Here is a 54,624-nt window from a genome sequence, read left to right on the forward strand (position 1 = left end):
TAAAAACAAATGTTAGAAATAAATATCAGCTAATCGATAACATCGAGCTTGCTGAATCGAACTGAGTCAGTGCAGATTTGCTGCGTGTTCTCAATCGATGGAGCCAGTTTACTCTCATCGATAAAAGTAACAATGCGGTGTTTTTGAAAATGATTATTACCATATGGTAATAATATTCGAGTTAATTTGTGATGCTGTTCTCGTTAAAATGATTGGCTTAACCGTGATAGGAGTGTTAGGTGATGCAAAATGTTGATTAATATATTCATATTTTCTAAAGCATGAGCTGCTTAACAAAATTAGCTATTTAAACCAAAATCATCAGCATAAGTTTTAGCGGCTTCACATTTTGTTCATCTAATAACAGGTAATCTTTAGCGCTTCATGCTAGGTGTAACTACATCAAGCGTTTCTACTTGTTGGATTGGAATTTAATCGTATATGACCTCTTTTAGCTCGACCCTTTTCCGCGATGAAAATCAGCCTTATCAGGCCAATATTACCGTGCCCAATTGGATGCTTGGTTCTATGGAACGGGTGATGCAACATTATGTGGACAAGAATTTACGGTTAGACACACAGTCGGCTGAAATTATGCCGCCACCAGTAGAAGGTAAGAAGTATATGCTGTATGCGCATATTCCTTTTTGCCATACGCTCTGTTCATACTGTACTTTCCATCGCTTCTTATTTAATGAAGACAAAGCACGTAGCTACTTTGGTTCATTACGTAAAGAGATGAACATGGTGAAAGCGCTAGGCTATGATTTTGAGTCAATGTACATTGGTGGTGGTACCACGACTGTGATTGAGTCGGAACTGGCTCGCACCATTGAACATGCGCGTAAGTTATTTCCAAGTATTAAAGAAGTATCGTGCGAATCTGATCCTCGTCATTTAGACACACCAGAATTCCAGCAGTTAAAAGGCTTGGTTGATCGTATGTCGATTGGCGTACAAAGCTTTGATGACGGCATTTTGAAGATGACTGAACGTTTAGATAAGTTTGGTTCTGGTCAACAGACTTTTGATAAAATTATGGCAGCAAAAGAGCTGTTTCCTATTATCAACGTTGATCTTATCTTCGGCTTCCGAGGTCAAACTGAAGAGATTATTCGTCATGATTTAGAGATGGCTTCTAAGCTCGATCCTCGTCAAATTACCACTTATCCTTTGATGATTACTCACCAAACACGTAAGAGTGTAAAAGGTAAATTGCTGCGCCTCAGGGTGAGATGGCAAACCAATATCGTCAAATCTTAAATGCGTTAAATGGTCAATATAATCAGCTGTCTGCATGGGCATTTGGTAAAACTAACGACGAAGGATTTGATGAGTATGTTATTGATTATGACGAATACTTAGGTGTTGGCTCAGGCTCTTTTAGTTTCTTAAATGACACTTTGCATGTGAACACATTCTCACTGCGTAAATATCAAGAGCGCATCGCAGCGGGTAAAATGAGTGTTGAACAGCAGAAGTTATATAGCAAGAAAGATGTGATGCAATATCGTTTCTTATTGGGCATGTTCTCTGGTCGTTTATCGCGTAAGTATTTCCGTGATACTTTTGGTGTAAACCTTGATACTGCACTATTTAAAGAGATGACTTCAATGAAAGCCATTGGTGCAATTAAGAATAATCCGCTTAATCCTGATGATCTGATTGTGACTGATAACGGTAAGATGATGGGATTATTGATGATGAAAGAATTTTATTCAGGCATGGACAACGTCCGTGCTCAATTACGCAAGCCGCTGAAGCCGTGCGATATGTAAAGTAATCAAGTCATCAAAAATACCAGCCATTGTGCTGGTATTTTTTTGTCTAAATTTTCATTAACAAAAAGTAATTTTAGGCAATAGCCAGTAAAACTATGCAATTAGGTGACATAGTTTATGCATGGTCGTTGTTAACATAACTGTAAACTCTAGTCTGTTGATGCTCTCTATCAATCATCAGTTAACAATGCAATCCATTAAAAAAACAGGATTTTTTAGACATAGATCACATTAACCTTTTTGTTACAAGTTGTGTGGTTTATAGTAGTTTTTGAGTTATATTTATTTAAGTAAGCTAAATAAATAAGCAGTGGTTAGATTGTAAGTTGTTGAATTAAAATATATTAGTAATGTATGCTTTACTTGCGATAACTTGAATTATTTAAAAAATGAACATAACATGCACTTAACAAAGGTATCTTAAGGAGCTTGTATGAACGAACCCATTAAGTTTTCACGATTTTGTCAGATTTATTATTTAGATGAAGTCGAGCAGGAGAGTGTGAGGTTGTATCAGATTTATCGTAAACATGCTGGTGTGTTTAATCAGGCGATGAGTGTGCTGATTGCAGATCGCGCTATTGCAAAAGCAAGAGCAGCATGTCACTAGGGACATACTGCCATGGATAGAGGGTTAGTGTACTACTGGGGCACTACCACTGCGCGCGGAGCTCGCGCTCTTAATTAGCATATAAATACAGGTCGTAATTAAGCACACACCAAGGTAAATTGGTAAACCATTAGCTTGCTTAAATTTGTCAGCGAATAATGGTCCGCATACTGAACCTAAGCTGTAACTCAATAACATCACTTCTGCAATTGATACTATTTTTGTACTACTCATGCCATCACATGCTAATGTAATTGCGATTGGGTAAAGTGCAAAAGAACAAGCACCTAACATCAAAAATGACAGAATAATTAAGATATTACTCTGACTATTAATTACACCAAATACCGCAGCCGTACCAAATAAACAAAATAGTGCCATTAATAAACTTTTGCTTACTCGAGTTGATAAATAGCTGACTAAAGGCTGAATTAACATTGCACCTAAAATAATTGAAGCCATCAAAATACCAGTTTGGCTAGCATTATTAGTCAATTGCTGTAGATAAACTGGCATTAATCCATAGATAGGACCAATTAATAAGCCTGAAACAAAGCAGCCCATCATGGCTGGGCGACTTACATATCTTAAATCACGGAATTTGATCTTTTCATTATGTTGAATGGTTGGTTGACCACTTTTGATTAATAGTGGTGGCAACATCGCCAATACAAGTAAGGCAATAATAAAAATATATGGCATAAAACCGTCAGTACCGACAGGTCCTACTGCTAATTGACCTAAGGTAATACCACCATAAAGTGATGCCATATATAGACCAAGTCGCTTGGCACGTTGTTTGGCTGTATCAGCCATTAATAGCCAAGACTCAACAACAACGAATACGCCTGCAACGGCTATACCTGCAAAAAATCGGGCAATAAGCCAACTATAGGCATTCGGCATTGCGATCATAACGACAATCGTTAATAACAATGCCATTAAAAAAATAATAAAAGAGATACGATGACCAATTTTAGCCACTACAGGTTCGATACAAGTGGCACCGATAAGTAAGCCTAAATAAAATAAACTGGCAATTGCAGGTGCAAGCTCCATCGATAGTCCAAATGATGGCAACGACAAAGGAATCAAGCTCATAAGGTAACCTGATGCAAGTGCAAATATTGATAAGCCAGCAACAGGCACTAAAGGGCTGTTGTTTTTAGGGCTAGAGGCGGTCATTTCCACCGAGTCTCTCCAAGTGATAATAAGTATAAATAAAGGAAGTTTTCAGTGTTTAGATATGAATATTTAGCACTGCTTTTTTGCGGACTTTAAGGATAAAAATGCATCGGGTAAAGCGAGTTCGTTTGACTGTCACGGTAAATAAAATTGACCAAGCAGTGTTTAAGCATTTCTGTTATTTAATTAAATGGTAATTAAATACTAAATCTTTATATTTCAATATTTTAGGTTGTTTATGCTGAATATCGATTTGTAAATATTTGCTGTATTATTACTCGGGTTATTAATCAAAAATCGAAACAAAATATTTTTTATAAAAAATATCGTACTATGTTTTAGTTCAAGATTAATTGGTGGGTTGCTATGGCAAATATTATGTTGGTTGCAAATTTAAACTGTGACCGTATTTTACAGCTAGATAAAATTCTAACCGTGGGTGGTCGTTTTCATTATCAAGATGGCGGACATCGACTTGGTGGTGGTGGTGCCAATACCGGTATTGGATTAGTTTGGGCTGGTCACCATGTCAGTTTAGTGACCGAAGTTGGTCAAGATCAAATAGGTGACTGGTTAGTTGCTGAAGCTGGCCAACAAGGATTAGATTGCCGCCGCGTCTGCCGCCGTCAAGGGGCAACTTGTGAGATGTTATTGGTGATGACGCCTGATGGTGAGCGGACCATTATTAGGCCGCCTCGACCTAAATTTGAATTACCAGCACCACCAGATTGGCATAAATGGCAGGCGTTATATATTAATTCATCCGCTGAGGGGGCCGTAAGCTGGGCAAATTGCGCGTTAGAGCAGACCTTGGTATTGGCACAATTAGCTAAAGATGAGCGTCCTAGACCTTGTCATGTCTTAATTGCATCAGCCAGTGATATGCACGGCCGAAGTCAATTAAGTCATTGGGATTATGGTGTCAGTATCGCAGGAGAGCAGCTGCGCTATTTTATTGTCACTGACGGTGAGCATGGCGCAGATGTTTATGATGGCCAACAATGCCAACATGTTGATGCCATTTGCGCCAATTTAATCGATGCAACGGGTGCGGGTGATGCTTATGCTGCTGGCGTGATTAATGGTTTAGTTGCTGGTGATGACATTATGGCTGCGATGCAGCAAGGTGCTCAGTGGGCCGCTTTCGCCGTAGCGAGTGCGAGTTCTATTCCAAGCGAGCAACTTGCTGATTATTTGGAAAGTCGTTAACAACCTGAGGTCTGTGCAATAATCTCGGGCTGGGTTAACCCAAATGGATTAACGTGGATGTTTGGGTTATCAGGAGTGGGTTGAACTTGATGATGATCTGGAATTGGAGTTGGAGCCTGACACATCGGAATATAGGGCGTTAGACCAATAGCACCAATAACATCACAAAATAGATGAATAGCTTGTTTTTTTAACCAATCGGGTAACCATGGTTCGTCTGTTGTGGTTGCTAATATTTGCGGTTGTTGGTTATCACCAATCCAGTTATACATAACAAAACATTGTGTTTTTAAGGCTTGTTCAACATATTTATCTGACTTACCGTTATTTACACCATCAATCTCTTTATAGGTGAATACTGAAATGTGGCCAAGTAGATAGCTGCCAGTATAACTGTGCCAAGAGTTGGGTTGTTGCAGCGCTTGCACAATGCCAGTCGTGCCAGCAATGGGGTAGCCATAGGCCAATTGAATATTGTGCGTATTGCTATAAGCTTGATTGGCGGTATTTTCAATGACGGCTTGATCGTAAATTGTTTGTGTTACTTGTTTTATGCTGCCTGCCAGTGCGTTGATATCAGCAGAAATAGCATTATCAGGTAAATCAATAAAATGGGCAGCTGCGGTAACGGCTAAAATACCTAAAATGGCAATGACTGCCACTAATTCAATTAAGGTGAATCCATGCTGTTTATGTTTGGGGTCATCATCACTACTATTGGTTTTCATGGGTTTTATGCCTAAGACTTTTTATCATCGTTATGCATTAGATGTGAGAATACCAATAGAATTACGGACTATGAATCGCTTTTAATTCAAACAGCATTAATTGTTCATTAACAGCCGCTATTGTCGAAAGTGATCATTTTGGTCAGTGTCGGAATGGTTGGATCATCATCTGGGTTGCCACCAGAGCCAGCATCTGGGGTTGGCGGAGGTGTAGGCGTTTGGCAAAAACCGATATATTGATCGATACCCATATAAGATAACGCTTTGCATGCAAGCCTTTTGGCACCATTCCAAAAGCCATCGAGTTGTTGTGGTTGCCAGTAAGCTGGCTGCTGTTGATTTAACGTTTGTTGTTGGCTAATTTGTGGTGGGTTATAGACAACAAAACATTTTGTTTTTAATGCGGCCTTAAAGTCGTCCCATGATTCACTGGTACTGTGTTGACCCTCTTTAGTTTGGGTAAATACGGCTGCAGATGAACCTAAGATGGTATAAGCATAAAAATTCCAATCACTAGGGTCTGCTAATGATTGATAGATACCGGCTTTATCGGCTGTTGGGTAGCCATGATTGAGCTTTACTCCATCAATGATGGCAGCAATGTCGCTTGTTTGATTTTCTATTTCCGCTTTATTGTGCAACATACTAATACTGGATCGTAAGCTACCCGCTAAAGCATGTATATCTGCAGATTTGGCTTCAGAGCCTAAATTAATAAAGCGTGGTAATGCGATTATCGCAAGGATCCCTAAAATAATAATCACAGTCACTAACTCAACTAAGGTAAAACCACTTAATCGGTTGGTATAGGTCTGATTATTCATTTGCGATCCTAAATCTGAAAAGAGTATAGAGATTATATTAGCATCAGTTTATGGTGTAAGGCCTGATTGTTGCGAATAGGAGGAAATTGTCATGCTACCTAAAGAGGTTAAATTAATCGGTTTATATCGTGGTGATGCTTATCAGCCCTTAGCAAATAGCAATATTGTGTCTGGGATTGCTGGTAAATTACAGCAACAAAATTTGCAGGTGAATCATGATAGCGTGGTTGCTGATTGGCAAGTTGATCGTAAGCATCATGGTGGTGTTGACCGGGTATTACACCATTTTCCTGTTGAACATTATGCTTACTATCAGCAGCGTTTTAATCTCAATCATCTGAACGCGCCCATGATGGGCGAGAATATCAGCTCCACAGGTCTATTAGAGCAAGATATTAACATTGGCGATATCATTGCGCTCGGCTCGACATTACTGCAAGTGACTCAGCCTCGTTCGCCCTGTTTCAAGCTAAATTTACAGTTTAATCAAATAGAATTCGCGCGCACGATGCAAGATAGTCGACGTTGTGGTTGGTTTTATCGAGTACTAACGTCTGGAGAGATTAAAGCAACTGACCAATTTAAGTTGATTGAACGAGTGAGTGATATCAGCGTAGCAGAGGCGATGGCACTCTACTTTAGAGAGTCATTTGATTTAAATGCTTATCAACGTTTATTAGGCTGTGAAACCCTCGCGCAAAGCTGGCAACGTAGTATTCAAAGTCGAATTAATCAACAGAGGATTGAAGCGTGGGATATGCGTCTGTATGGGCCCGCAACACAATAAAAATGGCACCTAATGTGCCATTTAAAATTAAGTTTATTACATATTAGAGTAATTGGGGCCACTGCCACCTTCAGGTGTCACCCAAGTGATATTTTGACTTGGATCTTTAATATCGCAGGTTTTGCAATGGATGCAGTTTTGCGCATTAATGACGAGTTGCGCTTGGCCTTTATCATTACGGGTAATCTCATAAACACCAGCCGGACAATAACGCTGTGCAGGTTCTGCGAACTGGATTAAATTGACACTAATTGGTATCTCAATGTCTTTGAGTTGTAAGTGGCACGGTTGGTCTTCTTCATGGTAAAGATTAGCTAAATAAACTGAAGAGAGACGGTCAAACGTCAATTTACCATCTGGTTTAGGGTAATCAATTTCGGCATAGCTTTTAGCTTGGCCAAGCAGACTGTAATCATGATGGTTATCACGTAGTGTTAATGGTATTTTGCCATTAAACCAATTTTGATCGATATAGTTGAAGGTGCCGCCAAGCAAACTTCCGTATTTATGGATAGCAGGCCCAAAATTACGAGATGATTGCAACTCTTCAAATAACCAGCTTTGCTCAAACTCTGTTTGATAACAGCTGAGATCTTTACCGCTTTCAACCCCTGCCATTAATGCTTTAGCGACTACTTCAGCTGCAATCATACCTGACTTCATCGCCGTGTGGGAGCCTTTGATTTTTGCAAAATTTAAAGTGCCAGCGTCGCAACCAATTAATAACCCACCAGGGAAACTCATTTTAGGTAAAGAGTTAAGTCCGCCCTTGCTGATTGAACGAGCGCCATAACTAATACGTTCGCCATTTTGTAGATATTGCTTAATTAATGGATGAGTTTTATAGCGTTGAAATTCTTCAAATGGACTTAAATAGGGATTTTTATAGTTAAGATCGACAATTAATCCCACGGCTACTTGGTTATCTGCAATATGGTATAAAAAGCCACCGCCTGTGGTATCCGAGGTGAGCGGCCAGCCTGCAGTATGAACTACTTTACCTAAATGATGCTGCTCGGCTGGAATCGACCAAATTTCTTTAAAGCCAATGGCATAGTGCTGCGGAGAGGTGCCATTGTCGAGTTGATATTTTTCAATTAACAGTTTACCTAAATGACCGCGACTGCCTTCAGCAAACAAGGTGTATTTTGCCAATAGGTCCATACCTGGCATAAAACTGTCTTTAGCTTCACCTTGCGCATTCAAGCCCATATCACCAATAGCGATACCTTTAACGGAATTATCATCGTTATAAAGAATACTGCTGGCAGCAAACCCCGGAAATATCTCAACACCTAACTGTTCTGCTTGCTGGCCTAACCAACGGCATAGGTGGCCTAAGCTAATAATGTAGTTACCCTCATTATGCATCGGTTTTGGAATGAGATTATGTGGTAATGGTCGGCCATTTTCAGCTGAGCTGAGCCATAGTACATCATCATGATCGACAGCGGTTTCGATGGGGGCATTTAATTCGCGCCATTGAGGAAATAACTCATCAAGCGCCTTGGTTTCAAAAACCGCCCCGGACACTATATGGGCTCCGACTTCAGCGCCTTTTTCAACCACACAAACATTAATTTCTTGTTCTGTCGCTTGTGCAATTTGTTTGAGTTTACAGGCACTGGCTAAGCCAGCAGGGCCGGCGCCAACGATAATGACATCAAATTCCATTGATTCCCGTTCCATTTATTATTTCCTTGTTCACTCTTTATATCGGCGTAATATAGCAAAAAATGTATTAGTGTTGCGGCCTTAACCGTTGTGAATGCAACGTTTTTTAGGTGGATGTTTTGTTGATGTTAATACCTTACCTTAAAATGATTAATAACCCTACAGCTAGTTTGTTTGTTGAACAGCATCCCTGTGCCAATGTGGATGACTTATCAGTGATCTAGATCACAAAATACTGGTGTTTATGAGGTTTTTGTTCAAATTATGAATCTCTAAGGTAGGGGGATAGTTGTTTTTATGACTATAATTAGATCTCGACGGTTCTCCGAGCTTTTTGTCCTACGTTACAAAATATGGATGTTAAGCCGTGGCAATAGTGCCACCGGGGTGAGAAAAGAAATGCTCTCACCTCCCTTTACTTGGAAAGGTGATCATGTCTCAACTGCAAGATAATTTCGGTCGACGATTTCACTATTTACGTATGTCTGTGACAGACGTATGTAACTTTAAATGTAGCTACTGCCTGCCCGATGGTTATCGGCCTGATGGTAAGCCAAGCTTTTTAACTTTGTCAGAAATTGCCAATTTAGCGGCAGCTTTTGCTAAGGTTGGCACTCAAAAAATCCGTATTACAGGCGGTGAGCCTAGTCTGCGCAAAGACTTTACCGATATTATTCGGGTGGTCGCAGATATGCCTAATATCAATACAGTTGCAACCACGACTAACGGTTATCGTTTAGCGCAAAATGCCCAAGAATGGTATGACGCTGGCTTGCGACGTATTAATGTGTCTGTTGATAGCTTAGATCCACGTATGTTTTATCAAATCACTGGTGAGAACAAGTTTGACCAAGTGATGCGTGGGATTGATGCAGCATTAGATGCAGGTTTTGAACGAGTTAAAGTGAATGCGGTATTACTCAAGCACTTGAATGATAAAGACCTACCTCGCTTTTTACACTGGATCAAACAATACCCAATTGATTTGCGTTTTATTGAGCTAATGGAAACGGGCTTAGGCCATGACTATTTCAATAAACACCACTTAGCTGGTGCAACGATTAAAGCGCATTTGCTAGAGAATGGCTGGGGATTAGATCAAGCCGCCATTGATGATGGCCCTGCACAAAACTTTAGTCATGATGATTATCAAGGCCGTATTGGCTTAATTATGCCGTATGAAAAGAACTTCTGTGCCAGCTGTAATCGCTTACGGGTTTCTGCTAAAGGTAAATTACACTTATGTTTATTTACTGAGCATGGTGTTGATTTACGTGATTTATTACAATCAGAAAGCCAGCAAGCTGAGTTAGTGTCTCGTTTACATCAGCAATTAGAGCAAAAGAAAGCAACCCACTTTTTACATGATGGCGTGACTGGTGTGACCCAACATTTAGCGTCAATTGGTGGTTAGTTGATGGGGGCTGTCGCCGAGGTTATGGTGACAGCTTGAAGTTGTTCTTTTTGATTAAGATTAGTGCCACAATGAGCCATTGCACTTCGTTAGTATTTCTATCATTGAATGTTGAACATCGCCGTGCTTTTCTAAGTCACGGCTTTAATGCTTACTGGCAAATTATAGATAAAAAATATAACTAACCCGATTTCATGCGACTCATCTCTTTAAAGCAATTTCGCGGTTAATGAATAATGTTGAATATTGAAAGGTAAACCAAATGACAAATGCTTTTACCCATATTAATGCCGATGGCAATGCACATATGGTTGATGTGACTGAGAAACAAGTGACTGAGCGTGAAGCGCGTGCAGAAGCTTATATTGAGATGTCGAGCGAAACATTGGCAATGATCATGAGCGGTAGCCACCATAAAGGTGATGTGTTTGCTACGGCTCGTATTGCAGGCATTCAAGCCGCTAAAAAGACATCAGATCTTATTCCATTATGTCATCCATTAATGCTGACTAAGGTTGAAGTAAACCTAGAAGCACAACCTGATCATAATCGTGTGCATATCACCAGTTTATGTAAGCTTGCTGGTAAAACAGGCGTGGAGATGGAGGCATTGACTGCTGCATCTGTGGCGGCATTAACCATTTATGATATGTGTAAAGCCGTACAAAAAGATATGGTAATAAGCACGGTTCGTTTATTAGAAAAGCGTGGCGGTAAGTCAGGTCATTTTAAGGTTTAAGCTCATGATTAATGTTTTATTTTTTGCTCAAGTAAGAGAGTTATTAGGTACTGCATCTGCGCAAGTTGAAGCAACAGACAATATGACGGCTGAACAAGTACGTGAGCAGTTGGCTGCGACCAATGACAAGTGGGCACAAGTGCTTGCATCAGATAAATTATTAGTGGCGGTTAATCAAACTATTAGTCATTGGCAAGCGCCAGTTGCCGATGGTGATGAAGTGGCTTTCTTCCCGCCTGTCACTGGGGGTTAAAATGATCCGCGTACAAACTCAAGATTTTGATGTACCTACTGAATATGCGGCAATTGCTGCTGACAACAGTGATGGTGCGGTAGTGACTTTTGTGGGTAAAGTTCGTGACTTTAATGATGGTCGTGATGTGACTGATTTAACGCTGGAACATTACCCAGGCATGACTGAATCTGTTTTAGAGCAGATTGAAGCGCAAGCACGTGAACGCTGGCCATTAACTCATGTCACGATTATTCACCGTGTTGGCACGATGGGCTTAGGCGAACAAATTGTGTTTATTGGTGTGAGTAGTGCGCATCGTAAAGCGGCATTTGCTGCTTGTGAGTTTCTTATCGACTTCTTAAAAACTAAAGCGCCATTTTGGAAGTTAGAAGCCGGTCAACAAGGTCAAGCTTGGGTTGAAGCCAAAGACTCAGATGATCAAGCTGCGGCAATGTGGCAACAGAAATAGAGTAAATCGATATGAACATGAGTCAATTATTAAAGCGTGGACTCGTCGCTGTTGTGTTATTTGCAACCGTGATTAGCGCCAGTTTGGTTCCCGCAAGAGCCGACGATATTCCTGTTGTGGCAGCAGCTTCAAATATTAAATTTGCGATTGAAGATATTGCTAAAGCGTTTACGGCTGAAACGGGAAAACAGATCCGCTTTTCTTTTGGCTCATCTGGAAATTTTGTAGCTCAAATTAAAAATGGTGCACCATTTCAGTTATTTTTGTCTGCTGATGAGCATTATGTTGATGCATTAGTTAAATCCGGTATGACGCCTAATGCAGGTGTTGATTATGCCGTAGGTAAGCTAGCATTAGTGGCTAATAATGGTTCACCCCTTAGCCTTGATCCTGAATTAAAAGGGCTAAAAGCCTTAATGGCGCAGGGCAAGTTATCCCGTTTTGCGATAGCTAATCCAGCCCATGCACCTTATGGCGAACGAGCGATACAGGTACTAAAAAAATTCGATTTATATCAGCAAATTGAGCCTAATTTAATTTATGGCGAAAATGTGTCGCAAGCGGGACAGTTTGCTATTAGCGGTTCGACGCAAGGCGGTATTGTGGCGCTTTCTCTCGCGGTCGTACCGCAGTTTAAGGCACGCGCACGCTATATTGAATTACCGACAGATTTATATGCGCCTATCGTGCAAAAGATGGTGTTAACTAATAAAGCGGGTGAAACAGCCAAGGCGTTTTATCAGTTTATATTGTCACCACAAGCACGCACAATTTTTAAACATTACGGTTTTGGTTTACCTGAGAAAAAATAGATGGATTGGCAATCTCTGTGGCTTTCAATCAAATTAAGTGCCATTACTGTGGTGGTGTTATTACCCTTTGCAATTATTGCGAGTCGGTTTTTAGCCTATCGTCAGTTTAAAGGTAAGTCAGCAGTTGAAGCATTGATTATGGTGCCGTTGGTGCTACCACCAACCGTGATTGGCTATTATTTGCTGGTGGGTCTTGGCAGTGAAAGTTGGCTAGGGCAATGGATTGAGCAAGTGTTTGGTCAACAATTGGTATTCCATTTTTCTGGATTAGTTGTTGCCTCCGTGATTGTCAATATCCCGTTTGCGGTGCAACCCATTCAACGGGCTTTTGAAGCTGTCCCCGTCGATATTCGCGATGCTGCTGCTTGTTGCGGAATGAGCCGTTTAAAAATCTTATTTAAAATTGAATTACCTATGGTGTGGCCGGGCATCTTAACCGCATTGGTATTATGTTTTTCCCATGTTTTAGGTGAGTTTGGTGTGGTGTTAATGATGGGCGGCAATATTGCTGGCGAAACGAAAACCTTATCTATCTCTATTTATGACAGTGTACAAGCGTTTGATTTTGCAAGTGCAGGACAAATGTCATTGGTTTTATTACTGTTTGCGATTACGACTTTGGCGTTAACTACCAGTTTATCGCGTCGTATTGGAGATCGTCATGGCCACTAATTCGATTGCCGATCTACATTGCCAAGTATCACAACAACATCCGATAAAGTTAGAAGCCGATTTTATCTGCGCTGCAGGCGAGGTATTAGCGGTTGTAGGGCCGTCTGGTGGCGGTAAATCAACGCTACTGAGAATGATCGCTGGCTTAAGCCATTCTCAGCAAGGCAAAATCTATTATGGTGATAACGCTTGGTTTGATGCTGAGGCCAAAATTAACTTAACGCCACAACAGCGGCACTTAGGTTATGTGCCGCAGCATTTTGGTTTATTCCCGCATTTAACTGCACTTGAAAATGTAATTTCAGCGTTAGATCATCTGCCTAAAGCAGAACGCAAGAATAAGGCGCTTGATTGGCTTAATCGAGTTAACTTACATGGGTTTCCGGATCGTTTACCGTCGCAATTATCTGGTGGTCAACGACAACGGGTTGCATTAGCGCGAGCATTGGCTCGGGAGCCTAAAGTGCTATTGCTTGATGAACCTTTTTCTGCGGTGGACCGAGAAACTCGTGAACGTCTTTATTTAGAGTTAGCCAAGCTTAAATCACAGCTGTCTATTCCGGTGGTGATGGTGACCCATGACCTTAATGAAGCGCTATTATTGGCTGACAAAATGATTTTAATCAGCCAAGGTCAGATATTACAGCAAGGTAAACCGTTAGAAGTGCAGGCAAAACCTGCCAATGAAGCGGTTGCTCGGCAGATGGGATTACGTAATATCTTTAGTGCGACAGTGGCTAAGCAAGATAGTGATAAACAGATTACTTGGCTGGCATTAGGTGAGCTTTCTATTGCTTGTCAGTATCAAGCTGATTTAGCGGTGGGTAGTCAAGTTCAGTGGGTGATCGCCAATCAAGGTATTCGCTTTAACTCCATTTCTCGCGGTCGTTTATGCCGCAGCTTTAATATTGTGCCTGTGACCATTGATGCCATGTTAGTGATGGGTGAATCGGTGCGTATTAGTGCCACTATTGCTGGCGTTGATAAACAGTTAAATGCAGAGGTTTCTTTGCATCTGGCTAATAAACTTCATTTAGCCGTTGGCGCGAGTACCGAAGTTGCGCTTAAATCTGACTATATCCATATTTGGGCTAATAATTAGCGATTGGTGTTAATTGATCCAATATTGTTTGGAATGATGATCAAAAGTTAATCCAAATTACACCAAACGTTCAGGTTAACTTAGGTAGACTATTAGACTAACTATCTTTGGAGAACTGTCATATGGCTCGCTATGTTCCTTACCTACTTATGCTATCTAGCTTAATGGCTGTCTCTGCTGAAGCGGCATATGAAGGTCCAGAGCAATCCAGTAAAGCGACAACTGCTGCGGCAGCTTTACACTCCAAAGATGATACAATGGTTGAACTTACTGGCAATATTGTCAAAAGTTTAGGTGATGAAAAGTACCTATTTCGTGACAAAACCGGTGAGATTGAAGTTGAAATTGAAAACTCACTATGGCGTCATATCATTGTAACAGAAGCGACAGTGGTGAAATTACGTGGTGAGTTAGATGATAAATGGCAAGGTAAAGAGGTTGAGATAGATAGCATTTCAATTATTACAGCCAATCAAAATGCAATAGTATCAAATCAAGAATGATAGTTTACGGAGTGATGATGAGGGGTTGGTTAGTCAGTTTAATGTTCGTTTCCGGATTAGCTTATGCCTCTCCGACTATGTATACCTTTTTGTCTAAGGGCCAAAATTATTCACCTTTAGATGTCATGCAGGTACTTGAAAAAGATTATCCGAAAATGATCATTACTGAATTTGAACTTGATGTAAAAAACAGCCAAGTTCGGTATGAGTTCGATATGATTGATCTTGATGACAATACCACCACAGAATTTTATATGTCTGCTGAAACTGGACGTATTTTAGAGCAAAAAGTAGAGAAACTCGAAGCGGATGACTATGAAGAAGTTACCGCTGCAAAAATTCTGCGCAAGAAGCAGATGAAGTTCTCAGAACTTGTTACACTAGCGCTAAAAGATGGCACTAGTTTTGCCTATCTTACTGATGCACAACTGGATCATGATCTTGGTATTAGTTACCTTGAGTTAGAAGTGGTTAATGAGCAACACCGGACTAAGCTGGCGTTTGACATTCAAAACTTACGCCTCTACCAATGCTAAAGTGGAATTAATATGAAAATATTGCTAGTGGAAGATGATGCAACAACGGTTGAGTATATTGTTAAAGGCTTTTTAGAGCAGGGCCACAATATTGAAACTGCCAATGATGGTCACCAAGGATTATTACTAGCAACGTCCTCTCATTATGATTTAATCCTGCTTGATCGAATGCTGCCACAATTAGATGGCTTAAAATTACTTGCGGCACTGCGTGCAACTGGCAATCAAACACCTGTGTTAATTTTATCTGCATTAAGCCATGTTGATGAGCGCGTAAAAGGCTTAAAAGCAGGTGGCGATGATTATATGACTAAGCCATTTGCTTTCTCCGAATTATTGGTTCGTGCAGAAAAGTTAATGCAACGTGGCATGTCACAAACCGCGCCAACTGTATTGCAAGTGGGCCCATTGCAAATCGAATTATTGACCCGTCGAGTGTCACTTAATGAGCATGATATTGCATTGCAACCCAAAGAGTTCCAGTTACTTAAGTATCTGATGGAACATCCAAATCAGGTCATTAGTCGCACGTTATTATTTGAAGCAGTATGGGATTATCACTTTGATCCACGCACCAATGTTATTGATGTACATATTGCTAAATTACGACGCAAATTTGAAGAGATAGGATACGGTGAGCTTATTGAAACCGTCAGAGGCGCAGGTTATAGGTTACGTCAAAACCATTAAACCCTTTAATAGTAGTGCATGGCGAATTACGGTTATTTTCTCAACGTTAGTAACCTTAATTATTGGTGCCTTGTTGTTCAATATGTATCAGCAAGTAGTGACCGAGCAGCGTAACCAGATCCAACAGCATTTACACACTGAAAAACTACGTTATCAACAACTTGCCTTATCTGTCGATCGGGTAGGTTTTGCTGCACAAGTGCATGCAGCCGATCCTAAGTCTGCTTTTATTGTATGGCGTAATGGTAATAAGGTTGAAGGTGCATTATCTTTTATGCCTGAAGATATGCCGATGCTGCCCAAAACCCAAGAGTTCCCTATTTTAGCGGGGGGCCCTGAGAAAATTCATCTATTGACGGGCGGCATTGCGATTACCCGTTATGGGCCAGTCTTAATTGCAACTCGTAGTGATCATTTATCAACCTTGTTTGACCATTTCACTAGTGCTGCCGCTGCTGCGGTGATGTTTACGCTGGTGATGACTCTCATACTCGGCTATCTCTTTTCAAAGGCTATTTTACGTCGTTTAGTGCATTACAATCGGTTAAGTGAACAGATTGAACATGGCCGCTATGATGTACGTTTTCCTATCGATCGACGTGAAGATGAGTTCGATATGCTGGCGCATCAATTTAACCATGTGCTGGATACCTTAGAGAAAAACCTTACTGCTGTTCGTGGCGTGACAGACAATATTGCCCATGATCTACGTACTCCACTATCACATATCCGCATGGGGTTAGAAACCTTACCGGCTAAGCCTGCTGCAGAAGTGCCTGAAGCTTGTGCTATTTTAATGGAAGAGCTAGATCATTGTTTAGCAACATTTGATGCTATGTTGTCGCTAACGCGTATTGAAGAAGGCCAACAAAAGCTAGATCTTAAGCATTTTAGTTTACAAGAAATATGTACTGATTTGCTGGAGATGGCTGAAGTGTTAGCTGAAATGAATGAGCAAACATTAACGCTAGAAATGGGCGAAGACTACCAACTTACTGGTGATAAGTATTTATTATTCCAAGCGATATTTAATCTGGTTGATAATGCGATTAAATATTCAGGCAAACAGGCGCATATTGAGATTGTGCAATCAGGTGGCATGATCCAAATTAAAGATAATGGTCCGGGGATCCCTAAAGATTGTTATGACAAAGTGTTTGAGCGATTAGTGAGATTAGATCCTAGTCGACATCATCAAGGCACAGGTTTGGCTTATCTATGGTGAAAGCCATTTTATCACGGCATAATGCCCACATTCATATGTCGGATAACCGTCCAGGCTTAGTCGTTACCATTACCTTTTAAGAGTTGTTCATGTATAACATTGTGGCTGATACAGCCGATTTTATCGTTATCAGCAAAGATGCTGGCGTGCATTTTCATAGTCAAGATGGCAGTGCCGGTGTGGCAGCGCAATTAGGCGCAGATACGGGCTATCAGCTTTATCCTGTGCATCGATTAGATACCATGACCTCTGGTTTGTTACTGTTTGCTAAAACATTAACTGCTGCACAAACATTTACGCAAATGTTTAGTGATCATCAAGTTCAAAAATATTATCTCGCCATTGCTCACGGCAAGCCTAAAAAGAAACAGGGTTGGATTGTGGGTGATATGGCGAAATCACGCCGTAGTATGTATAAACTATTGCGTACCACCGAAAATCCAGCGATGACACAGTTTTTTAGTCATGCTTTAGGTGAAGGCAATCGAGTCTATTTATTAAAACCGTTAACAGGTAAAACCCATCAGCTACGGGTGGCGTTAGCAGCATTGGTGTGCCTATTTTTGGGGATCCTCTTTATAATGTAACGAAAGTAGCGGATCGTGGTTATTTGCATGCATTTGCATTGCAATTTGACTATTGTGGTCAGAGTTATCATTATTGTGATCAGCCTCACATGGGACAACAGTGGCATAATCCATTGTTACAGCAGCAATTAGCCCAGTGGCAAAACCCAGAACAGCTAGACTGGCCAACAAAAAAATAAAATTAAGGAACCTTTATGGACACAAATAAATTATTGCTGATTTTAATCGCAATTTTTCTGCCACCAGTTGCCGTGTTTTTGAAGAAAGGCGTGGGTCAAGATTTACTGATTAATATCGTACTGACTATTTTCTTCTTTATACCGGGTATTTTACATGCGGTATGGGTATTGACCCGAGATTAGGTATAATAGTCACCAGTAACAGAAAAGGTCTCAGAATGAGGCCTTTTTTAATGGGATGTTGAATATCATGAATCGTAAAAAGAAAATTAATCAGACGCTAAAAAATAAAGCCAAAAAAGCGAATGCAAAATTGCATGGCAGTAATAAACCTAAATATATCTCCAAGGCTGAGCGTGAACAATTAGCTCAAGCCGAGGAGCAAGTCACTGAGGTTAGTGTGCTTGATGATCACGCCTAAATAGCTGCCATTGTTCAACCTGCTGGCCGTTTGGCAGATTACACATGGTCATGGTGCCTTGGTCATTTGTGATCTCTTCTAGAGTGCCTTTGACGGCGATACAGTATTTAGCCGCCGGATTGGCCATATCTAGCTTGGGTGGTGGGGTTTGACTGCATGCTGAAAGTAGTGAAATGGCTGTGGCACTAGTGATTAGTGTTATAACTCTCTTGCTCATATCTGACACTCCTTGATCTTCTGAAAGCAAAATGTTGATCTTATAAAAAGCAAAATGCCTAAGTAAACTCAGGCATTTGATATTAGTATGTCACTCGCTTAATGGCAAACGGGACACTGTGATGGCGAGCTAGTTTCATCTCTCTAAACTCCATCGTCATCGCATCAACCATTAATAAGCGACCATAAAGTGGCTTACCCATTTGCGAAATCACTTTAATTGCTTCAGTTGCTTGCAGGCAGCCAATTAACCCGACGACGGGGGCAAGAATGCCCGATTCGACACAAGTTAGCTGTTGTTCGCCAAATAGCTGACTAAAACATTGATAACAAGCACTATTATCTTGGTAATCGAATACTGAGATAACGCCTTCCATACGGATTGCTGCTGCAGAGACCAATGGGATTTTATGGTTAAAGCAACTGCGGTTAAGCTGATGTCGAATCGCTACATTATCAGTACAGTCCAACACTAGCTGATGTTGAGCAACTAAATCATCAATTTCATGATCGTCTAATACGGCATTAATGGTATCAATCTGCACATGCGGATTAAGCTGGGTTAGACTCTCTTTGGCAGAATCTACTTTAGCTTGGCCGATATTATGATCTTGATGCAGTACTTGTCTTTGTAAATTCGATAATTCAACCGTATCAAAGTCAACTAGCGTGATATGGCCAACGCCTGCAACGGTTAAATATTGGCTAGCAGTACAACCTAAACCACCGGCACCAAGAATCAACACCTTAGCTTGCTTGAGTCGTTCTTGCCCTTCAAAATCCATTGCTTTAATGGATATTTGGCGGCTGTAACGCATCATTTCTGCGTCAGAAAGAATATCGGCAGAATCATTGGCTGTTTTGCTCATCTTGTCTTCCATTAGCACAGTACTGAGTTGAAAGGCTCAACAGTAACCATGGTGCCTGCATCAGTATTACCTTGCATCTGTTCTAAAATAATAAAACAGTTAGCAACACTCATTGAGGTCAACATGCCTGAGCCTTGGCTGCCAGTTGTGGCGACATGCAATTGGCCTTGTTGATCGCGGCTTAATACACCCCGTTGATATTCAACACGGCCCGGATGTTTGCGAATACTGTCAGTTAACGTTGCTGTGACTAATAGCGGTTGGGTTACTGGTAATCCTTGCATTTTTTGGATCAGCGGTAGCACTAATTTGTAGAAGGTCACCATTGATGACACTGGGTTACCGGGTAGACCACAAAAAACGGCTTTACCAATATGGCCCATTGCAAATGGCTTACCTGGTTTTATCGCCAATTTCCAGAAGTTGATTTGACCCTCTTCTTCTAGAATTTGTTTAGTATAATCAGCATCTCCAACGGATACGCCACCTGAAGTAATTACCATATCAGCTTTAGCTGCAGCATTTCTAAAGGCTTGACGAATAGCTTCTGGATCGTCAGCAATCACGCCCATATCAATCCATTCAACGTTTGCTTTACTGACTAAGCCCTGAATGCTGTAGCGATTAGAGTCATAAATTTGCCCTTGGGCAAGCTCGCTGCCGACGGGACGCAATTCATCACCTGTTGAGAAAAATGCAACTTTCAATTGGCGATAGACTAAGAATTGACTCGCACCAATCGTTGCTAGCACGCCCATTTCGGCCGCGCCAATTTGCGTTCCTTTACTGAGCACTTTTGCGCCAGAAGTTAGCTCTTCGCCGCGTTTACGCACATTTTCACCAACTTGCTGTGGTGCTTCAATATAGATATCGTCGCCATCAACACGCACTTTTTCTTGCATTTGCACTGTGTCATAACCTTGCGGTAATGGTGCGCCAGTCATAATACGGATGCAAGTATTTGCAGAACACTCACCATGATAAGGATGACCCGCAAAGCTCTGACCAATAAGGCGTAATGGTTTATCTTCGGCTAAGTCTGCAAGGTTAAATGCGTAACCATCCATTGCAGAGTTATTGAAAGGAGGTAGATCAATACATGAAGCAAGATCTTCTGCTAAGACTCGATTTAATGCATGTGATAACTGTACAACTTCAGTACCCTCAATCACATTAACTTGTGCAAGTAAGGTTGGAATAGCTTGATCTGGGTGCATTAATTGAGGCTGAGCGCATGGATCGGCTGCTGAATGCATGGTAATTCCTTAGCAGAAAACAAAATATTGCGCCTATTATGCCACGGCTTTTTTTGATGGCTATGATCAGAGACTAAGTTTCAAACTATATTTATTAGTCGCTTACAGCTATTGTTGATGTTTTAAATGTAGGTGATTGTTTTTAAATGGAAAAGTTAATGATAATTATTTCATTAAAAAAGCACCCACAAGGGGAATTTTTGGTTGCTTTTATGCATTAGCTTCATAACAATAAAGCGAGTTTTTTTGATAAGGAAAGTAATATGTTAGCGCAAGCGATGATAGATAATTTAAACGATCAAATTAATATGGAATTTTTCTCTTCAAACCTATATTTGCAAATGAGTGCATGGTGTGAAGATAAGGGCTTTGAGGGCGCTGCAAAATTTATGCGTGCCCATGCTGATGAAGAGATGGAGCATATGCGCCGTTTATTCACTTATGTTAGCGAAACTGGTGGTATGCCAATTCTTGGTACTATTGCAGCACCGCAGACTGAATTCACTTCTTTACTTGCGTTATTTGAATACACCTATGAGCATGAACAGTTAATTACCAGCAAAATTAATGCATTAGCTCATACTGCATTCACGACTCAGGATTACTCAACCTTTAACTTTTTACAATGGTATGTTGCCGAGCAGCATGAAGAAGAGAAGTTATTCAAATCAATCGTTGATAAAATCCGCTTAGTGGGTGAAGACGGTAAGGCACTGTTCTTTATTGATAAAGACCTTGATCTATTGGCAACTCATGGTGCAGAAAGCGTCATGCAAAGCCAAGTGGGTGCATAACCTTAGTGCTCTATGAAAAAAAGCAGCTGTTTAGCTGCTTTTTAGTCATCTAAGCCATAGCAACGTCAGTATGTAGCAACAATGATTGTTGTTGGGTTTGGTTAAGCAAATCAACCAATGTGTCGAAGGGCAGTGGTTTGGATAGCAAGTAACCTTGGGCAAAATTACAACCTAACTGCTGTAGATATTGCCATTGTTCAATGGTTTCAATACCCTCCGCAACGAGTTTCATTTCAAGGCTTTTACCCATACTGACAATGGCTGCAATTAAATTCTTATCTGCATGGCTATTGGTGGAATTCTCAATAAAGCTGCGATCAATTTTAATCACGTTAATCGGGAAGCGCTTGAGGTAACTCAAGGATGAATAACCCGTGCCAAAGTCATCCATATAGATTTGGCACCCCAGTGATCTGATAGCGGTAAGGGTTCTCATATTAATATCATCGTCCGTCATCAACATGCTTTCAGTTATTTCAATATGAATATCTGTTGCAGCAACTTGGTACTTTTTGATGGTGGCTGCTAACAGCTGCTCAAATCGATAGGTTTGATTATTGATGCATTGACGGGTTGAAACGTTGATGGCAACGCTCAGTTTGAAACCTAGTTGATTAAGTTTTGCTAAATCAGCAACCGCTTGGTTGAGTACCATGCGCCAATTGTTTCAATCATGCCAGTCTCTTCGGCAATGGTGATAAATGTATCGGGTGGAATGATACCGACAACTGGATCTATCCAGCGGATCAGAGCTTCTAGGCCAATAATATGGCCATTACTCATATCGACAATGGGTTGATAGTGTAAACAGAACTCAGATTGCATAACCGCTTTACGTAGCTTTTGTTCAATGGTCATTCGCTCTAATAAATTACTGTTCATGCCTGCAGTAAAGTATTTGTAGCTATTTCGGCCCATTTCTTTGGCTTGATACATGGCGGTTTCAGCGTTACTGGTAATTGATTTATGATCAAGACCATCTTGAGGATAAAGCGCGACCCCCATACTCGCTGAGATAATAATGTCTTCATTATCTAGTTTGAATGATAACGCAAAACTGTCCATTAGCTGTTTGATATTATGGTCAATTTCTATGTCATGATCATAATCAGTGATTAAAATAGCAAATTCATCACCACTAAAGCGTGCTACAAATGGCCGTTTTTCAAGGGCATTATTAAGTCTTAACGCCACCTGTTTTAGTAACTCATCACCAAAGTGATGGCCTAGGGTATCATTGATATTTTTAAAACGATCCAGGTCAATGAGAATAATGGCGAGTTTACGTTGATGCTTTTTAGCCAATGTCAGCTCGCTGTTAAGGCGATCATTAAACAATTTACGATTAGGCAGTTCAGTTAAAGTGTCAAAATGGGCCTGAAACCAAATATTTTGTTCATATTGTTTACGATTAGAAATATCGAGGAACATGCCTAAGTGTTGAATCACTTCGCCTTGGTCATTTCGTACCAATGTAATCGCTAAATATTCAGGGTAAACCTGACCATTTTTGCGAGTATTCCAGATTTCTCCTTCCCATTTCCCCGTACTGTTTAATGAGCGCCAAAAATCTTCGTAGAATGCTTGGCTGTGCCGTTTAGATTGCAATATCGATGGGTTTTTGCCGCGGATCTCTTCAATGCTATAACCAGTGATGTCGGTAAAAGCTGGATTAATCAGTTCAATATTATTGTTGGCATCAGTGACAATAATGCCTTCTGATGCATATTTGAAAACAGCAGCGGCTTGGCGTAAATAGTGGCTGGCCTTTTGGCGTTCAATGACCATATGGTTAAATGACTCAACCATTTGATTGAGCTCATCTTTACCGTCAATATTGAGTATTAAATCCAATTTAGGATCTTGAGCCATACGGCTCATTTCATCAACTATCAGATTGATTTTATTCATTAAATTTTTAATGATTGTGCGCAAAATCAGTAATGAAACAATTAAAATTGAACTGCCAATAATGAGATAGCTCAATAGTGAAAACAAGACATAGCTCTGCTGTTTATTGGCTAATCGGTACATATAATCACTGATACTGGCAGTGATTTGTTGTATATGATTCAGTCTTGCTGATGTCACTTGTTGCCATTGTAATGGCTCAATTAATAATGGTGGGTTTTGTAAATAATGCAGTGCTTTAGTTAAGGCCTGCTCATCAATCTTTGTTCGCTGATTAATTTCATGGATCGGTAGGTTTTCTTCTTTTAACTTTTTTAAGGCCAACATTTGTTGCTGATATTCAGCAATCTTTTGCTCAATCTCAGAGGTTGCTTGTTGTTGTTTAGGGCTTAGTTTTTGGTTTTGTAGTTGGGCTAATTGCACATTTACTTTTGAAGGGTGACGCGCAAAGTCTTCGGCATAACTAGGTAAACCTGTTAATAAGAAATTTTTATAGTCATGCATTAAGCCGCCATACCCCAGACTGTTACCAATGCGCTGTGCTTGTTCAACAATATCGGCTTGGCGTTGCATTAACTGTCTAAATTCGATTAGTTTTTTTTGTTCTTTACTATTATATAACTGTTGAATTAACTCTTTACGTTTAGGATTCGCTACAATATAGGCATAATATAGGGTTTGTTGTTGTTCAAAGATTAGATTTTCAATATTTAAATAATCACGGTAAATGAAATTCTTTTCACCTAATAAATGGGAAACTAAATACCTTTCTTTTACCGCTAGGTGTTGCATATTTATTAAATTTAATAAGTCATTATATGCCTAGCTTGGCGTATATATCTTAATTGGGTTTTTAATTGATTGAGTAAGATAAATAGCTCTTCATACAATGATTGGTATATCGTATGTATCGCATCATGATTGTTAGCTGAAACTTTAATATGGATAAGTTTATCGTTTAACACTTTAATTTGCGCTAATCGATTTTCAATGTCTATCTTTTGCGAGTGGGTGATCGTACCCGATGCTAGTAACTGCTGCACAAACTGACTATTAATCAGTGTTGATGTCGCTTTATAAGTTCGGTTTTGTTGTATCGATAGGCTTGCAAAGCTTGGTACAGCAGCAATTTTTCGTGGTTGTTCTATGTTCTGCTCATTCGCGGAAGCGTCAATCGCTGCAGTGACTTGCTTGACGATATTGATGGTAATTTTTTCATGTTCAATCGCTTGGTAATCATTGATTAATTCATGTACTCGACATGACGCAAGTATGATCAGACTGGTTAAAGGAATAATAGCAAAAAGCAGTAATTTATCTCTTAAGGTAAGTTGATTAAATACCTTGGTCATGATTGCAGTGGTTCCTATAAATTACTGTTAATGAGCGATACTTATGATATTAAGTCGATACAGGTATTACAGTTTAACTTTTAACAAGTATCATATTTAAAATGAACAGAGAAATTTAGTTTATGTTTTTCTAATCTATATCACGAAATAGCGTAAATGTGATTGAATGTATATTAATGAATTATTTTTAAGACGGTATTGATTCGTTAATTAAGTTAATTAGAAGGCGTTAATGTGCTATAAATTCACGTTAATATAGATTGGATGTTGCTGCTGGAGAATAATTGAGAATGGCCACCACTTGTATACCGCCTGTAGCGGAAAAAAAACCAATGATGCTTGAGCATCATGGCGTGCAACGCTGCGATAATTACTATTGGTTGCGAGATGATAAACGTGCGGATGCTAAGGTGCTTGCATACCTTAATCAAGAGAATGATTATTGCCAACAACAACTCATGCCGTACCAATCGTTCCAAACGGATCTGTTTAATGAGTTAATCGCACGGTTAGAACAAACTCCAGCGTCAGTCCCTTATTATTGGCAACAGCATTGGTATCAACGAGTGTATGAGGCTGGTCAAGAGTATCCATTATTTACCCGATTTAGCGCAGTAGGTGCTGAAAAACAGCTGCTACTTGATGTCCCTGCTCGGGCTGAAGCACATGAGTTTTATTCATTGGGTGGGATCAGTGTTAGTCCTGATGAACAATATCTCGCTTTTGCTGAAGATACTTTAAGTCGCCGAATCTATACGGTCTATTTTAAAAATCTAGTCACGGATGAATTGCTTGATTATAGCCTTAGCGGACTTGATGGCGGCGTGGTGTGGGCTAACGATAACCAACATCTGTTCTATATTGCTAAAGATCCACAGACGTTACTTGGCTATCAGGTATTTCGGCATAAATTGGGCACATCTCAAGTCGATGATGTGCTGGTTTATGAAGAGCAAGATGATAGCTATTATTTGAGCCTATCGAAGAGCTTAGACCGTTCAACCATTAGTTTATATTTGCAAAGTACTACAACGACAGAAGTGTTATTGCTTGATGCAGATAAACCGCTATCAAAATTTTGTTGTTTCTACCCAAGGGAAGAGGGACATGAATACAGCATAGCCAAGCTAGATGACAGTTATTTGGTGTTAACCAATTGGCAAGCGACTAACTTTAGATTAATGAAAGTGGATGCAGCAAACACCACCAATAAACAAGCTTGGCAGGCGGTATTACCTTATCAAGATGAGATCAGAATTGAAGATTTTATCTGGTTACGCGATTACTTGGTGATACAAAGCCGTGAACAAGGCCAAACTCAGATTGATGTTTATAATCAAGATTTATCAACGCATTATCGACTCCTCTTTGATGATGCATTGTTTGTCGCTGGCTTTGATGTCAATGTCGATCAGAATAGCCATAAATTACGGGTTTATTATTCGAGCTTAACTACGCCTGAATCTATTTATGAATATGACTTATCTGTACCTAATCAGCGTCAACTATTAAAGCAAGAGCAAGTGGTTGGTGAATTTGATAGTCAAAACTATCAGGCTGAGCGCTTGATGGTACCTGCTCGCGATGGCGCATTAGTGCCTGTGAGTTTGGTTTATCGAAAAGATAAGTTTAACCAAGATGGTACTAATCCACTTTATCAATATGGTTATGGTGCCTATGGTTATACCGTTGAACCTGAGTTTGATAGTGCTATTTTAAGTTTGCTTGATCGTGGTGTGGTCTATGCCATTGCTCATGTGCGAGGCAGCGAGATGTTAGGTCGCCCTTGGTATGATGCTGGTAAATTACAACATAAGCAGAATAGTTTTACTGACTTTATTGATGTCACACGTTATTTAGTGGTCAACCAATATGCGGCTAAAGATAAAGTGGTGGCATCTGGTGGTAGTGCCGGTGGATTATTGATGGGGGCTGTGGCAAATATGGCCGCCGCGGATTATTTTGCGATAGCTGCGCATGTTCCTTTTGTTGACGTAGTGACCACTATGTTGGATGAAACGATCCCATTAACGACCAATGAGTATGATGAATGGGGGAATCCTAATCACAAAGTCGATTTTGATTATATGCTCAGCTATTCACCTTATGATCAGGTGAGTAAGCAAGCTTATCCTAATTTGTTAGTGACCACGGGATTACATGATTCACAAGTGCAGTATTTTGAGCCTGCTAAGTGGGTTGCCAAACTACGTGACTATAAAACCGATGATAATGTGTTGTTACTGCATACGGATATGGAAGCAGGGCATGGTGGCAAGAGTGGTCGTTTTCAGCAATATCAAGATACGGCACTTGAATATAGCTTCTTGCTAGGCTTATTAGGTTATAACCAATGAGTGATTCAGGCTGGTTTCTGTATATGATTGAGACCCGTCAAGGCCATCTATATACCGGTATTACGACTGATGTTGCTCGCCGTTTTGAAGAACACCAAAGCGACCCTAAAAAGGGGGCAAAGTACTTGCGCGGCAAGGGTCCCTTAACTTTGGTCTATCAAATGGCGTGCGCGGATCGGAGTGGGGCTTCTAAGCTTGAGATCGCAATAAAAAAGTTATCAAGACAACAAAAACTTGCATTAATTAACGGCACTAAATAATCAATCTAATCGGTCATCTTTTTGATGACCGATTAATATCGTAATCTAGTCACATCAATTAATCGTGACCGCACCGTCTATATTATCAATATTGGTTTCACCTGAACCATCTGCCTGAATATTAACGCCTTTTGTATTTTTTATATTAATGTCACCTGAACCGTCATTAATGCTGGCGATACCCATAACTTGATTTATATTGATATCACCAGAACCATCGTTGATGTCTATGTTACCAGTGGTGTGGCTGATGTTGATATCGCCTGAACCATCATTAATATCAATACCGCCTTGGTGATCTTTAATCATAATCGCGCCAGAGCCGTCGTTAATCGAAATGCTTTGCTGACTTTCGCTAAGGTTAATTTTTCCTGAGCCATCATCAAGGCTGACTTTAGCGACTTTGGTGAGCATGATATCGCCGGAGCCATCGGTAATATTAATATTACCAGCATGGTGCAAAGTGATATCACCTGAGCCATCGTGTATGGACACTTGCCCTAATTGATTGCCGTCGATATTGCCCGAACCATCTTTGATATTAATCTTACCGTGGAGCTGTTGTAGTTTTATATCGCCAGAGCCATCATGAATATCCAGTTCGATATTGCTTGGTAGGGTAATGTTGAGGTGAATGTATTGCTCATTACTGCCCAATTGCCAAAACGAATCTTCGAATTTAGCCACTAACTTGGCTTGTTGATCACCTTGTTGTACCAGAGACAGTAATGGTTGATGACCATTTTCAGAATAGACAGCAGCACTTACCTGTATTTGATCTGTGTTGTTATGGCCTGTAATCGTCAGTTCGCCTGCGCCAGCTTCAATGCTCAGTTGCTTTAGGTTATGGCTATTGAGCTTGAGTTTTTCGGTTGTATTAAGCGCGGAGGCTTGTGATGGCATGCTAATAATAAACGCGCTAGCAAGCAGACAATGTAATTTGAATGAAGTAAAGGCCATATCGCTATCCTTGTGAATGATTAATTGTTTTGTTTACTGACAATAGAGCAAAGAATAGGCCAGCTTTCTATAACGTTGAATTTTAAGGGAGTATGGTTTTATAGGGGACAAGGTTAATTCTTTTAAGATTAATAAGTAGTCAAATATCTCTATTTTTAATCAAAAAGCCCAAGTCATTAATGTCTAAATGACTTGGGCATTATGATGTCGTTGTTTGCGATTTATTCGTCGGCTTTAGGGCCTGCCTGCTTAATTGCATCACTGACGGTGTATTGTTTAAAATTAGCATTAAAAGAGGCGGCTAATTTGTTGGCATACTCGGTATAGGCTTGTTTATCTTCCAAGTGTTGATTGGGTTAAGTAACTGGCTATCAACACCTGTCACTGCGACTGGAATATCTAGATTTAGTCTGTCTAAATGTTCAGTTGCGACATCCTTAAGCTCACCACTTACTATGGCATCGACAATGGCGCGAGTGGTTGGAATATCAAATCGCTGACCGACACCATAAGGGCCACCAGTCCAGCCAGTATTCACTAGATAAACTTGGCTGTTAAAGGTCGAGACGCGCTCCATTAATAATTCGGCATATACGCCTGCAGGACGCGGGAAGAAAGGAGCGCCAAAACAGGTTGAAAAGGTTGATTGAATCGCCGAGTCAGAGCCCATCTCTGTTGAGCCAACTTTGGCGGTATAACCGGATAAGAAATGATAAGCCGCTTGCTCTTTAGTGAGCTTAGCCACTGGCGGCAACACTCCCGATACATCGCAGGTAAGAAATACGACAGCATGGGGTTCATTACCACGATTTTCTTTTATTCGAGCATGAATATGCTCTAACGGATATGCGGCGCGGCTGTTTTCAGTGAGTGACGAATCACTGTAAACCGGCACTTTTTTATGGTCTAAAGTCACATTCTCTAACACGCTACCAAAGCGAATCGCATCCCAAATAACAGGTTCATTTTTTTGACTTAAATCGATACATTTAGCGTAGCAGCCGCCTTCAATGTTAAATACGCCACCTTTCGCCCAGCCATGTTCATCATCGCCAATTAATAACCGTTTAGGATCGGCTGAAAGGGTGGTTTTTCCGGTACCAGATAAGCCGAAAAACAGCGTTGTATCACCATCATGACCGACATTAGCAGAGCAGTGCATGGGTAATACACCATGAGCAGGCAGTAAAAAGTTTTGTACTGAAAACATCGACTTTTTCATTTCCCCCGCATATTTAAGGCCTGCTAATAATACTTTGCGGTCTGCAAAGTTAATAATGACTACGGCATCGGAATGCGTGCCATCACGCTCTGGTTCACATACAAAACCTGGGGCATTGATAATTTGCCAAACGGGTTTATCAGCACAATTGAATTGCTCAGGTTCGATAAATAAATTACGGGCAAAGAGTTGATGCCATGCGTATTCAGTGGTGACTTGTAAAGGTTGGTAATATTGAGGATCTGCGCCGACTTCGAGATCTGATATAAATGTGGTTTTATCGCTAAGATAATCGCTCACTCGTAGCCAAAGAGCATCGAATTTATCTTGAGCAAAGGGTTTGTTGACTTTACCCCAATCAATCTCACTTTCAGTGTCAGCTTGTTTGACAATAAAGCGGTCATTAGGGGAGCGACCTGTTCGTTCGCCCGTGCAGGTGACGAGTGCACCATTAGCCGTAAGCTGGCCTTCGTTACGGATAAGTGCTTGCTCAACCAGTTCGGCTGAAGTGAGGTTGTGCAACACAGTATGTGCCATAGGTAAGGTCTCCACATCATCAAAGTCAGTATTTATAATCGATCTATTGTCGATTTAAGCGGCGTACAAAACATTGTAACGATTGTGTGATCTTTGTTAACTACGTGTCAATAAAAAAGGGCGCTAAATGCGCCCTTATATTGGGATAACTTATACTTATGGGCTATCAGCCTACAATCCGTTATTGCGGTTTGCTGTCGCCAAAGGTGCCAGCATAAATTGCAGCAACATCGATAGCATCAAACATATATTTATTATTGCAATACTCGCAACCCATTTCTAAATGGCCATCTTCTGCAATAATTGCTTCCACTTCTGCTTGATCGACTGTGCGGATAGCACTCGCACTACGCTCACGTGAACAAGTACATTTAAAGCTGACGGTAATTGGCTCAAATACGCGTACTTCTTCTTGGTGGTACAAGCGGTATAGTACGTCTTCTGCTGGAAGCTCAAATAGCTCTTCCGCTTTAATGGTTGCTGTCAGTTGGTTTAGATGATCAAACATATCGTTATTTTCATCTTCACTTGGTAGCACCTGTAATAACATACCAGCAGCTTGTTTGCCGTTAGCAAATAGATAGATACCTGTTGGTAGCTGCTCTGATTGCATAAAGTATTCTTCTAGACATAATGCTAAGTTCGCTTTATCTAGTGCAACAATACCTTGATAACGCTCGCCTACAGTAGGGGTTAGCGTAATGATCATATAACCTTTACCAAATAATTGGGCTAGGTCTGCATCATCTGCTAGTTCACCATTCCAGCGAGCAACACCGCGTAATTCTTGTTGATCTGTACCATTAATTACGGCAACTGATACTGGGCCATCACCTTGTAATTGCACGCTAATATCGCCGCTAAATTTTAGCGTCGCAGTCAGTAATGATGTTGCTGCCATCATTTCACCTAATAAACGTTGTAATGCAACTGGATATTGGTGAGTTTCTAGAATCGCTTGATAACTTTGCTCTAGTTGTACGATTTCGCCACGCACATCGGCGTTGTCAAATAGGTAGCGATATAAATTGTCTTTGCTCATGGTTTTCTCACAAATTAACTTTCTTTAAAGCGAATGATTTGCCGACGTTGTTTTTTGTCCGGTTTATGTGCAGGAGCAGGGTTGTTTAAGATATTTAATCTTCTCGCTTCTGCATTAGTTTCACGTTTTTGCAAACTGCTAGCGGTTTCCTCATAAAGGGTTTGTGCTATTGCAGCTGAAAAACGGTTCTCTAGTAATTTTACTACGATGACTTCTCTTTCGTCATATCCCTGACGTAATTTAATGGTGGCACCTAGTTCAACGTTTTTACTTGATTTCGCACGTTGGCCGTTATAGTGCACTTTACCACTGTTAATCATCTCTTTTGCGATAGCTCGGGTCTTATAAAATCGGGCTGCCCATAGCCATTTATCGAATCTGATTTGGGTGGGTTGATCGGTAGATTTTGCCATAGGTAAGCACTAACTAATTAATTTTAGGAAAATAAAATGTACCTAAGCTCACAAGCTGAGTATTTTCTGCTGAGTATATGAAGAAAATTCAATATTATAGCGCAAGCTTAATCATACTTTCAGGTTGCGTACGTTAACATAACGCCTGAATTTAAGCCAATAATCGGAATGTTATTAACTTGTTGATATTGATCGCTTGGGGTAGCATAAACCGTCGCAAGTAAATAAAAATTATGACAAGACTATCTTAATTAGTGTTGGTTAGATGGATATATGGACTTATTAGATAAAATTATTAGCACTACAGCGAAATTACCGCAGCAGCAATTAAGCAAATTGTGCTTTGTTGGTGCCGGGATTATAGCGCTCTATATGGTTGCTCAAATTAGTTGGCAGTTGGTCCCTGTATCTGAAGATAGTCAGCCATGGCGACCAATACCAATGGCAGCGTCAGATAAGGTATCAACGAATATTAGCCCGATTGAAAATCTCAATCTGTTTGGTCGTTATAACGACCAACCTGTCGCAGCTAAACCTGTTGTTGAGCCAGAACAAATTACCAATGCCCCAAAAACCTCACTGTCTATTCAGCTGGTGGGCGTAGTGGCATCGACTGCAGAGCAAAATGGCTTAGCTGTTATCGACTCTCGCGGTAATCAAAATACCTATAGTATCGGCGACAAAATTAAAGGGACTTCAGCTTCGTTGAAAGAGGTTTACGCCGATAGAATTATTATCAGTAATGCTGGGCGTTATGAAACCTTAATGCTTGATGGTATGAAGTACGAAGCTCAAACCAGCGCTAATAGCCAGTTACAACAAGCTAAAGCCAATAAGCCACAACGGATTGACCAACGTAATAATAAGCAAGTGGCGGCGGAGCTAAAGCAATCGCGTGATGAATTGTTGGCAGATCCAAGCAAAATTACCGATTACTTATCAATTTCACCTGTTCGACGTGATGGTCAAGTGGCTGGATATCGGCTAAATCCGGGTAAGGATAGAAAACTCTTTGCACAAGCAGGACTAAAAGCGAATGATTTAGTGAAGAGTATCAATGGTTATGATTTAACTAATAATGCTGAGGCTATCGCATTGATGGCTGAACTACCTACTTTAACTGACGCCTCATTAATGATTGAGCGTGATGGTCAGTTAGTTGAAATTATGTTTAGTTTGCCGCAATAGTTCGGGCACTAGGGGATCGTTACATGAAAAACAAAAGTTTTCGCCAAAAGCTCATTGCTGGGATTGTAGTAGGCGCAGCCTTACTCTCTTCGCCTGCAGCTTGGTCAAAACAGGAATATGCCGCTAATTTTAAAGGCACAGATATTCAAGAATTTATCAATATTGTTGGCAAAAACTTAGATAAGACCATCATTGTTGATCCAACTGTGCGCGGCAAGATTAATGTGCGCAGCTACGACCTATTAAGTGATGAGCAATACTATCAATTTTTCCTCAATACGCTGCAAGTATATGGTTATGCCGTTGTTGAGATGGAAAATAACATCTTAAAAGTCATTAAAGATAAAGATGCAAAAACTTCTGCAATTCGTGTTGCAGATGACGATACGCCAGGTGCCGGCGATGAGATGGTGACACGTATTGTTGCATTGTATAACACGGAAGCTAAACAGCTAGCACCGCTATTACGACAGTTAAATGATAATGCTGGCGGCGGTAACGTAGTTAACTATGATCCATCAAATGTGATGATGATTACCGGTCGCGCTGCAGTCGTGAATAAGCTGGTTGATATTGTACGCCGTGTTGATAAGCAAGGTGATACTGAAGTGCAAGTCGTGCCTTTACAGTTTGCCTCTGCGGGTGAAATTGTGCGTATTATCGATACCCTTTACCGCGCCCAAGGTAGTCAAGCGCAGTTCTCTGGTCCAACGCCAAAAGTGGTTGCTGATGAGCGTACTAACGCAGTGGTGGTGAGTGGCGATCAAAAAAATCGCGATCGCGTAGTGAAGTTAATTCGAAAACTGGATGCTGAACAAGCAAGCTCAGGCAATACCAAAGTACGTTACTTACATTATGCAAAAGCTGAAGATTTAGTTGAAGTATTAACAGGTTTCTCTAAAAAGCTTGAAGGTGAGCAAGGCGGTAAGTCAACCAATAGTCGACGCAATGAAATTACCATTATGGCGCACAATGAAACTAATGCCTTGGTGATCAATGCAGACCCTGAGCAGATGCGTACCATAGAGAGCGTCATTAACCAGTTGGATATTCGCCGTGCCCAAGTCTTGGTTGAAGCGATTATTGTCGAAGTGGCTGAAGGCGATGATGTCGGCTTTGGTGTGCAATGGGCAACAACCGCAGGTGGTGGTACTCAGTTTAATAACTTAGGCCCAACCATTGGTGAGATTGGTGCGGGTATTTGGGCTGCTCAAGGTGAAGAAGGTACGACCGTTACGACAGAGAATGGTACTACTGTGAATCCTGATACACGTGGTGACATCAGCATCTTGGCACAGGCATTAGGCAAAGTGAACGGCATGGCATGGGGTATCGCCATGGGGGATTTTGGTGCCTTAGTGCAAGCGGTATCGAGTGATACCAAATCTAACGTATTAGCAACACCATCGATTACGACTCTTGATAACCAAGAAGCCTCATTCATTGTCGGTGATGAAGTACCGGTATTAACTGGCGCGCAAAATTCAAGTAATGGCAACAGTAACCCATTTCAAACGGTAGAGCGTAAAGAAGTTGGGGTTAAGTTGAAGGTGATCCCACAAGTTAACGAAGGTAACGCGGTTAAGTTAGTGATTGAACAAGAAGTCTCAGGCATTAATGGTAAAACCGGTGTCGATGTGACTTTTGCTACTCGCCGTTTAACCACGACTGTGATGGCTGATTCAGGTCAAATCGTGGTGCTTGGGGGATTAATTAATGAAGAAGTACAAGAGAGCGTACAAAAAGTGCCATTCTTGGGCGATATCCCATTAATTGGCCATCTGTTTAAGTCATCTTCAAGTGGTAAGAAAAAGAAGAACTTAATGGTCTTTATTAAGCCTACTATTATTCGTGATGGTTCAACCATGCAAGGTATTGCTGGCCGCAAGTATAACTACTTTAGAGCATTGCAGTTAGAGCAAGAGGAGCGCGGTGTTAACTTGATGCCAAATACCGATGTGCCTGTTTTACCTGAGTGGGATCAAAGTGAACATTTATCGCCAGAAGTGAATGAGATTATTGAGCGTTATAAGCAAGGTAAAGGGTTAGAGATGAAGATGCGTGAAACAGATTCAACGCTGAAAACTATTTCTGACAGCAAGGCTGACGATCAAGCTAAGAAGTGATATGCCAATGACTGACCAAGCATTAACTGCCAGCGATGAACTGGCACAAGTATCAGCCGAGTTAGCCCAGCCAATAGAGGCCGAGTTAGATGAGGTGTTTCACTCTGATAGTCGTGAGCGTTTGCCATTTGCTTTCGCTCATCGTTATAGCGTGGCATTAACGCAAGGTGAGCAAGGATTACGTTTACTCTATACCAATAGCACGCCTGCTGCGGCAATGTTAGAAGCTCGCCGATACTGTGGGTTAAAACCACTGACGCTGCAATTGTGTGAGCTGGCCGAGTTTGAGGCGCAATTAACAGCCGTTTACCAAGCAAACTCTTCTCAAGCGCAGCAGCTAATGGAAGACATTGGTAATGAGATGGATCTGTTTACCTTGGCGGAAGAGTTGCCGCAAACAGAAGATCTACTCGAAGGTGATGATGATGCGCCAATTATTAAATTAATTAACGCATTACTGTCCGAGGCGATTAAAGAAGAAGCTTCTGATATTCATATCGAAACCTATGAAAAGCAGCTGGTGGTACGTTTCCGTGTGGATGGGGTGCTGAAAGAAGTACTGAAGCCTAACCGTAAGCTGTCGTCACTATTAGTGTCGCGTATTAAAGTTATGGCGCGCTTAGACATTGCTGAAAAACGGGTACCACAAGATGGTCGTATTTCATTGCGTATTGGTGGCCGCGCAGTAGATGTGCGTGTGTCTACGATGCCATCAAGTCATGGTGAGCGTGTGGTACTGCGTTTATTGGATAAGAATGCCGGTAATCTGGATCTTGCGCAATTAGGTATGACGCCACGTATTCGCGAACAGTTTGATGCCTTAATTCGTAAGCCTCACGGTATTATTTTGGTGACCGGTCCAACGGGCTCGGGTAAAAGTACCACCTTGTACGCGGGCTTAACCGAAATTAATAGCAAAGATACCAATATTCTGACGGTAGAAGATCCAATCGAATATGAGTTAGAAGGTATTGGTCAAACTCAAGTTAACAATAAGGTTGATATGACCTTTGCCCGTGGTTTGCGAGCTATTTTACGTCAAGACCCCGATGTAGTGATGATTGGTGAAATCCGTGACTTAGAGACTGCACAAATTGCAGTACAAGCATCGTTAACCGGTCACTTAGTGATATCGACGCTACACACCAATACGGCATCGGGAGCCATTACCCGTTTGCAAGATATGGGGGTTGAGCCTTTCTTGGTTTCTTCCAGTTTATTGGGTGTGTTAGCGCAGCGCTTAATCCGTACTTTGTGTAAGGATTGTAAAGAGCAACATATTCCTGATGAGCGTGAACGTGAACTATTAGGTATGAGCGCTGATGATACCCGAGTGATTTATCGCGCTAAAGGTTGTAAAGCTTGTGGCCATAATGGCTATCGTGGACGTACTGGTATTCATGAGTTATTGCTGGTGGATGATAATGTGCGTGAACTTATCCATGCAGGTAAAGGCGAATTATCGATAGAGCGTTATATTCGCTCGCACATACCAAGTATTCGTCATGATGGTATGAGTAAAGTGTTATCAGGCATGACAACCCTTGAAGAAGTGCTACGTGTGACCAGAGAGGAATAATCATGGCTGCATTTGATTACAAAGCACTTAATGGTCAAGGTAAACAGGTTAAAGGTGTAATTGAAGCGGACAGCGCTCGTCATGCTCGAAGCTTATTGCGCGATCAACGTTTGATGCCATTAGAGATAGAGGCTGTTGTTTCTAAAACCAGTAATCAAGCAAGTAGCGGTTTTTCACTGTTTAAACCTAAAGTATCAGTCGCTGAATTAGCACTGATTACCCGACAAATTGCGACCCTGGTGGCAGCTGGCTTACCCGTTGAAGAAGCCTTAAAAGCGGTAGGGCAGCAATGTGAAAAGGCTAAACTTGCCAGTATGATCATGGCAGTGCGCTCAAGAGTGGTTGAAGGTTATTCTCTGGCTGATTCTATGGCCGAATTTCCGCAGGTTTTTGATGAGTTATACCGTGCTATGGTGGCATCGGGCGAAAAGTCTGGCCACCTTGAAGTGGTACTGAATCGATTAGCCGACTATACCGAGCGCCGTCAGCAGTTGAAGAGTAAATTAACCCAAGCGATGATTTATCCCATTACCTTAACGATTGTGGCTATTGCCGTAGTTGCTATTTTATTAGCGGCAGTGGTACCACAAGTGGTTGGGCAATTTGAGCATATGGGGCAGCAGCTACCCGCGACGACTCAGTTTTTGATTGCGGCATCTGATTTTGTCAAAGATTACGGTTTAATCGTGTTAGCTGTGATAGTGCTAGCAATTGTGGCGTTTAATCGCTTATTGATTAAGCCTCAATTCAAGATGAAATGGCATACTATCGTGCTAGATTTGCCTGTAATTGGTAAAGTCAGTAAAGGGTTAAATACGGCTCGTTTTGCCAGAACATTAAGTATTTTGACGGCAAGCTCAGTACCATTATTAGATGGTATGCGGATTGCGAGTGAAGTGTTATTAAATGTGAAAGTGCGTGCGGCAGTAGAAGATGCTACTGCGAGAGTGCGTGAAGGAACAAGTTTAGGCGCAGCTTGACGAACACTAAGCTGTTCCCACCAATGATGCTTTATATGATTACATCAGGTGAGAAAAGTGGTCAGCTTGAAAATATGTTAGAACGCGCGGCAGATAACCAAGATAGAGAGTTTGAGTCCAATGTCACTATCGCCTTAGGGGTATTTGAACCTATGCTGGTGGTGACAATGGCAAGTATCGTGCTATTCATTGTACTTGCTATCTTACAGCCTATTTTACAATTAAATAATATGATCAGCGGCTAGCACTACGTTAGCTTGTACTGTGGAGGAATAATAAATGCAATCGAGTCAAAAGCAGCGTGGCTTTACCCTATTAGAAGTTATGGTGGTCATTGTGATCCTAGGCATTTTAGCTTCTATCGTTGTCCCGAATTTAATGGGTAATAAAGATAAAGCCGATCAACAAAAAGCGGTATCAGATATTGTTGCTTTAGAAAGTGCGCTCGACATGTATCGTTTAGATAACAGTGTTTATCCAACGACAGAGCAAGGTCTTGATGCATTAGTGCAAAAGCCATCTATTTCTCCAGAGCCTCGTAACTACCGTGAAGATGGTTATATTAAGCGTCTACCTAATGATCCTTGGGGTGATGCCTATTTATTACTAAGCCCAGGTGAAAACGGTAAGCTTGATATCTTTAGTGCAGGTCCAGATCGTCAACCGGGTACAGATGATGATATCGGTAACTGGAACTTACAAGATTATCAGTAATATGAAAAAAGCATCAGCAGGTTTCACTTTACTTGAGGTGATGCTAGTAGTTTTGCTTATGGGAGTGGCAGCAACAGCTGTCACTTTCACTATGGGTGATAGTGGCCCAAAGCAAACTTTAACTAAAGCGGCAGAGCAATTTATTGCATCGGTTGATTTAGTGTTAGATGAAACGGTATTAAGCGGTCAATTTTTAGGGGTGGTAGTTGATGAAGACAAATACCAATTTGTGATTTATCAAGATGAGAAGTGGCAACCTTTACAAGATGATCGTTTGTTAAGTTCAAGGCAAATGAAGCCTGAAATAAGTTTGAGCTTGGTACTAGAAGGACTGCCGTTAGTCCAAGAAGACGAAGAAGATGAGTCATTTTTTGATGAACCATTTGAAGAAGCCGATGTTGGGCTTGAGTCAGCCAATAAGAAACCCATTGAGCCACAAATTTTATTATTCCCAAGTGGTGAAATGAGCAGTTTTGATTTGGCTTTTATCTACAAGAGTAAAGATGGCCAAGAGTTACAGTTAAATGTGATTGGTGATGCATTAGGGCGACTTTCATTGGGAGATGACAATGAAACACGTTAAAGGCATGACTTTATTAGAAGTGATGGTCGCATTAGCCGTATTTGCCATTGCTGCGGTAGCTGTGGTGAACAGTATTGGTGCTCAAGTGGCGAACTTACCTATTTTAGAAGAGCGCACGTTAGCCCAGTGGGTTGCCGATAATCAGATGGTGGATGCCAGATTAGAACAAGACTTTCCTGCCATCGGTAAAAAAGATGGCCAGACGGAATTAGCGGGTAAAGAGTGGTATTGGCGTAAACAAGTGATAAAAACCACAGATGAACAGTTTCGAATGATCCAAATTACGGTCAGTGATGATCAGCGTTTTAAGCGTGTATTAGCTCAGGTCAATAGTTATGTGGTTAACCAAGATTAATCGCAGTAAAGGTTTTACTTTACTGGAGATGCTAATCGCGATGGCGATTTTTGCATTATTAGGGGTCGCCGCTAATGCCGTACTGCAAACTGTACTTAAAAATGATGAAGTAACTAAAGACTTTTCATTGCGGTTAAAGGGATTACAGCAAGGTTTTGGAGCAATTCAACGTGATTTAACCCAAGTGGTTGCCCGAACCCCACGCGCATTAGAAGGTGGCCGTGGCAGTAATGTCATTCAATTTGGCAATAATTTATTTCAATCACAATCAGAGGCAATTGTATTTTATCGCTTAGGTTGGTTGAACCCTGACGGTATGTTGCCAAGAGGCAGTTTACAATCTGTAGCCTATGTGGTGCAGGATGAAAAGTTAGAGCGTTGGTTCTTTCCTTATCCCGAGCCAGAGTTTGGTAGTGAGCCACAAAAAACCGTATTGATGGATCATGTGTTGTCGGTCAAATATTCGTTTTACCATCAAGATAAGTGGCAGCAAAAAATGGATGGCACCACATTACCAAGTGCGATAGCGATGGAAATTGAGATTGATGGTTTAGGTGTGATTACCCGTAAGTTTTTAGTTGCGCCAGCCAGTGCAGTTAATGCTGACAACAATGGCAATAACTCTGGTAACAATTCAGGTGGCAGTAACAACGGCAATAACTCGGGTAACAATAGTGGCAATAAGGGTAATAGCGGTGGTGGCTCAGGTAATGAAACATGATGCATAAACAGCGTGGTGTCGCCCTTATCGTCGTGTTGCTGATTGTGGCATTAGTGGCCACCATTGCGACAAATATTAGTAGCCGTAATCAATTATCAATGCGCCGTACCTTAAATTTAGCCGAGTACGATCAAGCCTATTGGTATGCTATCTCTGGTGAAGCTTTAGCGCAAAAGGTACTTAAACAAGATTTAGATGATGATAAAGATCGCGTTCATCGGCAGCAATATTGGGCGCAAAGTGAAGTTATTTTCCCGGTAGAAAATGGCTCCATTGGCGGCAAAATTAGTGATATGCGTGCTTGCTTTAATCTCAATGCATTAAGTGTTGCCGATCCAAAACCGCAATCAGGCCAACCCAAAATGTCATTGGCAGCACGTCAATATCAAGGTTTGCTGGTGGCGCTTGGCATGGATCAGTTTAATGCAGAGAAGCTGACACATACTTTAAAAGATTACTTAGATGAAGATACGGTAACCAGCCCATTTGGCGCTGAAGATGCTGAATATGAATCAAGGCATGTTCCTTATCGTGCAGCTAATACCTTAATGAATCACCGTAGTGAATTACGTGCCGTGATGGGGTATAGCCAAGATCTGTATAAAAAGTTATTGCCTTACATTTGTGTGATTCCCGGTAACGACAGGCAATTACTCAATGTGAATACTATAGAGCCTGATCAGGCGGCTGTTTTGGCTGGCATGCTGGAAAATACCATATCGGTTGCAGAAGCTGAAAGTGTGATAAATCAAAGACCAAGCGATGGTTTTGAGAATATCGAAGATTTTTGGAAGTTAGTGACGTTACCACAGCAAGCTGATGACACCTTTAAATCAGCATTTGTGGTTAATTCCGACTTTTTCTTGCTGCAAGTGCAAGCCAAAGCTGGTGAAGCTGTATTTCGATTGGACAGTGTGATGCAACGTGATGGTAATAATAAAATGAAAGTGATAGCGCGGCAATTTGGTGGCCAACTGTAAATAACCCAAATTTAGTACGCAATACACTGAGCGCATAATTGATGATGACCTGTTTGATTATGCATACCAAATGATAGTGGCAACAATGAATTGCTGCATTGAGCAGACAATGGAGAATTAAGCGTGAGTGAAAGGCTATTTATTCGCTTAGGAACAGATGCGCAGCAGCCCTGTAGTTATCTTGTGTGGTCGGCGCAAGATCGGCAAATAATTGCATCGGGTGAAGTTGCAAATGCGATGGCATTGTCATCTTTAACTGACAAGGCGACTAATCGCCTTGTCGATGTCTTAGTGCCTACCTCTGCATTGACGATTACTTCCATTTCGTTACCTGAAAAAGGCCAAAAACAGGCATTAAAAGCATTGCCGTTTATGTTGGAAGAAACGCTGGCTGATAATGTTGAGCAGATGCATTTTGTCGTTGGTCCGCGTGACGGTGAACAAATTTGTGTGGCAGCTGTGACTCATGAGCAGATGCAGCAATGGCTGACATGGCTCAGTGACGCTGGCTTAAAAGCGGCTGCCATTGTACCAGATACGCTGGCACTGCCACTGGCCGATTGTCAGTGGGCTGCCATGGCTTGGGGTGATGAATATTTACTGCGTACAGGTATTACATCGGCAGTGAGTTTGCCAAGCGTGTGGATGGACATGATGTTACCTAAGTTGCTCCCGCTTGAGCGTGAGCAATTTGCGGTAGCAGGTTATACGCCAATGACGATTGAAGCAGTAAATGTGGTAACACAGACCCCTGAGCTGCCCATGCAAACATTAGCACTGGGGATGAAGTCTGCGGCAATTAATTTATTATCAGGGCCTTACAAACCTAAAAAAGAATATAGCAAACACCTACTGTTATGGCGTAATAGTGCCATTATGCTTGCACTTATCTTTGTACTGGCGTTAGTGCATCGTGGTGTCAGTATTTATCAATTAGATCAACAAACGGCACAACTAAAAGCACAAACTGAGCAGGTTTATAAGCGAGTGGTGCCGGGGTCAAACCGTATTGTTAATGTACGTTCTCAAATCAAAGAGAAGTTACGCAGTTTACAAGGTCAAGGGGGCGGTGGTGAGTTTTTTAGTATGCTGACTTCAATGGAAACAGCATTTAAAAAAGTGCCAGACTTAACCCCAACAAGTATTCGCTTTGATGCTAAGCGTGGTGAAATTCGGATGCAGATTAGTGCCAAAGATTACGGTCAAATTGAGCAATTTAGCCAACAGTTATCCGCTCATTTTTCAGTAAAATCAGGTGCGATGAATAGCGCTGAAAACGCGGTAACCAGTACATTAACCATTAGGACTAAATAAGATGGCTAAATTTCGTGAATGGTGGTCCAGTTTGGCAACGCGTGAACAGCAATTATTGTCGGTTGCCGTAATTGCGGTGGTGATTGCTATTTTATATTGGGGCATATGGGCACCAGTAGCCAATGCCCAGCAAACAGCATTGAAACAACGAGATGCTCAGCTAAGTACGTTAAATTACGTTAAGCAAACAGCGAATCAAATTGCAGCACTTAGCCAAAACGCTAATCGACCTCGTAGTTCAGGCAGTATTAGCTCAATAGCAACGCAGGCTGCGACAAGTTACCAGTTAGAGATTACACGGATGCAACCACAAGGTAAGCAACTGCGCTTGTGGATGGATGATGTCCCATTTGATGCGCTGCTTGGTTTTTTAGATTATCTAGTGCAACAAAAAGGCTTATCGTTAGATACCATTGATATTGCCAAAGCGGAAACCGCAGGCATGGTAACTGTTCGACAAATTCAATTATCTCAGTAGGTTTGAACGTGAGAATAGCGAAATATATAATTATCAGCTTGCTGATTTATTTAGTTTTTTTAGTGATGTTATTTCCTGCTAATGTTGCCTTGAATTTGGTACATTGCCTAAAGGTGTGCAAGTTTCAGGCGTCACTGGCACTATTTGGTCAGGTGCAATTAATAGCTTAACTGTACAAAAGCGTCAGCTTGATAGTATTCGTTGGCAGATGCATCCATGGTCATTATTAACCGGCTCATTAGATGTTGATTTGACTGTTGGTCATCGTACTTCAGCTGTAAATGGTAAAGCTAATATTGATTATTCTATGGCAGGCATCACCGTTAATAATTTACGTTTTGAAGCGCCTAATCAGTTTGTGATTGGTCAATCACGGTTACCGTTTAAAACCAAAATTGCCGGTGAATCTACTTTGATGTTAACTGAGTTTAAACAAGGTCAACCTTGGTGTGAGCAGCTTAATGGCAAATTATTTTTAACCAAAACTCAAGTTAATAACCAATTTGGTGATTATCCGTTAGGGGATATTGAGTTGAAGCTAACTTGTCAGGCTGGCGCAATTCAAATTAGCACTGATGAAACCATGAATAAGTTAGGTTTGGTGGGACAGGTTGATTTAGCGGATAAAAGCCGAGTGAAGCTTGCTGCTAAAATTCGTAGCACTGCAACTCAGCCAGCAGATCTGCAAAAAGCACTCTCTTTCTTAGGTGAGCCTGATGCTCAAGGTTATTACCCAATAAATTATAATGGCCGAGTGCCGGGGTTATAATCACTATTAGGTATATTGAAGAGGCCATCATGATGATGGCCTTTTTCTTGTGTGGTTAGAATTCTAATTGATGAAAGTTATCAATGGCTTGAAAATGGTTAAACTGTTTTTTAGGTTTTTGGCTGTCAGGCGTGGTAATACCTAATTGATATGCCACACCTGCTTGCTGGCTTGCCAGCAAAATGGCCTCACTATCATCGATAAATAGACAGCGTTTGGGATCCAGTTGGAATTCGGCAAATAACGCTTGCCAAAATTCAGGATCTTCTTTTGCTGCACCATATTGATGGCTTGATACCACTTCATCTAAATGCTGTTCAAGATCAGTACATTTTAGTTTAAGTGCAAGATTTTGTGGATGAGCGTTAGTGGTTAAAATACGGCGTTTATTAAGCTGTTTCAGTTGTTGTAAAAAAGGTAAACAGTCGCTACGCATGGCTATTTTATCTTGGTTCTGTACATGTAATGCCAGAATGTCGAGTTGCAGCTGTTGCTGCCAATAATCAATACAATACCAGTCGAGTTTGCCTGCTACATTGTTATAGGCTTGATTAACTTGCTCATGGGCTTGCACTAAGCCTATGCCGTGTTTAGCAACTAATTGTTGTGGGACGCAATTCATCCATAGATCATGATCAAAATGCAGATCAAGCAAAGTGCCATCCATATCCAGTAAAACAGTGTCTATCTGTTGCCACGGCAATCTACACATGATGTTCCCTTTAGTGTGAGTGGTGAAACTTGGTTATTTATAACACAACTTACTTAAACGCTTCTGAAAATAGCCACTTCAGGTTGTTTGGGTATATACCCAAATAACTTGAAGTGGCGGTATTCAGTGGGAATTTAACGAGCTGTAGATAAGGCATTGATTGCAGCTAATGGTTATTCCCTTATCAAAATCAATAACGCAGTATACAGCACGTTAAAACCCATCAAAGAAAGCCTTAAGCAAGCCCACTTTGCTGTTGCACCTATTTCAAAGGGAATGCCATTCCTGCATAGGTGCGCCTTAAATTGAACTTGCTTAAGTGCTTCTGAAAATAGCAACTTCAGGTTGTTTGGGTATATCATAAACCGAGTTACCTGTATCTCAAGGGCGAATTATGAGTCAAAAACTAAAAAAACCACAGATCCTTGCTACAGAAATAGTGGCGCAAAGCCGATTATTTAAGATAGAACAGGTTCATTTAAAGTTCTCAAACGATGAAGAACGATTTTATGAACGTATGGCTGGCAGTAGTCGCGGTGCAGTGATGATAGTGCCAGTGCATCAAGATCAATTGTTATTAGCGCGAGAATATGGTGCTGGTACTGATCGTTATGAACTTGGTTTTCCAAAAGGATTAATTGATCCAGGTGAGGATGCTGCAACAGCCGCCCTACGTGAGTTACAAGAAGAGATTGGTTTTGCAGCTAAAAAACTCACATGGTTAAAAGAGGTCAGTTTAGCCCCCGGTTATTTTGCCAGTAAAATGCAGTTATTTTTGGCAGAAGATCTCTATCCTAGCCAATTAGAGGGCGATGAACCTGAGCCGATAGAAGTAGTGCCTATGCCTGTATCAGATTGGCAATCATTAATTGAAAATCCAGACTTTTCTGAGTCACGTTGTGTTTCGGCCTTGTTTTTAGCGATGCGCAAGCTCAAACTAGATTAAATAGAGTCTATTAGATTCATCTATCTTCAGTTGTTGGTGTGGTGGGAGTTGTTATGCAACCAGAAGCAATGCTTGAACAAGTTATTAATATTGCCGTTGAGGCTGGCCAAACAATCCGTGCGATTTATGAAACCGGAACGTTTGAGCGTGAAATTAAATCTGACAATACTCCTGTTACTAGCGCAGATTTAGCTGCCCATGAAATTATTACGGCTAAATTACAACAATTAACACCATCCATTCCGGTGTTATCAGAAGAAGATACCAATATTCCATTGTCTGAGCGCCAGACGTGGCAACGTTATTGGTTAGTTGATCCTTTGGATGGTACTGGCGAGTTTATCGCGGGGAGTGGCGATTTTTCGGTGATTATCGCTCTAGTTGAACATAATAGACCCATTATGGGGGTCGTTTATGCCCCAATGACGCAGACTTGTTATTACGCTATTGCTGGGCTTGGTGCCTATAAACGTGACCAACAAGGTGAAGTGCGTATTCAGAGCCGTCAGCTGCAACCAACGACGCCACAATCACTGGTGATAGCCACTAGTCGACGTCAACAGCCACAAACTGTATTGAGCCTGTTTGCGGCAGATATGCAATTGGAATTAGTGACCTTGGGGGGTGCGGCATTAAAAAGCTGTTTAGTCGCAGAAGGTAAAGCTGATTGTTATATACGAGTCGGACCAACGGGTGAGTGGGATACTGGCGCCGCGCAAATCATAATTGAGGAAGCTGGCGGTGAATTAATGGATCTTAACTTGCAACCGCTGTCATATAACGAAAGAGAAGGCTTTGAAAACCCTAATTTTATTGTGGTAGGCTGCCCAAGTTTAGCTTGGGGCGACTTACTACAAGGATCATAATTGCACTCATCATTTGTTATTACGCCAGCATTGAAACACGAATTGCAGACGTTATTTAAATTAGAGCAATGTTTGTTTGGTGAACATTGCTATCCAGATTTCTTTTTTAGGCAAGCATATGATTGTTGGCCCGATGGTTTGTTAGTGGCGCGTAATGAGTTACAACAAATTATGGGGTATGTGCTGGTTGCGCCAGCACAATCAGCACATGAGCATAGCGCATGGATATTATCGTTAGCGGTTGCGCCAGAACATCAACGCAAAGGTGTCGCTCACGGTTTGTTACTGCATGCACTTGAACATTTTTCTCATATTCAAAGTTTATGCTTAACTGTACATCCTCATAATCCTGCATTAGCTTTATATCAGAAGTTAGGATTTATCGAGGTTGAACATGAAGATGATTATTTTGGTGAAAATGAACCACGCATTAAGATGCAGTATCGGCCGTAATTAGTGTTTTTTTCGCGTCGATTCTTACCCTATTTTATCACGCAGTGCCTCGGGGCACTGAATGATAATGTCTATAAAAATGTGTTATTGCTGATGGTGACTTACGCCAGCCTTAATAACTTACCCATGCCGGTAAATTTATTCGTTAACCTTGCTGCAGGGGTATTTATTTTACCGTTTCTCCTGTTTTCAGTGCATGCCGGAGTCATTGCGGATCACTGCGACAAAGCACAATTAATCAAACGCTTAAAGTGGTTAGAATTGGTTATTATGTGCTGCGCCGCCGCGGCTATGTTGAGCCAAAGTTATCTTTTGATGCTGTTGCTACTGTTTCTAATGGGGACACAGTCCGCATATTTTGGTCCGGTTAAGTACGCATTATTACCACAAGCGTTAGCACCTGCAGAGTTAGTTACAGCTAATGCTTGGGTTGAGCTTGGCACATTTTTATCGATTTTAGCGGGTACGATTGCGGCAGGCGTGTTGATGAGTCTATCTAACGGCATTGAATTAAGTGCAATGTTAGTGGTTGTGCTCGCCGCCTTTGGTGTTTGCAGCAGTCAATTTATGCAGCCGTTGCCCCCGAGTAAGCAACAATATCAAGCATCTGAAGTGGGTTGGTTGCAACGTATCCGCCAGCAACCGACCATTTTAATTGCGATTCTGGCAATTAGTTGGTTTTGGTTTGTCGGTGCAGTGTATTTAACTCAATTTGCTAATTTTACACGGCTATATCTTGGTGCTGAACCCAGTGTTGTATCGTTATTGTTGGGGTTATTTTCGGTAGGTATAGCAGTGGGGTCTTTTACCGCAGTAAAGTTGTCATCAGCTAAAGTTGAGCTAGGTATTCTCCCGATAGGCTTGTCAGGGTTAGCGCTATTTGGTATTGATTTTATGTATGGTTTACCGACGGTTACCCAGCAATTAGAAGCGATTAGTTTTAGTCAGTTTATCAACCAAGCAAATTACTATAGAACCTTAGTTGATCTATTTATGATTGGCGTCAGTGCGGGTATTTATATCGTGCCCTTATACAGCTTTATTCAACAACAAGCATTGGCACATGAAAGATCACAAGTAATTGCAGCTAATAATATTTTTAATGCGTTATTTATGGTGTGTGCAGCCATAATATCAATATTATGGTTACAGGTAATGGGGCTTTCTATTGTGAGTTTATTTGCTCTAATTGCCGTGACGAACTTGATTGTGTTGATATTGTTATGGGGCAAGGCTGATTTTATAAAGCAGGCAATTTATCAGTACTTTAAGATTAAATCTTCAAGCTAAAACTTTAATGTTAAAACGTGATTCTTAAAATAATGCCCTACAACGTAGGGCATTCGATATCGCTATTGTGGTTGATATTCATCAAGCCACTGATGCATGGCTTGATGGTTGCCACGGAATAACACTCGGTCAGCTTTGTTATCTAACTGATAGTTATACATAGGATCATAATAATCAACTAATAGGCTTTCAATCCAAGCAAGGTGAGCTTGGGTATCACCGGTTTGTTGCTGAACTTTAATGGCATGATCAACATGCGCTTGTAGCTCTGCTAAACGTTGATTACCTAAACGTTTCTTAACACCTATCAAGCTTTGGGTAAGATAATCGTAAAAAGCATTAAAGCCTTGCTCCTCACCTAAACGCTCAATAAAGCCATCATGCATAATATGCACATATTCGTTTAATAAGCGTTGTAAGCGATCTTGGTGTGGCTCTTCTAATACCACTAATGATGCTTGTTGCATGCTGTGGTAGAAAGGTTTTGGAATGGCATTACGGCCAATCAAAAAGCTCTCATCTTCAAGTAATAAACAGTTGGTTTGTCGTTGCTGATGCTTTAACAAGTTAACGGCGAGTTTATTCTCGAAATTAATTTGTGAGGGCTGCGGCTCATGGTATTTACCAAAGCTTGAACCACGATGATGGGCAATACCCTCTAAATCAATTGCCTCATGGCGTAGCTTTAGAAAATCAGTTTTACCGCTACCCGTGATACCACTAAGGATCAATATTGGCTGATTTACTGCGGCAGCATCAATGCTTTCAATTAAGTATTGACGCATCGCTTTATAACCACCTTCAATATAGCAACATCTAGACCCGCTTCTTTAATCCAACCTTGGGTAATTTGCGAGCGCAAACCACCACGGAAGCAATATAGATTAGCCTCAGGATTCGCTTTGAAGAATGCTAACCAAGCATCAACACGTTGTTGTTTGGTTTTGCCATTAACTAACTGATGGCCAAGCTCTAACGCAGCTTGAGGACCTTGTTCTTTATAACAAGTGCCCACTTTTTGCCTTTCACTATCTGTCATTAATGGCAGATTGGTACTACAAGGAAACGCGCCCTTATCGAATTCGATTGGGGCGCGAGCATCCATCAGAGGCCGATCATTTAAAAATATATTTTGATATTCCGTTGCCGGAATAATCTGTCTCTGACTCATTAAACTAACTCTAGTGTATAGGACTGACTGTTAACCATAGTACCAATACATTGAATTGGCATATTATTACGCTTAAGTAATTCGATTAATTGTGTTTCTGCTTCGGGTGCTACCGCAACCATTAAGCCACCACTGGTTTGTGGATCGCACAAAAGTGCTTTTTGGTATTCGGTAATGGTTGGCAAATGTTCACCATAACTTTCAAAGTTACGATGAGTACCACCAGGCACACAACCTAAGCCAAGGTAATGTTCTGTTTTATCAAGTAGTGGTAATTGAGTTAAATCCAATTGCGCTGCTAATTTAGCACCTTGGCACATCTCAATTAAATGACCCGCTAAGCCAAAGCCTGTTACGTCGGTCATGGCATGCACGCCGTCGATTTTGCCAATATCTGCGCCAATCTTATTAAGCTGACACATTGCATCTACGGCAATTAAACTGTCTTCAGGAGCCAGTTTTTTCTGTTTTTCAGCAGTGGTAAGAATGCCGATGCCAATTGGTTTAGTTAGATAAAGCTTATCGCCTGCTTTAGCAGTATCGTTTTGCTTTAATTCTGTTAGTGGAATTTGGCCAGTTACGGCTAAACCAAAAATAGGCTCTGGTGAATCAATACTATGGCCGCCAGCAAGCATGATGCCTGCGTCAGCACAGGCTTGACGACCACCATCAACAACTTGTTGAGCAACTTCAGCAGGTAGCTTATTGACTGGCCATCCTAAAATAGCAATTGCCATAATAGGTGTGCCGCCCATTGCATAGATATCGCTGATTGCATTGGTGGCTGCAATACGACCAAAAGTAAATGGGTCATCTACAATTGGCATAAAGAAGTCAGTGGTGCTAATGATGCCGGTTTCATCATTAAGTTTGTATACTGCAGCGTCATCACGAGTCTGATTACCGACTAATAAATTAGGGTCTTCAAAGCTAGGCAATTGCGAAGCAAGAATCGTGCTAAGCACTTTAGGGGAAATTTTACAGCCACAGCCCGCGCCATGACTATATTCAGTGAGTTTAATCGGACTATCTGACATAAGGATTACCTAGTGATTGCTACTAAGCCGATCATCATAGCCAGATATAGCCACCTTGCAAGGTGGCAGTAGACATTTCTTAAGATTGATGACTGCTTTTATAATAAGCTGTGATGTTTTTCCAAATTTTTTGCTGTTTTATTAACTCGGCTCGCAGATTAGTAACAGTAGTTAACAATTGCTGATCAACTAATTTTTTGCGTTTGGCATCCAGTAATGCTTTTTTAGCTTGGTAATACTGCACCAATAAATATTTAAGATGCTCATACTCTTTTTGGAGATTAGCGATGAGCTGTTCATTATCATGAAACTGGCTTAATCGCTGTTTTAATAATTCCAATTGCGCAGTAATTCGTGCTTGAGCGATGTTTTCTTCTGGGCATGTTCTTAGTTTTGAAGCCAAGCCGCCCCAAGCTAACAGATTAATTAGCCATTTAGTGGGATCGTACTGCCACCATCTAATACCGTTTCGATAATCATATTCAAATAAATGATGAAAATTATGGTAACCCTCACCATAAGTGAGTAGTGCAATTAAGCCATTATCTCGTGCGGTATTTTTTTGTGTATAAGGCTGACTCCCCCAGATATGGGCTAACGAGTTAATAAAGAAAGTGCAATGATGAACTAATACTAAACGACCTAATCCTGCCAGTAATAACATGCCCCAGATTTGACCGAATATCATACCTAACAGTAAAGGCAGGCCGATATTCATAATGATGACCAACAATAAATAATGCTTATGTTGCCATGCAACAATAGGATCTTGGCTAAGATCGCGAACATTACGATAATCACCATAGCGACTACCTTGGTAATCTCTTAGCATCCAACCAATATGGCTATACCAAAAGCCGCGCTTAGCTGAGTAGGGGTCTTTGTCATTATCATCTACATGTTTATGGTGGATGCGGTGATCGCTACACCAATGTAATGCACTATTTTGTAATGCAAGTGCACCGCCTAGGGCAAAAATTAGTCGAACGATAGGGTGAGCTTGAAAAGCCTTATGTGACCATAATCTATGGTAACCAGCCGTAATAGATAAACCACTGTATACCGAAAGTAGGCCGAAACTAATCCATGTTGCGGTTTCAAATCCATATTGATAGCCATACCATGGTAGCAAGGTGATAGCTGCTAATGTGGTAATACTAAACAGTATTACATTGGTCCAAATAAGCGGGGGCTTAGTCATAGTGTTTGTTCCAAATCCATTTTTGAGCATACATATGTAAGCTAAAGTTAACGTGGTTTTTTACAATGGTCAAGTTGTATACAGTTTATCTTCAACAGATACTAAGCTGCGTTTTTTATTTAAAAAAGCTATGATTAGCAATCTCCTAGAGTTTATGGATGTAAAGCATGGGCATCAGAGCACAACAAAAAGAGAAGACCCGCCGCGCCCTGGTGGATGCTGCATTTAATCAATTAAGTGCTGAACGTAGTTTTTCCAGTTTAAGTTTGCGTGAAGTTGCACGCGAAGCGAATATTGCACCAACCTCTTTTTATCGCCATTTCAAAGATATGAATGAGCTTGGCTTAACCATGGTTGATGAAGGTGGTTTAACGCTGCGTCAAATGATGCGTAAAGGTCGTCAACGTGCAGAGGCTGGCGGCAGCGTCATTCAGATTTCAGTGGATACTTTTATGGAAGTGTTAGAGTCAAATCCTAACGTTTTCCGTATTCTATTACATGAGCGTTCAGGGACTTCGGCTGCATTTAGGGCCGCAGTAGCACGCGAGATTGAACATTTTATTTCGGAACTTGCACACTATACTGAAGCTACGGCAGGCCGTTCGCCATTAATGGCTCGAGCGCAGGCTGAAGCTTTAGTTACCTTGGTATTTAATGCTGGAGCGGCAGCTCTAGATATGAAACGTGTGGAACGTAAAGGGCTTGCGGATCAACTGGTGATGCAATTGCGTATGGTCGCTGTGGGTGCTGAGGCATTACAACAACGTAAAATGACCAGCTAAACATAATAAAAAAGGGCAATTAATGCCCTTTTTGCTTATAAACTGACTTATTTACGACGCTCTAATAAAACGCCTGCTTCCATATGGTGGGTATATGGGAATTGATCAAATAACGCAAAGCGGGTGATATCATGAGTCTTAGATAAGATTTCAAGATTTTGCTTTAGCGTGTCAGGATTACAAGAAATATAAATAATACGTTCATAGCCTTGTACCATTTTACAAGTATCATCATCCATGCCAGAACGTGGAGGATCAACAAAAATGGTATTGCAGTTATAACTCGTTAAATCCACACCTTGGTCTTTCAGACGTCTAAATTCACGTTTACCCGCCATTGCGTCAGTAAAATCTTCAGCAGACATGCGGATAATTTGCAAGTTATCAATATTATTGATCGCAATATTGTACTGCGCAGCATCCACTGAAGGCTTGGCTAATTCAGTTGCTAATACGCGCTCAAAGTTTTGTGCTAAGGCAATAGAAAAGTTACCGTTGCCGCAATAAAGTTCAAGTAGATCGCCTGTGCTATTTTGCGTGGCATCAATTGCCCATTCCAACATTTTGGTGGCAACATTAGCGTTAGGTTGAGTAAAACTGTTTTCGATTTGCTTATATTGATATTGCTGACCGTTTACATTGATGCTTTCGACGACAAAATCTTTATCAAGATCAATTTTTTGCTTACGAGCACGGCCAATAAAGTTAATATTGAATTGTTCAGATAAGCGTAATTTAAGTGCTTGAGCTTGTTCAAGCCAAGTATTGTCTAATTGACGGTGATAAAGCAGTGAAACCAGAATTTCACCACTTAATGTCGATAGAAAATCAACTTGGAATAATTTATGGCGTAATGCATGATTTGGACGCAGCTCTGTCATTAAGGCTAACATCACTTCGTTGATTAATGTGCTCGCAGGCAGATACTGTTCGCAGCGTACCTTTTGTTGTAGTGCTTGATCAAACATATAGTAGTAAAGATCGTCACCATCATGCCAAACTCTAAACTCAGCACGCATGCGGTAATTAGCGGGCTCAGATGCAAAAACCTCTAACTTAGGCGCATTAAATTCGGCAAAAGCCTGGCTTAACTGTTGTTGCTTCTCTAAAAGTTGTGCCTCGTAGGCTTTTGGATCCATTGCGGCTAAATTCATTCTCATCACCATTACGATAAATTGGGGCGCAAATAGTATACTACACACGCGCAATGTCCAGTTTGATACTTTACCTATATTGAATTGATGTGGGAAAATTAGTGATTGCAATAGATTATCTAAAGATGGGGATACATTTTGTCAGGTTCAATTTTAGTTTTTGATTCAGGTATCGGTGGCTTATCCGTATTGGCTGAAATTAAAAAATCGCTGCCCCTGCACCAGTATATCTATTTATTTGATAATGCCAGATTGCCCTATGGTGAATTAGCAGACCAAGCACTTATTGATGGTTGCGTGGAATTGATCGTAAAACAAGTCAAACTGCACAAGGTTGCAATAGTCGTTATTGCATGTAATACCGCAAGTACACTGGTATTGCCCGCATTAAGAGCTGCATTAACTATCCCGGTTGTCGGGGTTGTACCTGCAATTAAACCTGCTGCGTTAATTAGTCGTAACCAACATATTGCACTTTTAGCGACACCCGCCACAGTAAAACGTACATACACCGATAAGTTAATTAATCAGTTTGCTGCAGATTGTCAGGTAGAAAGGCTAGGGAGTTCAGAGCTTGTATTGTTAGCAGAACAACAAGCTGCTGGGCAAGAGATTGCACAACAACAGTATATTGATATTTTACGACCATTAAGCGACACCGAAGTTGATGTGGTTGTTTTAGGTTGTACTCATTTCCCAATGATAAGAGAACAGATTGCAGCATGTTTTAAGAAACAGGTGATCTTACTCGACTCTGGTCAAGCGATAGCAAACCGTGTTTGTTACTTATTGGCAAATGAACATGTCAGTCAAATTAAGGAAGAAGATATCGCTTATTTTACGCGGGCAGATATAGATGAGGGACTAGCAAAAACATTATCTGAATATGGTTTTACTGCTTGGCAGCATATAGAACCATATTCAGCAATGTAGAGAGGTATTATTCGTCGAGGTTCTTATCCTGACAGTCAGGATCTTGAGTTTTAGCTTCTCTCACCTTGAGTGTTCTATCTTGGAAGTTGTAGTCATTTAATTTAGCCATTGCCTTCTTGGCTCCAGACTCTGACATCTCAACAAAACCGAAGCCTTTACGGCGACCCGTTTTTCTATCTCTAACTAATCTGACACTATTTACTGAGCCATATTCCCCAAATAGTGCCTTAACTTCTCCTTCATGAACTCTATAAGGAAGGTTTCCCACATATAAAGTCATTGTTGGGCCGGAAAAACTGTCAGTGGGTCCAATATTATTTTTTTGAGTTGTTACCATGATTACTGCGGCGACAATCATACCAAGAACGAAACTGATATACGCGGGTAGCGTCGTTCCTAGTTGATGTATTGCTACTGCACCTAAAATGGCAATAATCAATACGACAATTAATGATTTTTGCATAGAATGCTCTCTGATGAGTTAACGAAAATGATATAAAACTGTTACACACAAAACATATAGTAATGAATTATTTACTTTTGCACTAGTGTGTTGATGAAAAAATGAGCTTGGCGAAGTATTTAACTGGCTAATGTCATTTAAAAGAATGGGAATGAAGTGATTTTAAAGCAAAAGTTGACTAACTAAAATGCAATTTGTTTAAAAGCTAAACAAGCGAGTCAAATTTCGTTAAAAAGCACTTGTGCAATCTAAATAAGC

General features: G+C 41.0%; 51 protein-coding genes, 7 pseudogenes and 1 riboswitch. Of the genes and pseudogenes, 39 read left to right on the forward strand and 19 right to left on the reverse strand.

Annotation, left to right across the window (positions count from 1 at the left end; translation table 11 throughout):
* Positions 1–441 precede the first annotated feature (441 nt).
* Both JCM15074_RS22745 and JCM15074_RS24415 read left to right on the forward strand, forming a co-directional pair.
* A pseudogene (locus JCM15074_RS22745) lies at positions 442–1,778 on the forward strand (coproporphyrinogen III oxidase family protein).
* A gap of 436 nt (positions 1,779–2,214) precedes the next feature.
* Positions 2,215–2,391, forward strand: coding sequence for a hypothetical protein (locus JCM15074_RS24415; RefSeq protein WP_159105310.1), 177 nt, complete (start codon positions 2,215–2,217; stop codon positions 2,389–2,391).
* Positions 2,392–2,415: 24 nt separating this feature from the next.
* Here the strand turns inward: JCM15074_RS24415 and JCM15074_RS16800 are convergent, their stop codons facing one another.
* Positions 2,416–3,576 carry an MFS transporter gene (locus JCM15074_RS16800; RefSeq protein WP_037469911.1) on the reverse strand — a complete coding sequence of 387 codons (1,161 nt, stop codon included), beginning with the start codon at positions 3,574–3,576 and terminating at the stop codon, positions 2,416–2,418.
* A gap of 366 nt (positions 3,577–3,942) precedes the next feature.
* On the opposite strand from JCM15074_RS16800, the gene JCM15074_RS16805 reads away from it, so the two are divergent.
* Positions 3,943–4,785, forward strand: a complete 843-nt coding sequence (locus tag JCM15074_RS16805) for a PfkB family carbohydrate kinase (protein ID WP_025822662.1) — start codon at positions 3,943–3,945, stop codon at positions 4,783–4,785.
* Here the strand turns inward: JCM15074_RS16805 and JCM15074_RS23805 are convergent.
* Entirely contained in the window at positions 4,782–5,513 is a 732-nt protein-coding gene (locus tag JCM15074_RS23805; protein ID WP_025822664.1) for a pilus assembly FimT family protein, read from the reverse strand. The two genes, JCM15074_RS16805 and JCM15074_RS23805, sit on opposite strands and share 4 nt — an antisense overlap.
* Positions 5,514–5,620: 107 nt before the next feature.
* Positions 5,621–6,337 (reverse strand): prepilin-type N-terminal cleavage/methylation domain-containing protein, encoded by a 717-nt coding sequence (locus tag JCM15074_RS25420; protein WP_025822666.1) that lies wholly within the window; start codon positions 6,335–6,337, stop codon positions 5,621–5,623.
* Positions 6,338–6,428: 91 nt separating this feature from the next.
* Here JCM15074_RS25420 and JCM15074_RS16820 point away from each other — a divergent pair, with 91 nt between their 5' ends.
* The gene (locus tag JCM15074_RS16820) at positions 6,429–7,124 is read left to right on the forward strand and encodes an MOSC domain-containing protein (protein ID WP_025822668.1); all 696 of its coding nucleotides are present in this window, start codon (positions 6,429–6,431) and stop codon (positions 7,122–7,124) included.
* Between the two features lie 36 nt (positions 7,125–7,160).
* On the opposite strand, the gene JCM15074_RS16825 is transcribed toward JCM15074_RS16820, so the two are convergent.
* A complete protein-coding gene (locus JCM15074_RS16825; protein ID WP_025822670.1) occupies positions 7,161–8,813 on the reverse strand; it encodes an electron transfer flavoprotein-ubiquinone oxidoreductase in 1,653 nt (550 codons plus the stop codon).
* A gap of 296 nt (positions 8,814–9,109) precedes the next feature.
* Positions 9,110–9,244, forward strand: a riboswitch (molybdenum cofactor riboswitch).
* Between JCM15074_RS16825 and moaA the strand changes: the two genes are divergently transcribed.
* The 14 genes and pseudogenes from moaA (at position 9,232) to JCM15074_RS24090 (ending at position 18,382) form a co-directional block, all read left to right on the forward strand.
* Positions 9,232–10,212 (forward strand): GTP 3',8-cyclase MoaA, encoded by a 981-nt coding sequence (gene moaA, locus JCM15074_RS16830; RefSeq protein WP_025822672.1) that lies wholly within the window; start codon positions 9,232–9,234, stop codon positions 10,210–10,212. (Overlaps the previous riboswitch by 13 nt.)
* A 262-nt stretch (positions 10,213–10,474) precedes the next feature.
* Positions 10,475–10,951 (forward strand): cyclic pyranopterin monophosphate synthase MoaC, encoded by a 477-nt coding sequence (moaC, locus tag JCM15074_RS16835; protein WP_025822674.1) that lies wholly within the window; start codon positions 10,475–10,477, stop codon positions 10,949–10,951.
* Between the two features lie 4 nt (positions 10,952–10,955).
* The gene (moaD, locus tag JCM15074_RS16840; RefSeq protein ID WP_025822676.1) at positions 10,956–11,204 is read left to right on the forward strand and encodes a molybdopterin synthase sulfur carrier subunit; all 249 of its coding nucleotides are present in this window, start codon (positions 10,956–10,958) and stop codon (positions 11,202–11,204) included.
* A 1-nt stretch (position 11,205) separates the two neighbouring features.
* On the forward strand, positions 11,206–11,655 hold the full coding sequence (gene moaE / locus JCM15074_RS16845) for a molybdopterin synthase catalytic subunit MoaE (protein ID WP_037469903.1): 450 nt from the start codon (positions 11,206–11,208) through the stop codon (positions 11,653–11,655).
* Positions 11,656–11,672: 17 nt separating this feature from the next.
* Positions 11,673–12,467 carry a molybdate ABC transporter substrate-binding protein gene (modA, locus tag JCM15074_RS16850; protein WP_025822680.1) on the forward strand — a complete coding sequence of 265 codons (795 nt, stop codon included), beginning with the start codon at positions 11,673–11,675 and terminating at the stop codon, positions 12,465–12,467.
* Positions 12,468–13,139 (forward strand): molybdate ABC transporter permease subunit, encoded by a 672-nt coding sequence (gene modB, locus JCM15074_RS16855; RefSeq protein WP_025822683.1) that lies wholly within the window; start codon positions 12,468–12,470, stop codon positions 13,137–13,139. It begins immediately after the preceding gene.
* Positions 13,129–14,241: an ABC transporter ATP-binding protein gene (locus JCM15074_RS16860; RefSeq protein WP_025822685.1), complete on the forward strand. Its 1,113-nt coding sequence runs from the start codon at positions 13,129–13,131 to the stop codon at positions 14,239–14,241. Before modB ends, JCM15074_RS16860 begins: the two co-directional genes overlap by 11 nt.
* Before the next feature lie 122 nt (positions 14,242–14,363).
* On the forward strand, positions 14,364–14,744 hold the full coding sequence (locus tag JCM15074_RS16865) for a NirD/YgiW/YdeI family stress tolerance protein (protein WP_025822687.1): 381 nt from the start codon (positions 14,364–14,366) through the stop codon (positions 14,742–14,744).
* Between the two features lie 17 nt (positions 14,745–14,761).
* Positions 14,762–15,280, forward strand: a complete 519-nt coding sequence (locus tag JCM15074_RS22760) for a PepSY domain-containing protein (protein WP_051536942.1) — start codon at positions 14,762–14,764, stop codon at positions 15,278–15,280.
* A 12-nt stretch (positions 15,281–15,292) separates the two neighbouring features.
* Positions 15,293–15,970: a response regulator transcription factor gene (locus tag JCM15074_RS16875; protein WP_025822689.1), complete on the forward strand. Its 678-nt coding sequence runs from the start codon at positions 15,293–15,295 to the stop codon at positions 15,968–15,970.
* A gap of 82 nt (positions 15,971–16,052) precedes the next feature.
* Positions 16,053–17,275, forward strand: a pseudogene (locus tag JCM15074_RS22765) (sensor histidine kinase).
* A gap of 9 nt (positions 17,276–17,284) precedes the next feature.
* A pseudogene (locus JCM15074_RS22770) lies at positions 17,285–17,961 on the forward strand (TIGR01621 family pseudouridine synthase).
* Positions 17,962–17,976: 15 nt separating this feature from the next.
* Positions 17,977–18,144, forward strand: coding sequence for a YqaE/Pmp3 family membrane protein (locus tag JCM15074_RS24085; protein ID WP_025822690.1), 168 nt, complete (start codon positions 17,977–17,979; stop codon positions 18,142–18,144).
* Positions 18,145–18,211: 67 nt separating this feature from the next.
* Positions 18,212–18,382, forward strand: coding sequence for a DUF2986 domain-containing protein (locus tag JCM15074_RS24090; RefSeq protein ID WP_084267053.1), 171 nt, complete (start codon positions 18,212–18,214; stop codon positions 18,380–18,382).
* Here JCM15074_RS24090 and JCM15074_RS16900 read toward each other — a convergent pair.
* From JCM15074_RS16900 to moeA, 3 genes are all read right to left on the reverse strand, one after another.
* On the reverse strand, positions 18,357–18,599 hold the full coding sequence (locus JCM15074_RS16900; protein ID WP_025822692.1) for a putative hemolysin: 243 nt from the start codon (positions 18,597–18,599) through the stop codon (positions 18,357–18,359). The two genes, JCM15074_RS24090 and JCM15074_RS16900, sit on opposite strands and share 26 nt — an antisense overlap.
* An 82-nt stretch (positions 18,600–18,681) precedes the next feature.
* Entirely contained in the window at positions 18,682–19,467 is a 786-nt protein-coding gene (gene moeB / locus JCM15074_RS16905; RefSeq protein WP_025822694.1) for a molybdopterin-synthase adenylyltransferase MoeB, read from the reverse strand.
* 11 nt (positions 19,468–19,478) lie between these two features.
* Positions 19,479–20,723: a molybdopterin molybdotransferase MoeA gene (moeA, locus tag JCM15074_RS16910; RefSeq protein ID WP_025822696.1), complete on the reverse strand. Its 1,245-nt coding sequence runs from the start codon at positions 20,721–20,723 to the stop codon at positions 19,479–19,481.
* Positions 20,724–20,986: 263 nt separating this feature from the next.
* Between moeA and ftnA the strand changes: the two genes are divergently transcribed.
* The gene (gene ftnA / locus JCM15074_RS16915) at positions 20,987–21,517 is read left to right on the forward strand and encodes a non-heme ferritin (RefSeq protein ID WP_025822698.1); all 531 of its coding nucleotides are present in this window, start codon (positions 20,987–20,989) and stop codon (positions 21,515–21,517) included.
* A 49-nt stretch (positions 21,518–21,566) separates the two neighbouring features.
* Here ftnA and JCM15074_RS23820 read toward each other — a convergent pair.
* Both JCM15074_RS23820 and JCM15074_RS23825 read right to left on the reverse strand, forming a co-directional pair.
* Positions 21,567–24,220, reverse strand: a pseudogene (locus JCM15074_RS23820) (EAL domain-containing protein).
* 11 nt (positions 24,221–24,231) lie between these two features.
* A complete protein-coding gene (locus tag JCM15074_RS23825; protein WP_051536945.1) occupies positions 24,232–24,780 on the reverse strand; it encodes a hypothetical protein in 549 nt (182 codons plus the stop codon).
* 290 nt (positions 24,781–25,070) lie between these two features.
* Between JCM15074_RS23825 and JCM15074_RS16925 the strand changes: the two genes are divergently transcribed.
* Positions 25,071–27,137, forward strand: a complete 2,067-nt coding sequence (locus JCM15074_RS16925; RefSeq protein ID WP_025822700.1) for a S9 family peptidase — start codon at positions 25,071–25,073, stop codon at positions 27,135–27,137.
* Positions 27,134–27,397: a GIY-YIG nuclease family protein gene (locus tag JCM15074_RS22780; RefSeq protein WP_051536946.1), complete on the forward strand. Its 264-nt coding sequence runs from the start codon at positions 27,134–27,136 to the stop codon at positions 27,395–27,397. Before JCM15074_RS16925 ends, JCM15074_RS22780 begins: the two co-directional genes overlap by 4 nt.
* Before the next feature lie 54 nt (positions 27,398–27,451).
* Here JCM15074_RS22780 and JCM15074_RS16935 read toward each other — a convergent pair whose 3' ends face one another.
* The 4 genes and pseudogenes from JCM15074_RS16935 to hslR all read right to left on the reverse strand — a co-directional run bounded on the left by JCM15074_RS16935 (position 27,452) and on the right by hslR (position 31,571).
* The gene (locus tag JCM15074_RS16935; protein WP_025822702.1) at positions 27,452–28,357 is read right to left on the reverse strand and encodes a DUF4097 family beta strand repeat-containing protein; all 906 of its coding nucleotides are present in this window, start codon (positions 28,355–28,357) and stop codon (positions 27,452–27,454) included.
* Positions 28,358–28,578: 221 nt separating this feature from the next.
* Positions 28,579–30,116 (reverse strand): annotated as a pseudogene (locus JCM15074_RS22785) (phosphoenolpyruvate carboxykinase).
* Positions 30,117–30,297: 181 nt separating this feature from the next.
* Entirely contained in the window at positions 30,298–31,158 is an 861-nt protein-coding gene (gene hslO / locus JCM15074_RS16945) for an Hsp33 family molecular chaperone HslO (protein WP_025822704.1), read from the reverse strand.
* A 14-nt stretch (positions 31,159–31,172) separates the two neighbouring features.
* Positions 31,173–31,571, reverse strand: coding sequence for a ribosome-associated heat shock protein Hsp15 (gene hslR, locus JCM15074_RS16950; protein ID WP_025822706.1), 399 nt, complete (start codon positions 31,569–31,571; stop codon positions 31,173–31,175).
* A gap of 273 nt (positions 31,572–31,844) precedes the next feature.
* Here hslR and gspC point away from each other — a divergent pair, with 273 nt between their 5' ends.
* The 12 genes and pseudogenes from gspC to JCM15074_RS22795 all read left to right on the forward strand — a co-directional run bounded on the left by gspC (position 31,845) and on the right by JCM15074_RS22795 (position 43,358).
* Positions 31,845–32,759 carry a type II secretion system protein GspC gene (gene gspC / locus JCM15074_RS16955; protein ID WP_025822708.1) on the forward strand — a complete coding sequence of 305 codons (915 nt, stop codon included), beginning with the start codon at positions 31,845–31,847 and terminating at the stop codon, positions 32,757–32,759.
* A gap of 23 nt (positions 32,760–32,782) precedes the next feature.
* Positions 32,783–34,885, forward strand: a complete 2,103-nt coding sequence (gene gspD, locus JCM15074_RS16960) for a type II secretion system secretin GspD (RefSeq protein WP_025822710.1) — start codon at positions 32,783–32,785, stop codon at positions 34,883–34,885.
* Between the two features lie 7 nt (positions 34,886–34,892).
* Positions 34,893–36,464 carry a type II secretion system ATPase GspE gene (gene gspE, locus JCM15074_RS16965; protein ID WP_025822712.1) on the forward strand — a complete coding sequence of 524 codons (1,572 nt, stop codon included), beginning with the start codon at positions 34,893–34,895 and terminating at the stop codon, positions 36,462–36,464.
* Positions 36,465–36,466: 2 nt separating this feature from the next.
* Positions 36,467–37,689: pseudogene (gene gspF, locus JCM15074_RS22790) on the forward strand (type II secretion system inner membrane protein GspF).
* Positions 37,690–37,723: 34 nt separating this feature from the next.
* Positions 37,724–38,158 carry a type II secretion system major pseudopilin GspG gene (gspG, locus tag JCM15074_RS16975; protein WP_025822714.1) on the forward strand — a complete coding sequence of 145 codons (435 nt, stop codon included), beginning with the start codon at positions 37,724–37,726 and terminating at the stop codon, positions 38,156–38,158.
* Position 38,159: 1 nt separating this feature from the next.
* The gene (gspH, locus tag JCM15074_RS16980) at positions 38,160–38,741 is read left to right on the forward strand and encodes a type II secretion system minor pseudopilin GspH (RefSeq protein ID WP_025822716.1); all 582 of its coding nucleotides are present in this window, start codon (positions 38,160–38,162) and stop codon (positions 38,739–38,741) included.
* A complete protein-coding gene (gspI, locus tag JCM15074_RS16985; RefSeq protein ID WP_025822718.1) occupies positions 38,728–39,096 on the forward strand; it encodes a type II secretion system minor pseudopilin GspI in 369 nt (122 codons plus the stop codon). The genes gspH and gspI overlap by 14 nt, the downstream gene beginning before the upstream one ends.
* The gene (gene gspJ / locus JCM15074_RS16990) at positions 39,077–39,817 is read left to right on the forward strand and encodes a type II secretion system minor pseudopilin GspJ (protein WP_025822720.1); all 741 of its coding nucleotides are present in this window, start codon (positions 39,077–39,079) and stop codon (positions 39,815–39,817) included. The genes gspI and gspJ overlap by 20 nt, the downstream gene beginning before the upstream one ends.
* Positions 39,814–40,797, forward strand: coding sequence for a type II secretion system minor pseudopilin GspK (gspK, locus tag JCM15074_RS16995; protein ID WP_025822721.1), 984 nt, complete (start codon positions 39,814–39,816; stop codon positions 40,795–40,797). Before gspJ ends, gspK begins: the two co-directional genes overlap by 4 nt.
* A 123-nt stretch (positions 40,798–40,920) precedes the next feature.
* Complete coding sequence (gspL, locus tag JCM15074_RS17000) at positions 40,921–42,111, forward strand: type II secretion system protein GspL (RefSeq protein ID WP_025822722.1); 1,191 nt, start codon at positions 40,921–40,923, stop codon at positions 42,109–42,111.
* A gap of 1 nt (position 42,112) precedes the next feature.
* Positions 42,113–42,589: a type II secretion system protein M gene (locus tag JCM15074_RS17005; protein ID WP_025822723.1), complete on the forward strand. Its 477-nt coding sequence runs from the start codon at positions 42,113–42,115 to the stop codon at positions 42,587–42,589.
* A gap of 115 nt (positions 42,590–42,704) precedes the next feature.
* Positions 42,705–43,358, forward strand: a complete 654-nt coding sequence (locus tag JCM15074_RS22795) for a type II secretion system protein N (RefSeq protein WP_306302236.1) — start codon at positions 42,705–42,707, stop codon at positions 43,356–43,358.
* Positions 43,359–43,413: 55 nt separating this feature from the next.
* Here the strand turns inward: JCM15074_RS22795 and yrfG are convergent, their stop codons facing one another.
* Complete coding sequence (gene yrfG, locus JCM15074_RS17015; protein ID WP_025822724.1) at positions 43,414–44,070, reverse strand: GMP/IMP nucleotidase; 657 nt, start codon at positions 44,068–44,070, stop codon at positions 43,414–43,416.
* Positions 44,071–44,464: 394 nt separating this feature from the next.
* Here yrfG and nudE point away from each other — a divergent pair, with 394 nt between their 5' ends.
* Genes nudE through JCM15074_RS22800 form a run of 4 tightly spaced genes read left to right on the forward strand, consistent with a single transcriptional unit; the run spans position 44,465 to position 47,625 of the window.
* Positions 44,465–45,016, forward strand: a complete 552-nt coding sequence (gene nudE, locus JCM15074_RS17020; RefSeq protein WP_025822726.1) for an ADP compounds hydrolase NudE — start codon at positions 44,465–44,467, stop codon at positions 45,014–45,016.
* Positions 45,017–45,069: 53 nt separating this feature from the next.
* Complete coding sequence (gene cysQ, locus JCM15074_RS17025; protein ID WP_025822728.1) at positions 45,070–45,882, forward strand: 3'(2'),5'-bisphosphate nucleotidase CysQ; 813 nt, start codon at positions 45,070–45,072, stop codon at positions 45,880–45,882.
* Positions 45,883–46,335 carry a GNAT family N-acetyltransferase gene (locus JCM15074_RS17030; RefSeq protein WP_199899826.1) on the forward strand — a complete coding sequence of 151 codons (453 nt, stop codon included), beginning with the start codon at positions 45,883–45,885 and terminating at the stop codon, positions 46,333–46,335.
* A 3-nt stretch (positions 46,336–46,338) separates the two neighbouring features.
* Positions 46,339–47,625, forward strand: coding sequence for an MFS transporter (locus tag JCM15074_RS22800; RefSeq protein ID WP_084267054.1), 1,287 nt, complete (start codon positions 46,339–46,341; stop codon positions 47,623–47,625).
* 62 nt (positions 47,626–47,687) lie between these two features.
* On the opposite strand, the pseudogene mnmH reads toward JCM15074_RS22800, so the two are convergent.
* The 3 genes and pseudogenes from mnmH to JCM15074_RS17050 form a co-directional block, all read right to left on the reverse strand.
* Positions 47,688–48,796, reverse strand: a pseudogene (gene mnmH / locus JCM15074_RS22805) (tRNA 2-selenouridine(34) synthase MnmH).
* Positions 48,796–49,833: a selenide, water dikinase SelD gene (gene selD, locus JCM15074_RS17045; RefSeq protein ID WP_025822732.1), complete on the reverse strand. Its 1,038-nt coding sequence runs from the start codon at positions 49,831–49,833 to the stop codon at positions 48,796–48,798. Before selD ends, mnmH begins: the two are co-directional and overlap by 1 nt.
* 79 nt (positions 49,834–49,912) lie before the next feature.
* A complete protein-coding gene (locus JCM15074_RS17050; protein ID WP_025822734.1) occupies positions 49,913–51,034 on the reverse strand; it encodes a fatty acid desaturase in 1,122 nt (373 codons plus the stop codon).
* Between the two features lie 167 nt (positions 51,035–51,201).
* Here JCM15074_RS17050 and fabR point away from each other — a divergent pair, with 167 nt between their 5' ends.
* Positions 51,202–51,816, forward strand: a complete 615-nt coding sequence (gene fabR, locus JCM15074_RS17055) for an HTH-type transcriptional repressor FabR (protein ID WP_025822736.1) — start codon at positions 51,202–51,204, stop codon at positions 51,814–51,816.
* 47 nt (positions 51,817–51,863) lie between these two features.
* On the opposite strand, the gene trmA is transcribed toward fabR, so the two are convergent.
* Positions 51,864–52,970 (reverse strand): tRNA (uridine(54)-C5)-methyltransferase TrmA, encoded by a 1,107-nt coding sequence (gene trmA, locus JCM15074_RS17060; RefSeq protein WP_025822737.1) that lies wholly within the window; start codon positions 52,968–52,970, stop codon positions 51,864–51,866.
* A gap of 138 nt (positions 52,971–53,108) precedes the next feature.
* Between trmA and murI the strand changes: the two genes are divergently transcribed.
* The gene (gene murI / locus JCM15074_RS17065) at positions 53,109–53,903 is read left to right on the forward strand and encodes a glutamate racemase (RefSeq protein WP_025822739.1); all 795 of its coding nucleotides are present in this window, start codon (positions 53,109–53,111) and stop codon (positions 53,901–53,903) included.
* 7 nt (positions 53,904–53,910) lie between these two features.
* Here the strand turns inward: murI and JCM15074_RS17070 are convergent, their stop codons facing one another.
* The gene (locus JCM15074_RS17070) at positions 53,911–54,366 is read right to left on the reverse strand and encodes an RNA-binding protein (protein ID WP_025822741.1); all 456 of its coding nucleotides are present in this window, start codon (positions 54,364–54,366) and stop codon (positions 53,911–53,913) included.
* Positions 54,367–54,624 lie beyond the last annotated feature (258 nt).

The organism is Shewanella marina JCM 15074 (genome assembly GCF_000614975.1).
In the GTDB taxonomy this organism is placed as follows: Bacteria; Pseudomonadota; Gammaproteobacteria; order Enterobacterales; family Shewanellaceae; genus Shewanella; species Shewanella marina.

Bases quoted from the DNA above. Each gene is read 5' to 3' on its own strand.
- moaE (WP_037469903.1), top strand. From the start codon at position 11,206: ATGATCCGCGTACAAACTCAAGATTTTGATGTACCTACTGAATATGCG.
- trmA (WP_025822737.1), bottom strand. From the start codon at position 52,970: ATGAATTTAGCCGCAATGGATCCAAAAGCCTACGAGGCACAACTTTTA.
- JCM15074_RS22780 (WP_051536946.1), top strand. From the start codon at position 27,134: ATGAGTGATTCAGGCTGGTTTCTGTATATGATTGAGACCCGTCAAGGC.
- JCM15074_RS23805 (WP_025822664.1), bottom strand. From the start codon at position 5,513: ATGAAAACCAATAGTAGTGATGATGACCCCAAACATAAACAGCATGGA.
- gspK (WP_025822721.1), top strand. From the start codon at position 39,814: ATGATGCATAAACAGCGTGGTGTCGCCCTTATCGTCGTGTTGCTGATT.
- JCM15074_RS16875 (WP_025822689.1), top strand. From the start codon at position 15,293: ATGAAAATATTGCTAGTGGAAGATGATGCAACAACGGTTGAGTATATT.
- JCM15074_RS17005 (WP_025822723.1), top strand. From the start codon at position 42,113: ATGGCTAAATTTCGTGAATGGTGGTCCAGTTTGGCAACGCGTGAACAG.
- modB (WP_025822683.1), top strand. From the start codon at position 12,468: ATGGATTGGCAATCTCTGTGGCTTTCAATCAAATTAAGTGCCATTACT.
- JCM15074_RS16935 (WP_025822702.1), bottom strand. From the start codon at position 28,357: ATGGCCTTTACTTCATTCAAATTACATTGTCTGCTTGCTAGCGCGTTT.
- JCM15074_RS25420 (WP_025822666.1), bottom strand. From the start codon at position 6,337: ATGAATAATCAGACCTATACCAACCGATTAAGTGGTTTTACCTTAGTT.
- JCM15074_RS22760 (WP_051536942.1), top strand. From the start codon at position 14,762: ATGAGGGGTTGGTTAGTCAGTTTAATGTTCGTTTCCGGATTAGCTTAT.
- gspH (WP_025822716.1), top strand. From the start codon at position 38,160: ATGAAAAAAGCATCAGCAGGTTTCACTTTACTTGAGGTGATGCTAGTA.
- JCM15074_RS16800 (WP_037469911.1), bottom strand. From the start codon at position 3,576: ATGACCGCCTCTAGCCCTAAAAACAACAGCCCTTTAGTGCCTGTTGCT.
- hslR (WP_025822706.1), bottom strand. From the start codon at position 31,571: ATGGCAAAATCTACCGATCAACCCACCCAAATCAGATTCGATAAATGG.
- JCM15074_RS16865 (WP_025822687.1), top strand. From the start codon at position 14,364: ATGGCTCGCTATGTTCCTTACCTACTTATGCTATCTAGCTTAATGGCT.
- modA (WP_025822680.1), top strand. From the start codon at position 11,673: ATGAGTCAATTATTAAAGCGTGGACTCGTCGCTGTTGTGTTATTTGCA.
- cysQ (WP_025822728.1), top strand. From the start codon at position 45,070: ATGCAACCAGAAGCAATGCTTGAACAAGTTATTAATATTGCCGTTGAG.
- gspD (WP_025822710.1), top strand. From the start codon at position 32,783: ATGAAAAACAAAAGTTTTCGCCAAAAGCTCATTGCTGGGATTGTAGTA.
- JCM15074_RS24085 (WP_025822690.1), top strand. From the start codon at position 17,977: ATGGACACAAATAAATTATTGCTGATTTTAATCGCAATTTTTCTGCCA.
- moaD (WP_025822676.1), top strand. From the start codon at position 10,956: ATGATTAATGTTTTATTTTTTGCTCAAGTAAGAGAGTTATTAGGTACT.
- gspE (WP_025822712.1), top strand. From the start codon at position 34,893: ATGACTGACCAAGCATTAACTGCCAGCGATGAACTGGCACAAGTATCA.
- ftnA (WP_025822698.1), top strand. From the start codon at position 20,987: ATGTTAGCGCAAGCGATGATAGATAATTTAAACGATCAAATTAATATG.
- JCM15074_RS17050 (WP_025822734.1), bottom strand. From the start codon at position 51,034: ATGACTAAGCCCCCGCTTATTTGGACCAATGTAATACTGTTTAGTATT.
- JCM15074_RS24090 (WP_084267053.1), top strand. From the start codon at position 18,212: ATGAATCGTAAAAAGAAAATTAATCAGACGCTAAAAAATAAAGCCAAA.
- gspG (WP_025822714.1), top strand. From the start codon at position 37,724: ATGCAATCGAGTCAAAAGCAGCGTGGCTTTACCCTATTAGAAGTTATG.
- hslO (WP_025822704.1), bottom strand. From the start codon at position 31,158: ATGAGCAAAGACAATTTATATCGCTACCTATTTGACAACGCCGATGTG.
- gspJ (WP_025822720.1), top strand. From the start codon at position 39,077: ATGTGGTTAACCAAGATTAATCGCAGTAAAGGTTTTACTTTACTGGAG.
- moeA (WP_025822696.1), bottom strand. From the start codon at position 20,723: ATGCATTCAGCAGCCGATCCATGCGCTCAGCCTCAATTAATGCACCCA.
- JCM15074_RS16900 (WP_025822692.1), bottom strand. From the start codon at position 18,599: ATGAGCAAGAGAGTTATAACACTAATCACTAGTGCCACAGCCATTTCA.
- JCM15074_RS16925 (WP_025822700.1), top strand. From the start codon at position 25,071: ATGGCCACCACTTGTATACCGCCTGTAGCGGAAAAAAAACCAATGATG.
- moaC (WP_025822674.1), top strand. From the start codon at position 10,475: ATGACAAATGCTTTTACCCATATTAATGCCGATGGCAATGCACATATG.
- JCM15074_RS23825 (WP_051536945.1), bottom strand. From the start codon at position 24,780: ATGACCAAGGTATTTAATCAACTTACCTTAAGAGATAAATTACTGCTT.
- gspI (WP_025822718.1), top strand. From the start codon at position 38,728: ATGAAACACGTTAAAGGCATGACTTTATTAGAAGTGATGGTCGCATTA.
- moaA (WP_025822672.1), top strand. From the start codon at position 9,232: ATGTCTCAACTGCAAGATAATTTCGGTCGACGATTTCACTATTTACGT.
- JCM15074_RS16825 (WP_025822670.1), bottom strand. From the start codon at position 8,813: ATGGAACGGGAATCAATGGAATTTGATGTCATTATCGTTGGCGCCGGC.
- JCM15074_RS16820 (WP_025822668.1), top strand. From the start codon at position 6,429: ATGCTACCTAAAGAGGTTAAATTAATCGGTTTATATCGTGGTGATGCT.
- JCM15074_RS16805 (WP_025822662.1), top strand. From the start codon at position 3,943: ATGGCAAATATTATGTTGGTTGCAAATTTAAACTGTGACCGTATTTTA.
- fabR (WP_025822736.1), top strand. From the start codon at position 51,202: ATGGGCATCAGAGCACAACAAAAAGAGAAGACCCGCCGCGCCCTGGTG.
- moeB (WP_025822694.1), bottom strand. From the start codon at position 19,467: ATGAGCAAAACAGCCAATGATTCTGCCGATATTCTTTCTGACGCAGAA.
- selD (WP_025822732.1), bottom strand. From the start codon at position 49,833: ATGTCAGATAGTCCGATTAAACTCACTGAATATAGTCATGGCGCGGGC.
- yrfG (WP_025822724.1), bottom strand. From the start codon at position 44,070: ATGTGTAGATTGCCGTGGCAACAGATAGACACTGTTTTACTGGATATG.
- JCM15074_RS17070 (WP_025822741.1), bottom strand. From the start codon at position 54,366: ATGCAAAAATCATTAATTGTCGTATTGATTATTGCCATTTTAGGTGCA.
- JCM15074_RS16860 (WP_025822685.1), top strand. From the start codon at position 13,129: ATGGCCACTAATTCGATTGCCGATCTACATTGCCAAGTATCACAACAA.
- nudE (WP_025822726.1), top strand. From the start codon at position 44,465: ATGAGTCAAAAACTAAAAAAACCACAGATCCTTGCTACAGAAATAGTG.
- gspC (WP_025822708.1), top strand. From the start codon at position 31,845: ATGGACTTATTAGATAAAATTATTAGCACTACAGCGAAATTACCGCAG.
- JCM15074_RS24415 (WP_159105310.1), top strand. From the start codon at position 2,215: ATGAACGAACCCATTAAGTTTTCACGATTTTGTCAGATTTATTATTTA.